Below are 46,338 nucleotides of genomic sequence, written 5' to 3'. Positions count from 1 at the left end.
CGGGGGGGGGGCTGGGGCGCGGGCCCGGGCCACGGGTCCCCCGGGCGGCACGGGGGGGGGGGGGGGGGCGGGGGGGGGGTGGGGGGGGGGGGCCCCGCGGGGGGGGGCCGCGCCGCCGGGGCCCCCTCGACGATCCGCTACTTCAGGAAGCGGTCGAGCGCCGCCTCCATGGTGCCGCTGTCCGGCGCGGCGTACGACTTCATCGTCACCTTGTTGTAGGAGATGAAGCTCGGGCAGCGGGCGGCCGGCGCGGTCACCGTGCCGCCGTCGCCGATCTTCTCGCCGGTCTTCGCGGCGTAGAACGTCAGCGTGTACCGCGAGGAGATGTAGTCGACCGTGACGGCCTTGCCGTCGCTGGCCTTGTACTGGCACTTCTTGGGCGTGCCCTCGCTGCCGTCGACCACCTTGAGGCAGCCGATCACCGACGCGCTGGCGAAGTCCGCCGACTTCACGTAGTACGACTTCTCCGAGCTGAACGACTTCTGCGACCAGAACGTCGGCCGGTCCGGGGCGTTCGAGAAGACGTACGCCTTCGCGCTCGACGGGCCGGTGTACGGGGCGGCGTTGAGGATCGCCCCGCCGTCGCAGACAGCTGACATCTCGCTGGAGTAGCGGGCGGTCAGCGCGTCGTTGTTGGAGGGCTCGTCCGGCCCGGTCGACTCCGGCCCGGACTCGCTCGGGGCGGGCGTCGGGGTGCCGGGGCCGGGGGTCGTGCTGCCCGAGGCGATCGGCGTCGGGTCGTCCTTGTCGTCGCCGCCGAACGCGACGTAGGCGAGCCCACCGCCGCAGCACAGCAGCGTGAGCGTCACCGCCCCGGCGGCGAGGCCGACGATCAGCCCCTTCTTCGACTTGGCCGGCGGCGGGACCGGCGCGAACGGCGCCGGCTGGCCGGGATAGCCGGGCGGCGGCGGGTACGGCGCACCCGGCTGCGCGCCGAACGGCGCACCGGAGGCCGGCTGCGTGCCGTAGGGCGCGCCGGACGCCGGCTGCTGGCCGTAGGGCGCGCCGGACGCGGGCGGCGTGCCGTACGGGGCACCCGACGCCGGCTGCTGGCCGTACGGCGCGCCGGAGGCCGGCTGCTGGCCGTAGGGGGCGTTGGGGTCGGGCTGGTTGCCCCACGCTCCGGCGTTCGGGTCCGGATAACCTCCGTAGGGAGGGTGATTGTCACTCATCTGAGGTTCTTCCACCTGTCGTCCGTGGTTCCGGCGATCAACCACCCCGCAGCGTAATGACGGCTGCAAATCCGCGATCACCGAAGTTCGATCGGTCTTCACCACCGGTGCCGGGGCCGTTCCGGTGCGTGCCCGGCGGGGTGCGCCGCCCGTCCGGCGACCGCACCCCACCAGGCCGAATCCGTTGCGGTGCAACAAGTTCCGGTTCCCGGACCCGACGCCGGGAGCGTCGAGAAGTGTGACGCACACGACACATCGGCGCGGTCAGCGCGGCGCCGGCACCGTGTCCCGCGCCAGCGCCAGCGCGCCGTACAACGCCGCGTCGTCGGCGAAGCGGGAGCGCACCACGTCGGGCGGGTGCGGCAGCGCCTCGGTCAGCCGGTCGACGAGCATCCGCCGGATCACCGCGCTGCGCGTCACGCCGCCGACCAGCACGATCCGCTGCGGGTCGAGCAGCAGGCAGCAGGTCACCAGCGTCCGGGCCGCCTCGTCGACGCGGGCGGCCAGCGCGTCGCGTGCCGCGCCCGGCGCCTCGGCGGCGGTAGTGAGGCCGGCCGCCCCGTCCGGCACGCCGAGGTCGGCGGCGAGCCGGTCCAGCGCCCGGCCGGAGAAGTCCAGCTCCAGCATCGTGCCCGGCCAGGGCGCGCCGGCCACCGCGTACCCGATCTCGCCGGCCGCGCCGCGATGACCGGGCAGCACCGCGCCGCCGACCGTCACGGCCGCCGCGATCCCGGTGCCGATGCCCACCACCAGCCCCGGGTCGACACCGCGCAGCGCGCCCAGCCGCAGCTCGGCCAGCGCGGCGGCGTTCAGGTCGTTGTCCACCGCGACCCGGGGCACGTCCAGCGCGTCGCGGACCGCGTCGGCCAGGCGCAGCCGCTCCCAGCCGGGCACGTTGGGCGCCAGGTCGATGCCGTCCGGGCGGACCACGCCGGGCGACGCCACGCCCGCGGCGGCGAGCGGGCCGCCGACCTCGCCGACCAGGTCACCGGCGAGCTTCAGCGCCCGGGACAGCGCCTGCGGCGCGCCCTGCTCGGCGTGTGTGGGCACCCGCCGGTGGGCCAGCAGCCGGCCGTCGGTGTCGGACACCCCGACCGCCATCTTCGTGCCGCCGAAGTCGATGCCGAGCAGCAGCCCCGGACCGCCCGTGCCGGTGGCGGACGGGTCGGTCAGCCGCACGGTCACCGGGCCCCCAGCTCGGCGGCCACGGCGTCCAGCATGTCGTCCGACTGGCGCAGCAATCCCCGCACGGCGGTCAGCCGGTCGGCGATCGGGTCGAGCGCGGCCGAGAGCACGCCCACCTGGGTGCGGACCGCGCGGGCGCCCGGCCCGTCGGCCTGCGCCCGCTGGAGCACCAGCTCCGGGCGGACCGCGGCGGCGATCAGGTCGGCCACCGCCGCGTCGTCCAGCTCGCCGGCGATCCCGTCGGCCGCGGCGCGGACGCCCTCGGGGGTCCAGGTGTCCGGCCCGCCGGCGCGCACCAGCCGGCCGACCACCGAGTGCGCGGCCCGGAACGGTACGCCGTGGCGGGTCAGCGCGTCCGCCGCCGCGGTGGTGGTCGCGCCGGAGGCGACGATCTCCTCCCGGCTCGGCGGGTTCAGCGGCGCGATCTCGGCGAGGAAGCCACCGGCCAGCGCGAAGAACCGCTCGGCCCGGTCGTTGCTCTCCCAGAGCCGCACCTGCACGTCGGTGGTGGCGTTGTTGGAGTCCTCCCACCAGGCGGCGCCCACGTTGTTGAGCACCGAGGCGGCGTCCGCCGCGGCCTGCCCGGCGTACGAGACGAGATGCTCCAGCACCACCGGGTTGCGCTTCTGCGGCATGATGCTGCTGCCCTGGGTGAAGTCCCCCGGCGTGGTGACCCACTGCCAGCTCAGCCAGTCCATCAGCGTGCGGGCCAGCCGGGCGCCGGTGGCCAGCGCCCGCGCGTTGAGCGTGCCGACCCGGACCAGGTGGTCGGCGCCGGCCACCGCCTCGTAGGAGTTGGTGACCAGGCCGGCGAAGCCGAGCAGCTCGGCCACCCGGGACGGGTCGATGTCCAGGTCGGTGCCGGCGAACGCGCAGGAGCCCAGCGGCGAGACGTTGAGCTGGTCGATCACGTCGGCGTACGCGGCGGCCTGGTTGGTGAGCGCCTCGGCGTAACCGGCCAGCGCGTGCCCGATGGTGGTGGGCTGGGCCGGCCGGCGGTGGGTGTAGCCGGTGATGACCACGTCGGCGTACCGGTCGGCCTGGGCCAGCGCGGTGCGGCCGGTGTCCAGCACCCGCTGGAGCACCTCGACGAGCTGGTCGCGCAGCAGCATCCGGAACACGCCGGCGTCCAGGTCGTTGCGGCTGCGGGCGAGCTGCACGTCCAGCTCCGAGGTGGGGATGCCGCACGCCGCCGCGAGCCGCTTCTCCAGCAGGTAGTAGGTGTCCTCGAAGCTGCCGTCGTACGCCGGGGTGGCGGTGGTGTCGGCGCGCAGCTCGGCCAGGCCGCGCAGCAGCCGGGCCCCGCGGTCGGCGGGGATCAGCCGCTGCTCGGTCAGCATCACCACGTGCGCCTGACTGGCGCGCACCATGGCCGGGTAGAGGCGCCCGACGTGGTGGTCGTAGGTCGGGGCCAGGTGGTGGCGCTGGTAGGTGGTCAGCGTGCTCATCGGGTTTCCTTCCGGTTCGCGGTCAGGCCGAGCAGCCGCTCGGCGTTCCCGGCGAAGATCGCGCGCAGGTGGTCCTCGGGCAGGCCCAGCTCGTGGCAGACGCGGAGCTGGTCGTCGAGGTAGCGGGTGACGTAGCCGCGCGGGAACCAGGACGAGTCGCTGCCGTAGACGATGCGCTGCGGCCCGATCGTCTCGTAGGCGCGGCGGAACAGGTCCTCCAGCGTGAGCCGGTACGGCATCCAGCGCACCCACTGGTTCGAGCCGGACGTGTCGATGGAGATGTTGGGGCAGCCCCAGGCGGCGAAGAACAGCTCCTGCACGTGCTGGACGCCGAAGTGCGGCACCACCACGTTCAGTTCGGGGAAGCGACGGGCCATCCGGACCAGCTCGTCCGGGCCGCCGTACCGGCCGACGGACAGGCCGCCTGCGCTGCCGTAGTGACCGATGTGGATCAGCACCGGCACGCCGAGGCGCTGGGCGGTGCCCCAGAGCGGGTCCAGGTCCTCGTGGTCGAGCGGGCCGCGCAGCAGCGGCGCGAACAGCTTCAACCCGCGCAGCCCCCGCTCGGTGACCGCACGCTCCAACTCGACGGCGGCGTCCGGGCCGTACGGGTCGTGGTGGGCGAGGCCGAGCAGCAGGTCGGGGTGCCGGTCGACCACGTCGGCGAGCGCGTCGTTGCCGCCGCCGGTGACGAAGACCGCCCGGCGCACCCGCACCGCGCGCAGCTCCTCGGCCCACCGGTCCGCCTCGTCCTGCCAACGCTCGGCCGGCGGCTCCGGGTCCGGGAAGCTCCAGGCCCGGCGCCACTGCCTGGCATACGGCGCGGAGCCGGCGGCCCGCACCTCGCGCTCGTGCGTGCCGCCCGGGTGCATCCCGGCGGCGTCCTCGCAGGCGTGGACCGTCTCGTCGGCGCCGATGCGGAAGTGCAGGTGGAAGTCGACGACGTCCAGTCCCCGGTCGACTGTCACACGTCCTCCTGAGGTAGCGGGTCGGCGGTGGGTGGGGCCGGCATCGGGGCGGCCACCCAGGCGGCGACGATCTCGCGCAGCCGCGCGCCGGCCGTGGCGCGGACCGTCCGGCCGGCCTCCTCGGTGGCCCGCGAGACGTGCCCGGACCAGCCCTGCCACGGGTCGGGCCGCGACTCGACCAGCACGTACGGGTGGGTCACCGGCAGCTTGGGGCGCGGCGGCAGGTCGGTGGCGGCGTCCAGGCGTACCGTGTCCGGCGCGAAGCCGAGCACGCCGGACGTCTCGTACGCGCCGCCGTGCCCGCGGGCGACCACGTCGCCGTAGAGCGCGCCGGTCTCCGCCGGGGTGACCAGTTGGAACCAGTTGACCAGCAGCAGGCTGGCGGTGCGCCGCCCGGAGACCCACTCCATCGCGGCCCGCACGGTGGACATGTTGGCGTCGTGGCCGTTGACCACCAGCAGCCGGGGGAAGCCGGCCGCGACGATGCCCTCGATCACGTCGGCGAGGTAGCCGACCGCGATCTCCGGCCGGATCGCCACCGTGCCGGGCCAGGGGCGGGTCTGCCCGGGGCAGGCCGCGTACGCGACCGGCGGGAACAGCACGCCGCGCGGGCCGGGCCCGGGCGCGGCGCTCTCGGCGGCGAAGCCCTCGGCCAGGATGAGGTCGGCGCCGAGCGGCAGGTGCGGCCCGTGCCACTCGACGGCGCCGACCGGCAGCACCGCGAAGTCCGCCGCCGCGACCACGTCGGCCAGCTCGCCGCCGGGGACGTCGGCGGCGGGCAGCAGCCCACCGCCGGCCGGCCAGTGGTTCGTCACGCCGTCCACTTCGCCGCCTCCCGGGCGGCCCGGCCGCCGTTCTGCAACCGGCCGGAGACCACCATCACCACGAAGATCAACACCACCTGGAGCATGCCGTACGCGGCGGCGGTGCCGACCTCGAACGAGTACATCCGGTTGTTGATCTCCACCGAGATCGGCGCGGTCTCCGACGTGTAGATGAGCACCGAGGCGACGAACTCGCCGACGCCGTTGACGAACGCGAGCAGCGCGCCGGCCAGCACGCCCGGCAGCATCAGCCGCAGCGTGACCGTGCCGAACGCCCGCGCCCAGGACGCGCCGAGGTTGCGGGCGGCCTCCTCCAGCGACGGGTCGAGCTGGGCCAGCGTGGCCGAGCTGGACCGGAACACCAGCGGCAGGAACCGCACGAAGTAGGCCAGCGGCATGATCCAGAACGTGCCGATCAGCACCTGACCGAAGCTGAACGCGTTGCCGGTGCTGAACGCCGAGATCAGGTTGATCGCCACCACCGTGCCGGGCAGCGCCCAGGCCAGCATGACCGCCACGTCGAGCAGGCCGCGCCCGCGGAAGTCGAGCCGGCGCACCGCGTACGCGATGAGCACGCCGACCACGACGCAGCCGACGGTCGCGAGCAGGCTCATCTGGAGCGAGTTGACGATCGGCCGGTAGGCGTCCGGGTCGGAGAAGATGGTGACGAAGTTCTGCGTGGTGTAGCCGGACGGGATCACCTCGGTGGTCCACGTCCCGTCCTCGGAGAAGGCCACCAGCGCGATGGTCGCCACCGGGGCGAGCAGCACCACCACGGCGAGCAGCGAGGCGGCCAGCGCCAGCCAGCGGGCGAACGGGTTGGTCAGCTCGCGGCGGTGGCTGGCCACGCCCTTGGACTGGGAGCGGTAGCTGCGCCGCCCCTCGTACCAGCGCATGCCGAGCAGGAACAGCACCGAGACCACCGCGAGCACCGACGCGTAGGTCGAGGCCATCGGCAGGTCGCCGTTGGTGCGGTTGATGTAGATCTGCATGGTCATGGTGCGGTCCACCCCGAACAGCAGCGGAGCGGTGTACGACGCCAGCGACGTCATGAAGACCAGCAGCGAGGCGGAGACCAGCGCCGGGGTGAGCATCGGCAGCAGCACGGTCCGCCAGACCCGCACCCGGCCGGCGCCCAGGTTGTAGGCGGCCTCCTCCACCGACGGGTCCATGCCCATCAGCGCGGCGGACGTGGCCAGGTAGAAGAACGGGTACATGGTGAACGTGTGCACCACCAGCACGCCGGCGATGCCGCTGAACGGCAGCACCGGGTTCTCGGTGCCGAAGAGCTGTTGCAGCGCCCGGGGCAGGATGCCGGTCTCGCTGTAGAGGAGCTGGAACGAGATCGCCCCGATCAACGGCGGCAGCGCCGCCGGCACCAGGATGATCGCCTCGATGAGCCGGCGACCGGGGAACGAGAACCGCTTCAGCAGGAACGCCATGGCCACGCCGACGACGCCGCACAGGAACACGCTCGCGGCGGAGATCATCAGCGAGGTGAGCAGCGCGGAGCGGGCCACGCCGTCGCCGGTGAGGAAGCTGGCCCAGTTCTCCGGGCCGTCCACCCCGACGCTCTCGCCGAACGTGGCGAGCATCGGCTGCACGACGTAGCCGAAGAGGATCAGCACCAGCGGGAACACCAGGACGTACGGGAACCAGCGCGAGTTGGCGTTGAGCGCCGGGCGGCGGGAGCGCCGGCCGCCCGGGGGCGTCGGGTCCTCGGTGATCGGCGGGACGGTGGCCGCGCTCGGGGTCGCGGGGATCGTGCTCAAGAGTTCACCACCCACATCCGCTCCGGCGGCAGGCGCAGCCCGACCTGGTCGCCCACGGCCAGCCCGGCCGGCACGTCGATCGCGGCCACCTGCACCGGCTCGCCGGCCACGTCGACCAGCAGGTTGGTGGCCATGCCGGTGAACTCCAGCTCGGTGACCCGGCCGGGCAGCGCGCCCTCGTCGGTGGGCGAGCCGAGCGTGATGTGCTCGGGTCGCACGCTGACCAGCGCGGTCGTGCCCTCGCGGAGCCCGTGCTCGGCGGGCGCGGCGACCGGGACCTCCCAGCCGCCGGGCAGCGCCACCGTCACCCGCTCCGGGCCGGCGGTCACCACCGGCAGGCTGAGCACGTTGCTGCGACCGATGAACCGGGCCACGAACGAGGTGGCCGGCCGGTGGTAGATCTCCTGCGGCGTGCCGACCTGCCGGACCCGGCCGGACTCCATCACCGCGATCCGGTCGGACATGGCCATCGCCTCGGCCTGGTCGTGGGTGACGTAGAGCGCGGTGGTGCCGGACTCCTTCTGGATCCGGCGGATCTCGACCCGGGTCTCCTCGCGCAGCTTGGCGTCCAGGTTGGACAGCGGCTCGTCGAGCAGCAGCGTGCGCGGCCGGATCACCAGCGCGCGGGCCAGCGCGACGCGCTGCTGCTGGCCGCCGGAGAGCTGGTCGATGCGCCGGTCGCCGTACCCGGCCAGGTGGACCTGCCCGAGCGCCTCGTCGATGCGGCGCTTCGACTCGGCCCGACCGACCTTGCGGATCTTCAGGCCGTACGCCACGTTCTGGGCGACGCTCAGGTGCGGGAAGAGCGCGTAGTTCTGGAACACCATGCCGGTGTCGCGCTTGTTCGGCGGCCGGTTGGTGACGTCCTCGGCGCCGAACCGGATCCGGCCCGAGCTGGGGAAGTAGAAGCCGGCGACCATGCGCAGGGTGGTGGTCTTGCCGCAGCCGCTCGGGCCGAGCAGGGTGAAGAACTCGCCCGCGCCGATGCGGAGGTCGACGTCGTCGACCGCCGCGGTGTCGCCGGCACGCGGGAAGCGCTTGCTCACCGACTCCAGCGTGACATCGATCATGATGTCTCTCCTTGCGTCCGGTAACCGGATCGGACCGGTGACGGGGTGGGTGGTGCGGGGAGGCGACGGCGGGACGCCGGGTGCGCGCGGCACCCGGCGTCCCGGCCGGTCAGCCCTTGTTCTTGATCTGGCTGTTCCAGTGGTTGATCCACTCGGTCTCGTTCTTGCCGATCACGTCCCAGTCGACGTCCAGCGGCTTGAGGTTGAGCTGGGCCAGCCACTCCGGCTTCTCCGCGATGTCCACGGCCGGGATCTGGTAGTAGTCCTTGGCCAGCTCGGCGCGGAGCGAGTCGTCGAAGAGGAACTCCAGGAACTTCTGCGCGCCCTCGCTGTTGCCGCCCTTGACCTGGGCCAGACCGTCGACCAGCACCGGGGCGCCGGAGGTCGGCATCACGTAGCCGAACGGCATGTTGGCCTGGTTGGCCTGGAGCAGGATGTCCTGGAGGTTCCAGGCGCTCAGCGTGCCCTGCTGGCGGGACAGCTTCAGGTAGAGGTCGGTCGGGTTGGCCGCGTACGCGCCGGTGTTGGCGTCGAGCTTCTTCAGCCAGTCGTAGCCGGGCTGCGGGTTGCTGCCGTCGGGCGACTGCCGCACGATCATCGAGGCGTAGATCGACCGCATGGTGCCGGACGCGGCCACGTCCCGGATGATGATCTTGTCCTTGAACTCCGGCTTCAGCAGGTCGTCCCAGTCCTTCGGGGCCTGCTCCGGGGTGAGCGCCTTGTTGTTGTACATGATGACCTCGGGCAGCAGGATCTCACCGAACCACCGGCCCTGCGGGTCCTTGTACTTCTCGTCCATCTTGTCGGCGAACGACGGCTTCCAGCCGGTGAGCAGGTCCTCGGACGCGCCCGACGCGAGACCCTGCTGGGTGCCGCCCCACCAGACGTCGGCCTGCGGGTTGGCCTTCTCCGCCCGGACCCGCTCCAGGATCTCCTGGGCGCCCAGGTTGAGCACCTCGACCTTGCCCTTGTACTCGGGGTACTTGGCGGTGAACTTGTCGACGACGAAGGTGGTGACCTTCTTGTCGCGGGCCGTGTAGATCGTCAGCTTCTCGACCTCGCCGGAGCCGGAGCCGGAGTCACCGGAGCCGCCGCCGCAGGCGGTGCCGGCGGCGAGGACGGTGGCGAGCGCACCGGCGAGCAGGAGTCGACGTCTCATGGGGTACCTCCGAGGGGTGTTGTGGGGGGTGGTGCGGTCAGGGGGCGGGTAGCAGGGTGGACAGGCCGGACGCGGCGGCCGAGAGCGCGTAGCTGACCGCGCCGTGGAGCACCGCCTGGTCACCGAGGACCGCGCGGCGGACCTCGGTCGGGCTGGGCGCGCCGGCGGACACCAGCGCCTGGAGCCGTGCCACGGCGGCGTCGTCGAGGTCGGCCGCGGCGCCGCTGAGCAGCACCCGGCCGGGGTCGATCACGCAGGCGCAGGAGACGATGAGCCGGGACCAGGCGGCGAGCACCTCGGCCAGGTACGCGGCGGCCCGCTCGTCGTCGGCGGCCAGCTCCACCAGCGCCCGTACCGGTGCGGACGGCCGCCGCCCCGGAGCGAGCGCCACCACCCGCTCGGCGATGGCGCCGGCCGACCAGCGGGCCTCGAACGGGCCGATGCCGTCGTGGCCCCGGTCGGCCGGGTCGAGCGGCAGGAAGCCGACCTCGCCGGCCGCGCCGCCGGAGCCGCGCCGGACCTGTCCGTCGAGCACCAGGCCGGCGCCGATGCCGTCGGCGACGTGCAGCAGGAGCAGGTCGGCGACGTCGGTCCCGGCGCCGGCCGCGTGCTCACCGGCGGCCATCAGGTTCACGTCGTTGTCGACCACCACCGGCACGCCGAGCCGTCGCTGCACCGACTCCCCCACCGGGCGCGCCTCGACCAGTCCGACCGAGGGGGCGAGCCGCACCGCGCCGCCGGTGGAGACACCCGGCGCGGCGATGGCCACGCCCCGCAGCGCGGGCAGCCCGGCGCCGGCCAGTTCCGGCACGGCGGTGCAGATGAGGTCGACGATGTCGCCGGTCCGCCGCACCGTGCGGTGGGCGATCACGGCGCCGTCGCTGTCGGCGATCTCGCAGCTGATCCTGGTCGGTTCCAGCGCGACGGCGGCGACCAGCTCGGCGCGCGGGTTGAACTCGAGGATGGCGCGGGGACGGCCGGCGCGGGAGGCGCCGGGGCCGCGCTCGATCAGGTAGCCCTCGGCGATCAGGTCCCGGACCAGCGGGGTGAGCGTGGCGGGGCTCAGCCCGGTCAGCTCGGTCAGCTCGGCACGGGACAGCACCCGGGCCGAGCGGGCGGCGGAGATCACGCTGCTGCGCTTGATCTCCTTCGACCGCTCACGGCTCACCGGGCTCGTCGGTGGGGTCACCACGTCTGTCACACTTCCTTCCTACGGCGAACGAACTATTGCGTCAAGTCACGATCTGGTCTCGCCGGACTCGCGTCCGAGCACTTCACCTGGACAGATGGGCGGTTCTGGAGCGCTCCGGAACGTTCGGATCCGCCGGCGAGACCACCTCGGCATCTCCGATCAACCCGCCTTTGTTTCGCTCCACGAAAAAAGTGCCCGGCGCGACAGCCCCGGGCACCCGGCACCCCGCCATTGTGGATGGTCGACGTCCGCGCCGCGGGGGCGGCGAGGCCGGGAGCCGGTCCCTACAGTCGGGCCATGAGCACCGACGACCGCGTACGGGCCTGGCTCCGCCGGCAGGGCGCCGAGCAGATCGCGCATCCCGGCGGCACCCTCTACGCCCACCTGTGTCGCGTCGGCGCCCGGCTCGCCGCGCTGGGCTGCGGCGCGGAGGCGCAGGCCGCCGGCCTGACCCACGCCGCCTACGGCACCGACGGATTCGACCACGCCCTGCTCGATCGCGCCGACCGCGCGGTGCTGCGGGATCTCATCGGCGTCGACGCCGAGGAACTCACCTACCTCTACGGCGCCTGCGACCGTGGCCGAACCTGGCGGGCGCTGGCGGAGACCGGCCAGGTGGTCGACCGTTTCACCGGTCGGGTGAGCACGCCGGACGCCGCCCGGCTCCGCTCACTCGTGGACCTGAGCATCGTCAACGAGCTGGACGTCATCGAGCAGGACCCGACCGTGGCCGACCGGTACGGCTCCTTCTTCCGGGACCTGTTCGCCGCCTGGGCCCCGCTCGCCTCCGCGCCGGTCGTCCGCGACGCGCAGCGGGTCCTCGGGCCGTGACCGTGGTACGGGCCGTCTACCCCGGCACCTTCGACCCGTTCACCCCCGGGCACCGGAACGTGGTGGACCGGGCACGCGGCCTCTTCGACGAGGTGGTCGTGCTCGTCGCGATCAACGGCGACAAGCGGCCGGGCGCCGACGAGCAGCAGCGGGCCGCAGCCGTGCAGGCCGCCCTGCCGGCCGGGCGGACCACTGTCACCGTGGCGGCGTGGCGCGGGTTGACCGCCGCCTACTGCCGTCGCCACGGCGCGGAGGTGATCGTGCGCGGCGTGCGAAACACCACCGACCTCCAGGCCGAACACCGGCTCGCCGCGATGAACCAGTCGCTGGGCGTCCCCACCGTCTTCCTACCCGCGCTCCCCGACCTGGCCGCAACATCGTCCACGGCAGTGCGCACGTCAACCCTTCCCCACTTCCCGAATGCTGAGCTCGACGTTCCACTGCATGAGAAACGCGGAGATCTTGGAAGATTTGCGCCCCCATAGGGGCCATTTCGTACCAAGATCTACGTTACGGTCGCCGGCCATGGGTCTGCTCACCTGAGCCTCAACGTCACCCTGGACGGTTGCGTCGACCACCAGGAGGGGATCGCCGACGACGAGACGCACGCCTTCTTCACCCGCCTCATGGACGAGGGCGGAGCGATGCTGTGGGGTCGCGTCACCTACGAGATGATGGAGAGCTCCTGGCCGGCCGTCGCCCGTGGCGACGTGGCAGCGCCACCGGCCATCCGCGAGTGGGCGGTCACGCTGGAGGCCAAACCCAAATACGTGGTGTCGTCGACGCGCACGGACTTCCCGTGGACCAACAGCCACCACATCGCCGACGATCTACGCGACGGGGTGCAGAAGCTCAAGGACGCGAACCCGGCCGGGGTCCCCTCGGCAGCGGCACACTCGCGGCCGAACTCGACCGGCTGGACCTGATCGACGAGTACCGGCTGCTCGTCCACCCCCGGATCGCCGGCCACGGCCCGACGCTGCACCAGGGCGGACTGCCCGCCACGCGCCAGCTCGAACTGCTCTCGGCGACGCCGCTCCGCAACGGCGCGGTGGCCATGCACTACCGCCGCGCGCGCTGACTCACCGCAGTCCGCCACCCGGCCGGTGTGCAGTGAGTGGAACGGCATGGGTGTCACAACGGCGCCGAGACACCCACGGCGTTCCACCGACCGGGTGCGGCGTCAGCGGGTGCGCCCGGCCCGGGTGGCGAAGGCGGTCCAGGCGTCGGGGGTGAAGGTGAGGACCGGACCCGCCGGGTCCTTGCTGTCGCGTACGGCGACCAGGCCGGGCAGGTTGTCGGCAACCTCGACACAGTTGCCGCCGTTGCTACCACTGCGAGTGCTCTTGCGCCAGCGAGCATCGCTCAGGTCAGCCATGGTGAACCTCCGTGAGGATCTTGTTGATCAGCTCTGCTGATTGTCCCCGGTCGAACGCAAGCTCGGTCAGGCTCGCCCAGACCTTTTCGTAGGCGGCGAACTCGTCCGGACGATCGAGGTAGAGCGCTCCGGTCCAGGACTCGCTGTAGACAACCGGAGGTTCCGGGGTGGCCCGGTTCCCGGGCGGGAACTCCAACATGACGAAGGCTCCCGCCTCCACCCCGCGGTGCAGGCCGGCGTCGAGCGGCAGGACCCGGATTGAGACGGCTGGCCGCTGGCCCACCGCCAACAGGTGCCGGAGCTGCCCCGCCATCGTGACTCGCCCACCAACTGTCCGCAGCAGCACCGCCTCGGACAGGACGACCTCGAAGCGGGGCGCGGGCGGCAGACGACGATTCAGCAGCGACTGTCGTTGCAGCCTCACCTCGACAAGGCGATCCCTCTCCGCGTCAGTCACCTCTGCCCGGTGTTGGTAGACGGCGTGCGCATACTCCCTGGTCTGCAGGAGGCCGGGCATCAGCGCGTCGCCGTACTCCCGGAGCCTCCGGGCTGACTGTTCCAGGCTCACGTACAGCTCGAACCAGTCCGGGACGGCGTCGCCGTAGGCGTGCCACCAACCCTTCGCCTTCGTCTCGCTCGCCAGCGCGGCCAGCGCGCCGGTCAACTCCGCGTTCGCGTCGTAGAGCTGGCACATCGCCCGCACGTCCACCCCGCGCGCCGACCCGAGGCCGCTCTCGATCCGCCACACCTTCTGCCGGCTGCACTCCAACGCCTCGGCCGCCGCGTCGAGCGTCACCCCCGCCTCGGTGCGCAACTGCCGCAACGCACGGCCGAGCTGCCGTCGCGGCACCGTCGAACCTATGTCCTCCGCCAACGACCACGCCTCCGTCCCCATTCGCGGCACCCGACATGCCCCTCCGAAATGGATATGCGCGACTCGGAACCAAGTCAAGAATCGGGGCCGAAACGCGCTATAGCGGTTTTCGGAAATGGGAACGACGCTCGTCGACGCCGGCCCGACCGCATGGTCGCGCGGTGGTGACCGAGCGTGTAGCGAGTTCCGGAACCAACCGAATTCATTGACTCCGGTCACTCGCACGCGGTTACGTGGCGGTAGCACCCCACCCCACCACCCCCACGGCACGCGCGCCGCCCCCGACCCGTGCCGGCGACGAAAGGTGCCCGACATGATGCGATTCGGAGCGGCGTACCGACGACGGCCCGGCCGGCTCACCGCGTGCGGCGCGGTCGCCGTCGTGCTCGGCGCGGTCGGCGCGGTCGCCGTCCTCGCCCCGACCGGGGCGTACGCGGCCAGCACCGGCTCGCTGGTGAGCGCCGCGAACGGCAAGTGCCTCGACGTGGCGAACAACTCCACCGCGGACGGCGCGACAGTGCACATGTGGACCTGTTACCCGACCGTCGCCAGTCAGAAGTGGACGCTGGCCGACGACGGCTCGGTGCGGTCCCAGGGCAAGTGCCTGGACGTCGCCAACAACTCGACCGCCAACGGCGCCGTCGTGCACATCTGGACCTGCTACGCCACGGTCACCACCCAGAAGTGGACGCTCACCGCCGCCGGGGACCTGGTCAACGCCGCGTCCGGCAAGTGCCTGGACATCCGCGACAACAACCAGGCCGACGGCGCTCCCCTCCAGATCTAGTCGTGCGCCGGCTCGGCCAACCAGAAGTGGACGTTCACCGGCGTGGGCACGCCAACCACGCCGCCGCCGACCGCCACCCCCACCGGGCCACCGCCCTCGGACACCCCCGTGACCAACCCGGACCTCGGCCCCAACGTCAGCGTCTTCGACCCGTCGATGCCGGCCTCGGCCATCCAGAACCGGCTGAACACGGTCTTCGCCCAGCAGGAGACCAACCAGTTCGGCAACGCCCGGTACGCGTTGCTGTTCAAGCCCGGCACCTACGCGGTGGACGCCAACGTCGGCTTCTTCACCCAGGTCGCCGGCCTGGGTCTCACCCCGGGCCAGACCACCGTCAACGGCCGGGTGCACGTCGAGGCGGACTGGTGGCCGGACGGCTCGCAGAACGCCACCCAGAACTTCTGGCGCTCGGCGGAGGGGCTGACCGTCAACCCGACCGGCGGGCTGGAGCGGTGGTCGGTGTCGCAGGCCGCGCCGTACCGCCGGATGCACGTGCGCGGCAACCTGGCGCTCTCCGACGGCGGCTGGTCGTCCGGGGGTTGGATCTCCGACACCAAGGTGGACGGGCAGATCCAGTCCGGGTCGCAGCAGCAGTGGATCACCCGCAGTTCGCAGATCGGCGGCTGGACCGGGTCCAACTGGAACCAGGTCTTCGTGGGCGTGTCGGGCGCGCCGGGCACCAGCTTCCCGAACCCGCCGTACACCACGATCGGCACCGCGCCGGTGGTGGCCGAGAAGCCCTACCTGTACGTGGACGCGGCCGGCGCGTACCGGGTGTTCGTGCCCGCGAAGCGCACCGACACCGCCGGCACCACCTGGGCCGCCGGCACCCCGGCCGGCCGGTCGATCTCGCTGAGCCAGTTCCAGATCGTGCGACCGGGCGACACCGCGGCGAGCATCAACGCGGCGCTGGCCGCCGGCCGGCACCTGCTGGTCACGCCCGGCGTCTACCAGCTCGACCAGACGCTGAACGTGACCCGGCCGGGCACCGTCGTGCTCGGTCTGGGCCTGGCCACGTTCGTGCCGCGCAACGGCGTCACCGCGATGACGATCGCGGACGTGGACGGGGTACGGCTGGCCGGCGTGCTCTTCGACGCCGGCACCACCAACTCGGCCGTGCTGCTCCAGGTCGGGCCACCTGGGTCGAACGCCGACCACGCGGCCGACCCGACAGTGCTGTCCGACGTCTTCGTCCGGGTCGGCGGCGCGATCGCCGGACGGGCGACCGTGAGCATGCAGATCAACAGCGACGACGTGATCGGTGACCACGCCTGGATCTGGCGGGCCGACCACGGCAACGGCGGCACGGTCGGCTGGACCGTCAACACCGGCCGCAACGGGCTGGTCGTCGATGGCGACGACGTCACGTTCTACGGCCTGTTCGTGGAGCACTACCAGCAGTACCAGACCATCTGGAACGGCGAGAACGGGCGGACCTACTTCTATCAGAACGAGATGCCCTACGACCCGCCGAACCAGGCCGCCTGGATGAACGGGTCGACCCGGGGCTGGGCGGCGTACAAGGTCGCCGACTCGGTCACCAACCACCAGGCGTGGGGGTTGGGCAGCTACTGCTTCTTCACCGTCAACCCGGCCGTGGTGAGCGCCCGCGCGTTCGAGGTGCCGGTGCGGCCGGGCGTGCGGTTCCGCAACATGGTGACGGTCTCGCTGGGCGGCGTCGGCACCATCAGCCACGTCATCAACGACACCGGGGCCACCGTCGACAGCGGCCACCAGGTGACCAGCATCGTCAGCGGTCCCTGACCGGGCGGGTGGTGGGCCGGCCCTCGGCAGGGGGCCGGCCCACACCCCCGACCACCCCTTAACGAGCCCTGCGCATATTGACGGACATCATCGGCATCGGCAGACTCCCGACCACCACCACCCCCTGATCCCGCTCCGGGAGGGCGCCATGAACCGTCCCCACCTGCCGCTGAGGCGTACGGCCGCACGACTGGCCGCGCTCGCCGCGGCCACCGCCGGCGTGCTGCTCGCCGTCACCGCGCCCGCCAACGCCGCCGTGCCCGCCGGGCGTTACGTGGCGCTCGGCGACTCGTACACCGCCGGCCCGCTCATCCCCACCCAGGTCGACCTGAACTGCCTGCGGTCCAACCGCAACTACCCGACGCTGGTCGCCGCCTCCGCCGGGTCGTCGTCGTTCGCGGACGTGAGCTGCTCCGGCGCCACCACCGACGACATCCTGTACGGCGGCGACGGCCAGCTCGGCATCAACCTGCCGCCGCAGCTCAACGCCGTCACCTCGACCACGGCGCTGGTGACGGTGCAGATCGGCGGCAACGACATCGGGTTCTCCGGGATCATCAGCGACTGCGCGGAGGCGAGCGTCAGCAGCCCGCTCGGCTCGCCGTGCAAGAACCGGTTCACCGCCGGCGGCACCGACCAGCTCCGGGCCCGGATCACCGCCACGGTGCCGAAGGTGACAGCGGTGCTGCGCGCGGTGCGGCAGGCCGCGCCGAACGCCCGGGTCGTGGTGCTCGGCTACCCGGCGATCCTGCCGGACAGCGGGTACGGCTGCTGGCCGGTGGTGCCGATCGCCTACCAGGACGTGCCGTACCTGCGCGGGGTGGAGAAGGCGCTGAACACCATGCTGGCCGACACCGCGGCGGCCAACGGCGCGAGCTACGCCGACGTCTACACCCCGTCGATCGGCAAGGACACGTGCAAGAGCAGCGGCACCCGCTGGGTCGAGGGCCTGGTGCCGCAGACTTCGGCCGCGCCGTTCCACCCGAACGCCCGGGGCGAGCAGGGCATGGCGACCGCCCTGCTGGCGCACCTGTCCTGACCGGCCCCCGGCCGGTAACGCGCGGAGATCTTGGAAGCAAAGGGCCCTCATCGGGGCCGTCCGCTTCCAAGATCTCCGCGCGGTGCGGTCAGGGGGTCTCGAACCGTTCGCGGGTGAGGAACGCCAACTGGGCGCGCTTGTCCGGCAGGTCGATCTCGTCGGCGAGTGCGAAGCCCTCGGTGCGCAGTCGACGCAGCGCGGCCTCGTTGCGGACGTCCGGCTCGGCCACCACCCGCCGGGCGGCCGGGTCGCGCAGCAGGAACCGGATCAGCGCCGGGACGACGGCCGAGGTGAGGCCGCGCGCGTACCGTCGGGGCGGGTTGAGCAGCAGGTGCATGCCGACGTCGCCGGGCCGGACCGGGTAGCGCTCCCCCACCGGGTCGGCCTCCGGCCGGTAGGTCTGGAACAGCCCGACCGGCTCCCCGTCCAGCATGATCAGGTACGCGTGGTGGGTGTCCAGCCCGTCCAGGAAGGCGTAGACCGCACGCACGTCGTCGAGGGTGTGTGCGCCCATGCCCCAGAACCGGTTGCGGGGCAGCGTGACCCAGCCGTGCAGCAGCTCGGCGTGTTGGTCCGGGCGCACCGGCGCCAACGCCAGCGCGCCGAGGTCGGGGTGCCGTTCCAGGGGGATAACCATGGTCTCGTCCTTAGGTAGCGAGCCGGCGGGCACCGGGATCAGCGTGCCGGCGACCCAGTGCGGGAACTGGTCGGTGAAGTGCGGGTCGCCGGGCCGCCCGGACGCGCCGAACGGGACGATCCAGCGGCTGGCGGCCCGGTCGGTCAGGTCCCACACGTAGCGGGCGACCGGGCCCCGCCAGCAGGCGACGGAGACGCCGGGAACGCTGGACGTGGCCAGCACACAGTCGGTGTCCCCGCCGAGCGCCGCCCGCTCGCGCATCGCCGCGACGGCGGCCGTGGTCTCGGCGGCCACGCCCAGGTGCAGCGGGTGCGGCAGGTGCCGGCGGCCCCACGGCTCGGGCGGCGGTCCGGCGGCCACCTCGACCAACGCGTCGACCCCGAGCGACACGACGTCGACGCCGGGCCCGTCGAGGAGATGGTCCAGGGCCAGGCCGATCCGGGTGGCCGGGTCGGTCCAGGGGGCGAACAGCTCGTCGTACCCGGACGGCTCGTGCAGCGCACGCAGCGACGGATGCGCGACCAGCCGGCGGGCGAGCGCGGCACGCCAGGCCGCGTACGCGCCGGCGTCGGGCGAGTCGGCCGCCATCACGCGGTCCCAGGCCAGCAGCCGGTCGCACAGCGCGCGGGCCGGCGCGCCGAGCCCGACGGCGTCGAGCCGGCGCAGCAGCCGGTACGTCGGGGTCGCCGGGAGGCGGGCGTCGGTGTGCACTGTGGACGCCTCGACGCCGTCGGTGAGCAGGGCGCGGATCCGCCGGGCGCGGTGCGGTGGCGCGAAGTCGACGCCGTGCGCGGCGACGTCCGGGCGACGGTCGTTGGCGCAGACCGCGACCCCGTCGCCCGCCCGGCCCGCACGACCGTCGCCGTCGGACCGGCGGGCCGCGCGACCGACGCCGTCGGTCGCCACCGTCTCGTCCACCATCGGCAGGTAGTCGCCGCGCCAGTGGTGGCGCGGCTCCCAGCCGGGCACCGGCTCGCGGCGGCAGCGGTCGTCGCGTACCGGGACCAGGCCGGCGACCAGGCGGCGGACCGTGCCGCCGGGGTCGGCGACGAGCACGCTGTTGACCGGCTCGACCCAGGCGCGCAGCGCGTCCGCGACGTCGCCGGCGTGCCGGGCGCGCAGCAGCGGCAGCAGCGCCTCGAACCCGAGCCGGCCCTCGACGCGGCTCGGCGTGCGCAGGCTGAGCGCCTCGCCGGTGACCCGGTCGTGGTCGATCACCGGGCCGCGCGGCGTCTCGACGATCTCGACGCGTTCCACCGCGCCGCCGCGCACCTCGATCTCCTCGACGTGCCTCGTGACGGGCGTCCAGCCGGACGGGTCGCGCGCCAGCAGCCGGTCGGCGTCGCGGCGGAACTGTTCGCGGTAGACGTCCTGGTAGTCGGCCATCGCGTTGGTGACGGCCCAGGCGACCCCGCCGGCGTGACCGAAGTGCGGCAACCCGGGTACGCCGGGAAAGGCCAGCCCGATCACGTCGAACTCCGGGCAGGCGAGCCGGATCTGCTGGTAGACGCCGGGGAGTTCGAGCAGCCGGTGCGGGTCGCCGGCGATCAGCGGGCCGCGTCCGGTGGCCGGGTCGGCGGGCAGCGCCCAGGCGTTGCTGCCGGCGGACGCCGGCCCCTCCACGGCGAACCGGCCGACCGCCTCGGGGCCGAGCGTGCGGGCGACGTGCGCGTGCCAGAGCTTGTTCGGGAAGGTGGAGAACAGCGCGTGCTGGACCAGGAACACGCCGAGCGGGGTCCAGGGTCGCCACGGCTCCGGCGCGCTGCCGGTGGCGGCGAACTCGGGTGCGCCCTCGGCGCCCTCGGCGAGCCCGTCGTTGACGCCGTCGACGTACGCCGCGATCCAGCGGCGGGTGGCCGGGTCGAGCCGCTCGTGGCAGCGGCGTGCGGTGTCGTCGAGCCGCGCGCGCCGGGCGAACCGGTCCCAGGGCAGCTCCGTCGCGCCGACGTGCGCGGCGAGCCGGCCCTCCGCGCGCCACCGTTCGACGCTGAGCTGCCAGGCCCGGTCCTGCGCGGTGACTCGGCCCTGGAGCCGCGCGAGCGCGTCCACGTCGTCGGCCCACAACTGCGGTACGCCCCACCGGTCGCGCTCGACACGCATCCGACCACCCCTCCTTGATAGTTAGGTGAGCCTAACCTAATCTGACTGCCGCGCGGTGGTTGCCGCGCCCCCTGTCCGCACGACCACCGGGACGTCGTATGAGTTCGACCGCCGGCGCCGCACGCGCCCACCTGTTCCACGCCGATTCCGTCGAGCGGTACCGGGACGTGCTGACCCGGGGCGTCGACCGGGTCGCCCGCCGGGTCGCGGAGGTGGACCGGCCGGGCACCGGCGTCCGACCCGAGGCGCTCGCGCCGCTGGTCGGCGGCATCGACCTGGACCGGCCGCTGGGCGACACCGACGCCGCCCTGGACGAGCTGCACGACGTCTGGCTGCGCGACGCGGTCTGGTTCCACCACCCGCGCTACCTGGCCCACCTGAACTGCCCGGTGGTCATCCCGGCGCTGCTCGGCGAGGCGGTGCTCAGCGCCGTCAACTCCTCGCTGGACACCTGGGACCAGAGCGCCGGCGCCACCCTGATGGAACGCCGGCTGATCGGCTGGACGGCCGGACGGATCGGCCTCGGCGGCACCGCCGACGGCGTCTTCACCAGCGGCGGCACCCAGTCCAACCTCCAGGCCATGCTGCTGGCGCGGGAGGAGGCGTACCGGCGGGAGGTGGGCTCGGCCGCCACCCGGCCGGCCCGGCCGGAGGTGCTGGCCCGGCTGCGCATCATCACGTCGGCGGCCGGCCACTTCAGCGTGCAGAAGGCCGCCAAGCTGCTCGGCCTCGCCGCCGACGCGGTGCTCACCGTGCCCACCGACGCCGGCCGGCGGATGCGCACCGACGAGCTGGCCCGCACCATCGACCGCTGCCGGCGCGACGGGCAGGTGGTGATGGCGGTCGTCGCCACCGCCGGCACCACCGACTTCGGCACCATCGACCCGCTGCCGGAGATCGCCGACATCTGCACCGCCGCCGGCATCTGGCTGCACGTCGACGCCGCGTACGGCTGCGGGTTGCTGGTCTCCCCCACCCGCCGGCACCTGCTCGACGGCATCGAGCGGGCCGCCTCGGTGACCGTCGACTACCACAAGTCGTTCTTCCAGCCGGTCAGCTCCAGCGCGCTGCTGGTGCGCGACGGCCGGACGCTGCGGCACGCCACCTGGCACGCCGACTACCTCAACCCGGCCCGCGCGGCGGAACAGGGCATCCCGAACCAGGTGGACAGGAGCCTCCAGACCACCCGGCGCTTCGACGCGTGCAAGCTGTGGCTGACGCTGCGGATCATGGGGCCGGACGCGATCGGCGCGCTCTTCGACCGGGTCGTCGACCTGGCCGCCGACGCCTGGCGGCACCTCGACGCCGATCCCCGCTTCGAGGTGGCGGCCTCCGGCCAGTTGAGCACCGTGGTCTTCCGGTACGTGCCGCCGGACGCCCCGCCGCACCTGGTCGACGAGGCGAACCTGCACGCCCGCGAGGCGCTCGCCGCCTCCGGCGCCGCGCTGGTCGCCGGCACGAAGGTGGACGGGGCGCACTGGCTGAAGCTGACGCTGCTCAACCCGGAGACCACCGTCGACGACGTCGTCGCGGTGCGCGACCTGATCGCCGACCACGCCGCCTGGTACGCCCGCACCGCGACCACGCTGTCCCCGGTCGGCTGAGGAGAACCATGTCCACCCACGACTTCATCGCCATCGGGCTGGGCCCGTACAACCTCGGTCTGGCCTGCCTGACCGCGCCGATCGACGACCTGGACGGGCTCTTCCTGGAAACCCGCGACGGCGTCGACTGGCATCCCGGGATGCTGCTCGAGTCGGCCCGGTTGCAGACGCCGTTCCTGGCCGACCTGGTCACGCTCGCGGACCCGACCTCGCCGTACTCGTTCCTGAGCCATCTCAAGGAGACCGGCCGGCTCTACCCGTTCTACATCCGGGAGAGCTTCTTCCCGCTGCGCGCCGAGTACAGCGCCTACTGCCGCTGGGCCGCCGGGAAGCTGCCGAACCTGCGCTTCCGGCACACCGTCACCGCCGTCGAGTACGACGACACCGACGACCGCTACCTGGTGCACGCCGACACGCCGGACGGGCCGGTCACCCACCGGGCCCGGCACCTGGTGCTGGGCACCGGCACCCCGCCGCACCTGCCGCCCGCGTGCCAGAACCTGGGCGGCGACCTGATCCACACCTCCCGCTACCGGGAGCACCGCGCGGCGCTGCGGGCCAAGCGCAGCATCACGATCGTCGGCAGCGGCCAGAGCGCCGCCGAGATCTACCACGACCTGCTCGGCGACATCGACACGTACGGCTACCAGCTCACCTGGGTCACCCGCTCACCGCGGTTCTTCCCGCTGGAATACACCAAGCTGACGCTGGAGATGACGTCACCGGACTACGTGGACCACTTCCACGCGCTGCCGGAGGACACCCGCTACCGGCTGGAAGCCGCGCAGAAGCCCCTGTTCAAGGGCATCAACGCCGACCTGATCAACGACATCTACGACACGCTCTACGCCAAGAGCCTGACCGGCCCGGCCCCGACCCGGCTGCTGACCAACACCGAACTGGTCGACGCCGCGTACACCGACGGGCGCTACCGCCTCGGGTTGCGCCACACCGAGCAGGGCCGCACGTTCACCCTGGACACCGACGGCCTGGTGCTGGCCACCGGCTACCGCCACCGGGTGCCGGAGTTCCTCGCGCCGGTGCGCGACCGGCTCCGCTTCGACGCGCACGGCCGCCTCGACGTGGCCCGCAACTACAGCGTCGACCGCACCGGGCGGGGCGTGTTCCTCCAGAACGGCGGCACGCACACGCACAGCATCACGTCGCCCGACCTGGGCATGGGCGCGTACCGCAACTCGTGGATCATCCGGGAGCTGACCGGCCGGGAGCACTACCCGATCGAGCAGAGCATCGCGTTCCAGGAGTTCGGGGTGTCGGCATGAGTGAACGCACCGAGCGCAGCGAGGGCCGTGAGCGCATGCCCGGCCAGCACAGCATGAGCGTGTTCACGCGGATCGACGCGCGGCTCGGCCTGTTCGCGCTGCGCCCGCTGGACGCCGACACCGACGCGCCGCTGCTGCACCGCTGGGTCACCCACCCGAAGGCGGCATTCTGGCTGATGGGCGACGCCGACCTGGCCGGCGTGGCGCGGGAGTACCGGCGGATCGCCGCCCACCCGCACCACGACGCGTACCTCGGGTCCTGGCGCGGCCGGCCGGCGTTCCTGGCCGAACGGTACGACCCGGCCCGGGTGGAGCTGGTCGGGTTGTACGACCCGGAGCCCGGCGACGTCGGCATGCACTTCCTCTGCGCGCCCACCGACACGCCCGCGCACGGCTTCACCCGCGCCGTCATCACCACGGTCCTGGCGTGGCTCTTCGCCGACCCGGCCACCCGCCGGGTGGTGGTGGAGCCGGACGTGCGCAACCACGCCGTGCACGCGCTCAACGCCGCCGTCGGCTTCACCGTCGTCGGCGAGATCCGCAAACCGGAGAAGGACGCGCTGCTCAGCGTCGTCACCCGGGACCAGTTCCGCGACGCCACCGAAGGAGACCCGCCGGCGTGAACCCCATCGCATCCGTCGACCACCTGACCCCCACGGCGTGGTCGACCGCCAACCGGCTGCTGGTGCGCAAGGCGCTCGCCGAGTTCGCCCACGAGCGCCTGATCACCCCCGAGCCGGCCGGCGACGGGTGGTGGACCGTGCACGGCGACGACGGCGCGGTGGAGTACCGGTTCGCCGCCGAGGTGCTCGCGCTCGACCACTGGCACGTCGACGCGGCCAGCATCACCCGACGCCGCGACGGCCGGGAGCTGCCGCCGGACGCGGTCGACCTCTGCCTGGAGCTGCGCGGCGCGCTCGGCCTCACCGACGCGGTCCTGCCGGTCTACCTGGAGGAGATCACCTCCACCCTCGCGGGCACCGCGTACAAGCTGAGCCGGCCGGCGGTCACCGCCGCCGAACTGGCCGCCGCCGACTTCCAGACCATCGAGACCGGCATGACCGAGGGCCATCCCTGCTTCGTGGCCAACAACGGGCGGCTCGGCTTCGGCGTCCACGACCACCATCGGTACGCCCCGGAGGCCGCCGCCCCCCTCCGGCTGCTCTGGCTCGCCGCGCACCGCGACCACACCACGTTCACCTGCGCCGACGACCTGGACTACGACACGCTGGTCCGGGCCGAGCTGGGCGCGGAGACGCGCGCCCGGTTCGCCGCCACGCTGACCGGGCTCGGCCTCGACCCGGCCGAGTATCTGCTCATCCCGGTGCACCCCTGGCAGTGGTGGCACCGGATCGCCGTCACGTTCGCCGGTGAGGTGGCCGAGCGCCGGCTGGTCTGCCTCGGCGAAGGACCGGACGAGCATCTGGCCCAGCAGTCCGTCCGGACCTTCTTCAACGTCACCGACCCGACGAAGCACTACGTGAAGACCGCGCTGTCGGTGCTGAACATGGGCTCCCTGCGCGGGCTGTCGGCGGCGTACATGGCGGCCACACCGGCGATCAACGACTGGCTGGCCGCGCTGATCGCCGACGACCCGGTGTTCACCCGTGCCGGGCTGACGATCCTGCGGGAGCGGGCCGCGATCGGCTACCGGCACCGACAGTACGAGGCGGCGACCGCGCCGGGGTCGCCGTACCGGAAGATGCTGGCCGCGCTCTGGCGGGAGAGCCCGGTCCCCGGCCTGGAACCCGGCCGCCGGCTGGCCACCATGGCCTCGCTGCTGCACTCCGACCGGGCCGGCCGTCCGCTGGCCGGCGCGCTGATCGCGGCGTCCGGGCTGCCGCCGGCGCGGTGGCTGCGCCGCTACCTGGACGCCTACCTGGTGCCGCTGCTGCACAGCCTCTACGCCTACGACCTGGCGTTCATGCCGCACGGCGAGAACGTCATCCTGGTGCTGGACGGCGGCGTGGTGGAGCGGGTGGTGTTCAAGGACATCGCCGAGGAGATCGTGATCATGAACCCGGACGCCGACCTGCCGGAGCGGGTCCGCCGGGTGCGGGCGGCGGTCCCGGACGACGAGAAGATCCTGGCCGTCTTCACCGACGTGTTCGACTGCTTCCTGCGGCACCTGAGCGCCGCGCTGCACACCGCCGGCGTGCTGGATCAGGACGACTTCTGGCGCACCGTCGCCGAGTGCGCCACCGGGTACGCCGAGACGGTGCCGCACCTGGCCGAGCGGATGCGGCGGCACGACCTGTTCGCGCCGGAGTTCCCGTTGTCCTGCCTCAACCGGCTCCAACTGAGGAACAACCAGCAGATGGTGGACCTGACCGACCCGTCCGCCGCGCTCCAGTTCGCCGGCACCCTGACCAACCCGATCGCCCGCTTCGCGTCGCCCCGCTAGGCGCCACGGCGGGCGAGATCTTGGAAAGGAATGGCCCTCATAGGGGCCTTTTCCTACCAAGATCTCGCCCGCCGTCCCGAAAACGGGGTGCGGCACGGGACCGGTCGACTGTCAGGCGGCGGACCCAGCCGAGAAACCGGCCGTACAGCGCCACCGGGTCCGGTGGGTTCGGGCACAGTCGCGTCAGGTCAGCAGTGGCCTCGTTCAGCAACTCGGCCATGTCGACGGCGAGCCAGGTCGTCTCACCGAAGTAGTCGGCGGCCAACTCGACCTGGGCCCTGGCGCACGGCCACGGGTGGGCGCACGCGGTGCAGATCCAGAGGGGCTTGAGCGGGGCGTGGCGCTGCACGTCTGGCCTCCTGGGATGGGCGGCTTGGTCGGACGGCACCCCGCCCCGCCGAGCATCGCCTCCAGCGGGAAGCGGGGGCCTGGAACCACTCCACCGCAATCCCAATGGGTTGTCAATCTGTAAGTGACAAATGCACAGTACAGGTCGTGCATACGTTCGGGCGGTGAGACGACCACGCCTGTACGGGCCCGGCGAGCTGGCCGCCCTGTTCGGCGTATCGCGTCAGCGGGTCCTTCAGATCACCCGCAGGCCCGGGTTCCCCGAGCCTCTCGCCCGGCTGATCGGCATGAACGTCTGGGACGCGGACGAGGTGGACGAGTGGGCCCGGCACCACCGCCCGCCCCGCCCCACAGACGGCGACGAGCAGGGCTGACCAACCGATAGGCGCTCCGCGCCCCGCACCGCGCGAGGCTGGGGCGGTTCAGTGGTGGACCGGCATGGCCAGGGTCCGGTCGCAGTGCGACAGGTCCTCCGGAAGATGCGAGGCGAGCACGAACGTCGACTCCGGACGGCGGTCCAGCGCGGCCCAGAACAGCGCCCGCGCCTGCGCGTCGAGGGACCGGCCGGGCTCGTCCAGCAGGACCACCGGCGGGTCGCCGAGCAGGGCACGGGCGACGCTGACCCGGGCCCGCATGCCGGCCGAGCAGCGGTTCGCCGCCGTCCGGGCGTACCCGGTGATGGCGAACTCCTCCTCGACCCCGGCGACCGCGGCGGCGGCCCGACGGGCGGGCAGGCGCATCCGGGCCACCAGCATCAGGTTGTCGTGCGCGGAGAGGCTGCCGCAGAGCGTCTGCTCCGGGGCGAGCGCCACGCCGACCAGGCGGCGGGCGGCGGCGGAGCCGGCCGGGTGACCGGCGACGGTGGCCCGGCCACGGCTCAGCGTGAGGGTGCCGGCCAGGCAGCGCAGCAGCGTGGTCTTGCCGGCGCCGTTGCCGCCGGTGAGCAGCAGCCGGGTGCCGGGCGCGACCGCCAGATCGAGGCCCGAGAAGACCGGGCGTCGTCCGAAGGCGCGCCCGGCGCCGTCCAGTCGCAGCATGTCTCCCCCTCAGAAACGGACGGAACGATACTAGCGCCGCAGATCAGGGCAGAACCGCAGGCGGCGCACCCATCGAGTCACCTCGGTCCGGAAAGTTGTGTTATACCGGAGATAACCGGCATTCGATATTAATGAGTTCTGCTCGAATTTGTCCCTTGTCGACGCCCCGGTCGTCGACCGGGCGCTGCGGCGTGCCCGCACCGTGGCTCGCCACCCCGAGAGGTAGGTTCGATGTCCTCGCTGTCCCGTCTCCGCGCGCCGGTGGGTTCGGCGTCCGCCGCGCTCACCCCGGCCGGGGTACGGTCGTGACCGCCGGCCTCGCGGTGCGCTGCCTCGCCCTGGACGCCCTCGCGGTGTCCACCAGCGATCTGCTGCGCCGGCACGGCATCGACTGCCTGCTGCTCAAGGGCGCCGGGCTGGCCCGCCGGCTCGGCGTCGACCGGGTCTACGGCGACGTGGACCTGCTCGTCGCGCCGGCGACCATCACCGCCACCGGGGACACCCTCTACGGCGCCGGCTACCGGCTGCGGCTGCCGCCCGACCTCTTCGACGTCACGGGCGACTGGCACGAGCAGTCCTGGGCCGCTCCCGGCCCGCTGCCGCTGACCATCGACCTGCACCGGGGCTTCGCCGGCGTCGGCGACTTCGACGCGCTGTGGCACTGGCTGCGCGCCGGGGCCGAACACCTCGACCTGGCCGGCGGGCGGGTCCTCGTACCCGACGAGGCCGGTGCCGCGCTGGTGGCCGCGCTGCACGCGGCCAGCCCGGCCAGCTTCAGCAAACCCGGCCGGGACCTGGCCGGCGCGCTGGCGGCCATGTCCCCGCACGCCTGGGAGGGGGCCGGCCGGCTGGCCGCGCGCTGCGACGCCGTGCCGGCATTCGTCGCCGGATTGCGGCTGCTGCCGGCCGGGGTGGCGGTCGCCGACCGGATCGGCCTGTCCGACACCCCCGACCCGTCGTCGGTGTGGCTGGCCGCCCGCTTGGCCAGTTCCACCGCGGTCGGCCTGGCCCGACTGGCGGAACCGTCCCGGCCGCAGCACCGCCTCCGGCTCCTCGCCCGGCTGGTGATGCCGTCGCCGGCATACCTGCGCAAGCTCGACCCGGCGGCGCGCGGCGGCCGGTGGCGCCTGCTCTGGGCGTACCTCCGGCGGGCCGGCCGGCACGTCCGGGGAACGCCCCGCGCGCTGCGGGAGCTGCGGACCGCGCGGCGACGTCGTGACTGACCCGGTACGCGCGCTGCGCGCCCTGGCCGGGGTGACCCGCCGGCACGGTCCGCTCGGCCTGGCGCTGGTGGCGTGGACGCTGCTGGCCTGCCGGCGGGTCCGTCGCCAGCTCGCCCGCGGCGGGCTGGACGCGGTCCGCCTCCCCGCGCCGCCGCCCGGCGGCACCGACGCGCTGGTCCGGCGCGCGCTGCGCCGCGGCGGCGGCAACTGCCTGGAGAGCGCGCTGGTCCGGCAGCGCTTCCTCGCCCGACGGCGGGTACTGCGGACCGTGGTGATCGGGGTCAGCGCGCCGGGCGCCGGCTTCCACGCCCACGCCTGGCTCGACGGCGACCCGGACCCGCACCGGCACGGGCTGGCCGAGATCCTGCGCCGGCCCGCGCCGCCCGCCTGGCTGCCCTGACCCGGCTTCTCAGACCCGTTCCAGCAGTCCGGCGGCCTCCAGGTCGGCCAGGAACGACCGCACGTCGGCCATCGCCCGCTCCCGCTCCACAGCGGCCTGCCCGACCAACACCTCGGCCAGTTGGACGGTGGTGGCGCCGGCCACCAGGTACGGCCACAGCGCGGTGGCGGCGCGGTCGAGCGCGAAGTAGACGGACTGCCCGACGTCGAGCAGCACCGTCTCGTCGCCGCTGGTCCGCCACGCCACCCGGTCCCCCCGGACCCGGTACAACACGGATGGTTCACTGGTCATCTCGGCGCCTCCAGATAAGGTCAGTCACGGGTGAGGATCCCTCTGCGCCGGGCCAGCCACAGCGCACGGTCGAAGACGCCGGCGGAGAGCGGCAGCAGCACCGCGGCGGCACCGGCGAGCACCACGGCGGCCCGGCCCCAGTCGCCGCCGGCGAGCGCGGCCCGCAGCCCGTCCAGCGCGGCCCGGGTGGGCAGCACCGCGCACACCGGTTGCAGCACGCCGGGCAGCGCCGAGACCGGGAAGTAGGTGCCGGACAGGAACGACAGCGCCACCACCAGCAGGCGGGCCGCCGGGTCGCCGTACCCGACCGCCACGGTGAGGCCCATCAGCGTGATCCCGAACGGCAACGTGCACAGCGCGGCGAGGACCAGCATGACCGCCACCCCGGGCCAGGACGCGTCGTCGACGCGCAGGCCGAGGACGCCGGCCAGCAGGCCCAGGTAGAGACCGGCGCGCAGCAGCGCGAACGCGAACGGGTAGGCGACCAGGCCCAACGCGAGCGACCAGCCCGGCACCGGCTGTGCCGCGCACAGCTCCAGCATCCCGTCCCGCTGCTCGGCCGTCACGCGCGTGACCACCTGCACGGTCGCGGACTGGAGCACCAGCAGGAACACGATGCCCACCGCCACGAAGTCGAAGTAGCCGCCCGAGCCGGTGATGCCGGCACCCGGATGCGGGACGAGCACCCGGGAGACGAACAGGAAGACCAGCAGGTTCAGCACGCCGAACACCAGGTCCAGCAGGAACGGCACGCGCAGCCCGCGACGCTCGGCCAGGTCCCGGCGCAGCAGCGCCACCACCGCGCGCCCGGCGACCCGCCACCGGGGCGGCACGCCGCCGGCAGCCCGAGTTCCGGGTACGGCGACCGCCGCCTCGATCCTCCTCATCCGCACCTCCCCCGTGGCAACTCGCCGAGCCGGCATCCGGTGACGGCGGGTGCGGGACCGGCCGACCGGGGTCGGCATCGTCGCCTGGCTCCGATCGGCCGGCCGTCTGCGCCGGGCCCGGGACGACGGCGGCCCGGCAGGGCAGACGTTAGGCGGGAAACGAACACCGGCCCGGACGGCCGGAAAGTCAGCTACCCGACAGTTCCGTCCACCGCGTGGTGTAACCACATCGTCGTTCTCGTCCCACCGGCCGCCCTCGGCGCGGCGACGCCGGGCGAACGTGTTACGACACGGCGAACCCCGTCGCCGACCACCGACGTAACGGCGTGCGCGAATCGACCAGTGCGTTGCGGAAAACGGATCGGCCGTCCGATTCGGTGTGTCGCGCTCCGCCCGGACGTCGGTGACAGACCGTTGCCGCCCGGCAAGTGACCCGTTCATCCAGGGGTACGCGCCCGGACCGGCGCAGCGGGAGGTGACGCGTGACAGTGCAGTGGACGGGCCGACCGGAGTCGGCCGACCACGACGTGGTGGAGACCGACGACCCCGAACACGCCCACCACCTCATCGCCCGCCGGTACGGCGACCACCGGGCCCGGATCCCCGGCGAGACGCTGCGCGCGTCGGGAGTGGCGGCGCCGGCGGAGCCGGCCCGGTGACTGACGACCGCGCGGCCCGGCGGTTCGAGCTGTCCACCCGGGACCCGGACGTCGCCCGCCGAGCCGTCGCCGAGGTGTGCGGGGACCACCGACCGCACTTCCGGGGCACCCGACGCGACTTCCGCTTCGCGTGGCGCGGCGTGCAGGCCGGTCCGCTCGGCCTGACCCGGGCCGCGCACTCCATGGACGCCTGGACGGAGGCCGGGCCGTACCCCGACTTCCTGGCCGTGCACGTGGTGCGGGGCCGGTTCCGGTTCGCCGACGGTGACGAGGAGCTGCTGGTGCCGGCCGGCGGCGTCGGCCGCTACCCGCTGCGCCGGTCGGTGCTGGCCTGGACCGACGTGGTGGCCACCACGGTCCGGCTGCCGATGGAGCAGGTGACGCGCGTCGCGGCCAACCGGGTGGAAGCCGCCCCGCACACGTTCCGCTTCCTCGGCCTCGCGCCGGTGTCGCCGGCCATGGCCCGGGCCTGGGCGCACCTGTCGGCGTTCCTCTACCGGCTGTCCGCCACCGGCGACCACGGCCTCGACCAGCCGCTCGTCCAGGCGTCGCTGGCCGACCTGACCGCGACCACCGCGCTCACCGTCTTCCCGAACACCACCATGACCGTCGGCTACGTGCCGCAGCCCCGCCGGGTCGCGCCGTCGATCGTCCGACGCGCGCAGGCGTACCTGGACGAGCACGCCGCCGAACCGGTCACCGTGGCCCAGGTCGCCGCCGCCTGCGGGGTCGGACCGCGCGGACTCCAGGCCGCGTTCCAGCGACACGTCGGCTACAGCCCGCTGACCTACCTCCGCCAGGTGCGTCTCGCCCGCGCCCACCGCGACCTGCTCACCGCCGACCCCGCCGGCGGCGAGACGGTGGCCGGCATCGCCCGGCGCTGGGGCTGGACCAGCCCCGGCCGCTTCGCCGCCGCCTACCGCGACTCGTACGGCCGACCGCCCCGGGAGACGCTGCGCGAGTGACCGGTCAGCACTCGGCCCGGCCGGCCCGCCAGTAGCCCATGAACGCCACCGCCCGGCGGTCGAGCCCCCGGTCGGTGACCAGGTGCCGGCGCAGGCCCCGGATCACCGCCGCCTCGCCGGCCAGCCAGGCGTAGAGCGGGGCGTCGTCGGGCCGGTCCGGCACCTCCCAGAGGATCTCCCGGTCGACGTCCACCTCGGCCGGCGGCGGGCCGGCCGGCGACCCGGCGGGCGCCGGCACCAGCCGGGCGGCGAGGCCCGTCACGGCCGGGGTGAGCCGGCTGCCGTGCGGGGCGCCGCCGCGGGGCAGCCAGGTCACTGTCACGCCGGCCGGTACGCGGCACGGCAGCTCGTCCCCCGCCTCCGGCACCTCCACCACGGCGTGGCCGTGCGCGTCGGCCGGCAGCCGGTCCAGGATCGCGCAGATCGCCGGTGCGGCTGTCTCGTCGCCGGCCAGCAGCAGCGTCGCGCCGGCCGGCGGCCGGAACTCGACGCCGCCGTGCCCGCCCGGCCAGCCGGCGTCCGGGCCGACCAGTGCGAGCCGGTCCCCGAGCCGGGCCCGTCGCGCCCACCGGGTGGCCGGGCCGCCGTCGCCGTGCAGCGCCACGTCCACGTCCACCTCGTACGCCTCCGGCCGGGCCGCCCGGACCGTGTAGGTGCGGATCGGGCTGCGCTCCTCCGCCGGCAGGTCGCGCCACCGCTGGTACCAGTCGGGCCCGTCGGGCAGCTCCGCCGCGCCGCCGTCGACCACCGGCAGCGCCAGCTTGATCCGCTGGTCGTAGCCGTTGTCGGCGAACCGGTCCAGGTCCGGGCCGGTGAACGTGACGCGCAGGAACGACGGGCCGAGCCGGCGCAGCGCGCGGACCTCGACGGTGAACACGCGCCACGGCGCGGCGGCCAGGGTGCTGGTCATGGTGACTTCCTCTCGGGGCTCAGCGGACGCCGGCGGCGGCGCGGGAGCGCCACAGCAGCCAGACGAAGTAGGGGGTGCCGATCAGCGCGGTGACCAGGCCGGCGGGGACCTGCGCCGGGGCGATGACGGTGCGGCCGAGCGTGTCGGCGAGGCTGACCAGCGCGGCGCCGAGCAGCACCGCCACCGGCAGCACGCGGGTGTGCCGGCCGCCGACCAGCGCCCGCGCGGCGTGCGGCGCGACCAGGCCGACGAAACCGATCACGCCGACCGCCGACACGGCGGTGGCGGTGAGCAGCGCCGCCAGGCCGAGCGCGACCAGCCGGGCGCGTTCCAGCCGGACGCCGAGCACCCGGGGCGTGTCGTCGTCGAGCGCCAGCAGGTCCAGTTCCCGGCGGACCGCGGCCACCACCGGAACGGCGACCAGCAGCGCCAGCGCCACCGGCAGCACCTGCGGCGCGGTGCGGCCGTAGGTGGAGCCGGACAGCCAGGTCAGCGCCTTGCCGGTGTTCCACGGGTCGGCGGAGACCACGATGAACGTGATGACCGCGGCACCGCCCTGCCAGACCGCGAAGCCGATCAGGACGAGCCGGTCGGAGTTCAGCCCGCGCCGCCGGGCCAGCCCGTAGACCAGCGCGAACGCGGCCACCGCGCCGAACCCGGCGGCGCCGGAGAGCGCGAGCACCCCGGCCGCCGGGGCGAACGTCAGCAGCGCCACCGCGCCGATCCCCGCGCCGCCGGTGATGCCGAGGATGCCCGGCTCCGCGAGGGGGTTGCGGCAGACCGCCTGCACGGTGGTGCCGGCCAGCGCGAGCGCCGCGCCGGCCAGCAGCGCCGCCGCGACGCGCGGCCAGCGCGCGTCCAGCACGAAGGTGTACGCCGGCCCGGTGCGGCCCCGCACCCAGTTGACGATGTCGCCGAGCAGCACCCACGTGTCCCCGGCCAGCATGCCGAGCACCAGCGCCGCGACGGCGGCCACCGCGCAGACGGTGACCACTGTGGTGTGGACGGCGCGGGAGCGGACGGCGGCGTGGCCGCCCGGCGGCTGCCGGGTCGGCCCGGCGTCGCGGTGCCGGCGGGCCAGCCAGACCAGCAGGATCGCGCCGAACAGCGTGGTGACCACGCCGGTGGGCACCTCCACCCCGGCCTGTGCGCCGAGCACGGCCCGCAGCAGCACGTCCGAGCCGAGCACGATGACCACGCCGACCAGGCCGGCCAGCGGCAGCAGCACCCGGTGCCGGTGCACCTCGGGTACCCACCGGCCGAGCAGCCGGACGATCACCGGCGCGCCGAGCCCGACGAAGCCGATCGGACCGGCGAGCGTGACCGCGGCGGCGGAGAGCAGCACCGCGAGCAGCACCACGACGAGCCGGGTCCGGCGCACGTCCAGCCCGAGCACGGTGGCGGTGTCGTCGCCGAGGGCGAGCAGGTCCAGCCGGTGCCCGAGCGCGACCAGCAGCAGCGCGGCGAGGCCGACCACCGGGGCGAGCTGGGTGACCGCCACCAGGTCGCCCTGCACGAGCGAGCCGTTGCCCCAGGCGAACAGCCCGATGGTGGCCTGCTCGAAGAGCAGCAGGAGCAGCATGGTCAGCGAGGCGAGCGCCATCGCGGTGGCCGAGCCGGCGAGGATCAGCCGGGTGGTCGCGGCCTGGCCGCCGGCCGACAGCAGCATCACCAGCGCGGCCGCGGCCAGCCCACCGCAGAACGCGAGCCCGCCGGCGGGTAGCGCCGGCAGCGCGATGCCGAACGCGGCGGTGGTCACGATCGCCAGGTGCGCGCCGGCGTTCACGGCGAGCGTGTCCGGCGAGGCGAGCGGGTTGCGGGTGGTCGACTGGAGCGCCGCGCCGGCGAAGCCGAGCGCCACGCCGACCGCCAGGCCGGTGAGCAGGCGCGGCAGCCGGGAGGCGACCAGCACCCGGGCGGTCTCGTCGTCCGCGCCGGTGAGCAGCCGGAGCAGGTCGAGCGCGCCCACCGACGACGTGCCCTGGGTGAGGTGCACCGCGGTGGTCGCGACGAGCAGCGCGGCGGCGAGAGCGAACGCGCCGGCGACCCGGCGACGGGCGGGGGGTGGCCCGACCGGGGCCGGCCGGGTGGCCGGCTCCGGTACGGCGGTGGCGATCATCGCCGGCTCAGGCCGTGTAGACGGCGACGAGCTGGTCGACGTACTGCTTCGCGGACAGCGGGCCGCCGAACGTCCAGATGCCGTCCGGCATCCTGTGCAGCTTCTTCTGCTGCACGAACGGCAGGGAGCGCCAGATCGCGTTGCCGGCGAGACCGTCGGCGAAGACGTCCTGACCGTCCGAGGCGTTGTAGAAGAAGTGCAGGTCCTGTCCCTTGAGGACGCTGAGCCCCTCGACGTCGGTCTGGCCCAGGCCCCACATCTCGTCGGTCTTGCCGGTCCAGGCGTTCTTCAGGCCGAGCTGGATGCCGAGCTGGGAGACGAGCGCGCCCTGGCCGAACATCCGGATGGAGACCGTGCTGCCCTCCTTCCAGCCGTCGGCGAAGGCGAACTGCCGGCCGGCGGCGCCGGCGTCGGCGATCTTCTTCCGGCCGTCGGCGAGCGCGGCGTCGAAGTCGGCGAGCAGCTTCTCGGCCTGCGCGGTGCGACCGGTGGCGGTGGCGATCATGGTGAGGTCGGACCGCATCCGGCCGAGGTTGTCGGTGGCGTCGCTGCCCTTGGTGACCAGCACCGGCACGTACTTCTCCAGTTGGGTGACGATCGCGGCGCCGCGCTCGGCCTCCATCACCACCAGGTCCGGCTGGAGCGCCACGACGGCGTCGACGCTCGGCTCGCCCCGGGTGCCGACGTCCTTGACGCCCGGGTCCAGCGGGGCGGCGGTGACCCAGGTGGCGTACCCCTTGGGGTCGGCCACGCCGACCGGCATCACGCCGAGGCCGACGAGCATCTCGACCTCGCCCCACTCCAGGCCGACGACCTTGGTGGCCGGGTTCTTCAGCGTGATCGCCTTGCCGCGGCTGTCGGTGACGGTGACCGGGCCGGTGGCGGCCGGGCCGGCGGTGGACGGCGCGGCGGCGGGCGTCTCGGTGGTGCCGCAGCCGGCGATCAGCAGCGCGGTCGCGGCGGCGACCAGCAGGGTGAATCGGGTACGCAACATCGGTTTCTCTTCTGTAGTCAGGACTGGTTTCGGCGGACGGTGTGCCGGCCGACGGGGCGGGTGGAGAGCAGGCCGGTGGCCGGGTCGGCGGTCACCTCGACGCGGATGCCGTACGCCTCGGTGAGCGCCGCCTCGGTGAACACCTCGCGCGGGCTTCCGGCGCCGCGCACCCGGCCGGAGTGCAGCAGCACGACGTGGTCGGCGACGGCGGCGGCCTGGTTGAGGTCGTGCAGCACCACGCCGACGGCGACGCCGGCGGTGTCGGCGAGGTCGCGCATCAGGTCGAGGATCTCCACCTGGTAGCGCAGGTCCAGGAAGGTGGTCGGCTCGTCCAGCAGCAGCACGGCGGTGTCCTGGGCCAGGCAGGTGGCCAGCCAGACCCGTTGCAGCTCACCGCCGGACAGCGCGTCGACCGGCCGGGCGGCCATGGTGTCCACGCCGGTCACCGCCATGGCCCGGTCGATCGCGGCCGGGCCGTCCGGGTCGCCGGCCCGCCACCGCTGCCGGTACGGGTGCCGGCCGTAGCCGACCACGTCCCGGACGGTGACGCCGCTCGGCGTGGGGCGGCTCTGCGCCAGCAGCGTGACCCGGCGGGCGAAGTCGCGCGCCGACAGCGCGCGGGCCGGGGTGCCGTCGGCGAGCACGATCTCGCCGTGCTGGAGCGGGTGCAGGCGGGCCAGCCCGCGCAGCAGCGTCGACTTGCCGCTGCCGTTGGGCCCGACCAACGCGGTCACCGCCGCCGGCCGCAGCGTGATGGCCGCGTCGTGCACCACGGTGGTGCCGTGGTAGCCCAGCCGCAGCGCGCTGCCCCGCAGGCCGTCGGCCCGCATCGTTCCGCTCGTCACAAAGGTTAGGCTAACCTAACCGACGATCACGCTGTCAAGCCGGTCCCGCGTTCTCCACCGTGCGACCGGGCCGCATTGACAACGGCCGTGCGGCCTGATCAAACTGTCGCCACAACTGCATCCACGCGCGTGTGTGCGGGGGAAGTCCGGTCGAAGTCCGGCGCTGGCCCGCAACGGTAGGCCGTCCGAGGTGGCAGACACCTCGGGGCGGTGAGCCCGAATACCCGCCGCACGCGTGATGTTCCCGCTCCCCACCCGTCGTGGCCCACGGGTCGGAGGCCGTCCGACCCTGCCGCAACGCGGGTCGGCCGGGTTTCTGACGACCGCCGGGCCGGAAAGGCGCGTCCGATGGTCGTCCGCCTGAGCCGGCACCGCCTGCTCGCCCTGTGCTGTGGCGTGCTCGCCGCCCTCACCCTCACCGCTCCCACCCTCACCGCCCCGGCAACCGCCGCCACAGCCGGCACTGTCACCCGACCGGAGGCCGCCGCCGGCTGGCTCGCCCGGCAGCTCGTCGACGGCGAACGCTTCGAGACCGTCTTCGACGGCGTCGCCTACCCCGACCAGGGGCTGACGCTCGACGCCGTGTTCGCGTTCGCCGCCGCCGGCATCGCCGACGACTCCGGCGCCCGGGCGCTGGCCTGGGTCACCCGGCCCGACATCCGCGACGGCTACCTGGGCGACGGCACCACCGAGGCGTACGCGGGCGCGACCGCCAAGCTCGCCCTCGCCGTGCGGGTACGCGGCGGCGACCCGACCGACGTCGGCGGCGTGGACCTGATCGCCCGGCTGCGCGCGCTCCAGTCACCGGACGGCCGGTTCCGCGACCGGTCCGCGTACGGCGACTACAGCAACGCGTTCAGCCAGTCCTTCGCGCTGCTCGCGCTGGCCCGTACCCCGGCCGGCGCACCGCCGGTCGCCGCCGCCTGGCTGGCCGCGACCCGGTGCCCGGACGGCGGCTACCCGCTGCTGCCGGCGCAGCCGGTGTGCACGTCCGACGTGGACGCCACCGCGCTCGCCACCCAGGCGCTGCGCGCCGCCGGACGCCCCGCCGACGCGGCGACCGGGCTGCGCTGGTTGGTCTCCGTGCAACGCGCCGACGGCGGCTTCGCCAACGTCGCCGGCATCCCGAACGCCAACAGCACCGGGCTGGCCGCGCAGGCACTGCGCGTCGGCGGCACGCCGCGGGCCTGGGTCCACGCCCGCGCGTTCCTGGCCGGCCTCCAGATCGGTTGCGCCGGGGCACCGGAGCTGCGGGGCGCTGTCGACTTCGACGGCGGCCCGGTCGACCCGGACACCGCCGCCCGCGCCACCGGCCAGGCCGTGCTCGGCCTCACCGGCACCGGGTACGCCGCCCTGTCCGCCACCGGCGCCGTCCCCGGCGCACCAGCCCCCGCCTGCCCGTGAGCCCCGTCGTCGAGGAGAAGCCGATGTCCCGTCCCCGCCCCACCCTCCGTACCCGGCTCGCCGGCCTGCTGGCCGCCGTGCTCGCCGCCGTCGCGCTGACCGCCGTCGAACCCGCGCCGCGCGCCGCCCACGCCGCCGCCTGCACCGGCACCTCGGGCGTCACCGTGGTGGTCGACTTCGCCGCGCTCGGCGGCGGCGTGCAGGTCGCCTGCGCCCCCGGCGACCCGACCACCGGGATCGCCGCCCTCCAGGGCGCCGGGTTCACCGTGACCGGCACCCAGCGCTGGGGCCTGGCGTTCGTCTGCCGGATCAACGGCAAGCCGACGGCCGCGACCGAGGCGTGCGTGAACACGCCGCCGGTCACCGCGTACTGGTCGTACTGGCACGCCACCCCCGGCGGCGCCTGGTCCTACAGCTCGTCCGGCGCGAACGCCTACAACCCGGCCCCCGGCACGGTGGAGGGCTGGTCGTTCGGCGCCGGCGCCCCGCCGAGCATCACCGCGCCCTGACCGCCCGGCCGCCGGCCCGCGCCCCCGTCCGCGTGCCGGCGGCCGGCCCCCGCTCCGACAGCTTCGCGAAAGGCACCCGTATGGCCCTGTCCCGGCGTTCCACCACCGCTCTCGGCACCGTCGCGGCGGCCGCGCTCGTCGCCGTGTCCGCCCTGCCCCCGGCCGGGGCCGCCGCGCCCGCCCCGGCCGACGCCGCACGCGACGCCGCGTCCTGGCTGGCCGGCGAGTTCACCGACGGGTCGCTGCCCGGGCCGTTCGGCGGCCCGGACTGGGGCCTGACCGTCGACGGCCTGGTCGCGCTCTCCGCGACCGGTGTGGACGCCGCCGCCCGGCAGGCCGCGACCGCGCAGGTCGCCGCGCACGTCCGGGCCTACAACAGCTACGACGACTGGGGCATCGAGGGCTTCACCGACGGCGGGGCCACCGCCAAGCTGCTCTACGCCGCCTCGGCCGCCGGCGCCGACCCCACCGACTTCGGCGGCTACGACCTGCGGGCCGAGACGCTGTCGCTGCTCGCCGGCCCGGACGCCGGAGCCCAGCGGGGCCGGATCACCAGCCGCACCACCGCCGACAGCGGCCCGGACGCCAGCAACACGTTCGACCAGTCCTTCGCCGTGCTCGGCCTGGCCCGCAGCGGCGACGTGCCGCCCGACGCGGTGGACTTCCTGGTCCGGCAGCAGTGCGCGACCGGCGGCTTCCGGCTCTATCCGGACACCGCCGCCGGGCCGTCGCCCTCCTGCGACGAGCAGCCGGGCGCCACGCTCGACGTCGACTCGACCGCGATGGCGGTGCAGGCGCTGCTCGCCGCCGCGGCGGAAGGTGCCGCCGACGCTGCCGACGCGGCAAGCCGGGGCGCCGACTGGCTGGCCGACCGGCAGCGGGACGACGGCGCGTTCGGCGGCTCCGGGCCGACCACCGGCCCGAACGCCAACAGCACCGGACTGGCCGGGCAGGCCCTCGCCGCCGCCGGCCGGGACGCCGGGGCGGACCGGGCCGCGCGGGCGCTGACCGGGTGGCAGCTCACCGCCGCCGCCGGCGGCGCGGCCGCCGGGGACGCGGGCGCCATCGCGTACGACCCGGACGGGCTCGCGGCGGCGGTGACCGCCGGGATCACCGACATCGCCCGGGACCAGTGGCGCCGGTCCACCGCCCAGGCCCTGCTCGGGCTCGCCCGGGTGCCGCTGGACCGGATCGGCCTCGACCTGCCGCCGACGTCACCGGCGCCGACCCCGACCGTCACCACCCCGCCCACCGCGTCGCCCTCGCCCACCGCGTCGCCCTCGGCCACCGCCGCCCCCACGCCGACCGGGACGGCCACCGCGTCACCGGCCCCGACCGGCTCCGGCACCGGCGCACCGACCCCGGGCGCCACCGGGACCGGCGCACCACCGGCGGAGACCACGCCGCCCGCCAGCACGGCCATCCCGGTCCCGCCGCCGGCCGCGCCGGGCCTCGGCGGGCTGCCGACCACCGGCGCGGCGATCACCGGGTACGTGCTGGTCGCGCTGCTGCTGATCGGCGGCGGGGTGCTGCTGCTGGTGCTGGGCCGACGCCGGCGCGCGGCATGAGCCGGCGCACCGTCCGGGCCGCCCCGGTCGTCGCGCTGGTCGCGGCCGGCACCCTGGCCGGGCCGGCCGCCCCGGCGACCGCCGCCGGCGCGGCCGGCTACTGCCCGGACGCCTCCGGCGTCACCGTCGTGGTCGACTTCCACGAGCTGGGCGGCGGCACCGTGGTGCGCTGCGCCCGGGGCGACCAGGCCACCGGCCTCGCCGCGCTCAGGAACGCCGGCTTCGAGGTCACCGGCACGCTGCGCTGGGGCGACGGGTTCGTCTGCCGGATCAACGGCCGGCCCGCCGCCGCCGCGGAGAAGTGCGTCGACACGCCGCCGGCCAGCGCGTACTGGTCGTACTGGCAGGCCACGAACGGCGGCGGGTGGACGTACAGCGACCGGGGGGTGCTCAACCGCAAGCCGCCGGCCGGCAGCTTCGAGGGGTGGTCGTTCGCCCAGGGGCGCGGCGCGAACGACGCGCCGCGCCCCGGCGTCGCGCCGACGCGGCCGGCGCCACCGCCGCCGCCCGCGTCGCCACCGCCCCCCGCGTCGCCGCCCCCGGCGGGCGGCGGGCCGGCAGCGCCGCCGCCGGCCGGTCCGGGCGCTCCCCCGCCGGCCGGTGGCCCGGGCGTTCCGCCGCCGGCCGGTGGCGGCGGTCCCGCCGCGCCGCCGGTCCTCGGCGGCCGACCGGTTACGACCGCGCCGGGCCGCCCGCCCACCGGCGCGCCGCCGAGCGGTCCCGCGTCCGGCACGCCGGCCCCGACGTGGTCCCCGGCCCCGCCGTCGGCCCCGGGCGACGGGCCGGTGGTGACCGAGGTGGCCGCCCGCGACGACGCTCGCGGCGGCGGCCCGCCGCTGGGCACGTTGGCCGGGGTGCTGCTGCTGGCCGTGCTGGTCGCCGGTGCGCTGGTGGCCGCCCGGCGGCGGCGGGCCGTGGATCCGGATGACTGACCGCGCCGCGACCGCGGTCGTGCCCGCGCCCGGCCCGGTCACCGCGCGGCAGCCGGGCGCGACGTCGGGCCGGCTGCCGCGCGGGCTGCACCCCGGCGCGTGGTGGCTGTGGGCGCTCGGCCTGGCCACCGCCGCCAGCCACACCACCAACCCGGTGCCGCTGGGGCTTCTGGTCGCGGTGGCCGCGCTGGTGGTCGCCCGGCGGCGCGGCGACGCACCGTGGGCGTTGGCGTTCCGGATGTACGTGTGGCTGGGCGCGGTGGTCGTGGCGATGCGGGTGCTGTTCCGGATCGTGTTCGGCGGCGGGCAGGGCGAGCACGTGCTGGTCCGGTTGCCGGAGATCCCGCTGCCGGCCTGGGCGGCCGGCATCCGGCTGCTCGGGCCGGTTGCCGCCGAGCAACTCCTCGGCGGGTTCTACGACGGGTTGCGACTGGCCACCATGCTGGTCTGTCTCGGCGCCGCCAACGCGCTGGCCAACCCGAAGCGGCTGCTCAAGGCCGTACCCGGAGCCTGGTACGCGGTGAGCACGGCGGTGGTGGTCGCGCTGTCGGTGGCACCGCAACTGGTCGAGAGCGTGCTGCGGGTACGCCGCGCGCGGCGGCTGCGCGGCGCGGGCGGGCGCGGCCCCCGGGCGCTGCGGGGCGTCGCGCTGCCGGTGCTGGCCGACGCGCTGGACCGGTCCCTGGCCCTGGCCGCCGCGATGGACTCCCGGGGCTACGGCCGGACCGCAGCGGTGCCGGCGGGGCACCGCGCGGTCACCGGCGCGCTGGTGCTCGGCGGGCTGGTCGGCGTCTGCGCCGGCACGTACGGCCTGCTGGACAGCACCGGCACCGGTCCCCTCGGGCTGCCGATGCTGCTCATCGGCCTGGTGACCGCCGTGGCCGGGATGCTGCTGGCCGGTCGCCGCGTCCGCCGCAGCCGCTACCGGCCGGACCGCTGGCGCCCGGCCGAGCTGCTGGTGGCCGGCGCCGGCATCGCCACGGCCGCCCTCGCGGTGTTCGCCGGCCACGTCGACCCGGCGGCGCTCTACCCGCCGGTCAGCCCGCTCACCTGGCCCGAACTGACCCCGCTGACGGTGCTCGCCGTCGCGGTCGCGGCGGCCCCGGCCTGGCTGGCGCCCCCGCCGCCGCTCCCCGTCCCCCACCCGGAAGGCCCCCCGTGATCACGTTCGACCGGGTCACCGTCCGCTACGCCGACGACGACCCGCCGCCGCTGCGGGACGTCACGCTGCGGATCGAGGAGGGCGAGCTGTGCCTGGTCGCCGGCCGTACCGGCGCGGGCAAGTCGACGCTGCTGCGGGCCGTCAACGGCCTGGTCCCGCACTTCACCGGCGGCACGCTGCACGGCACGGTCACCGTCGACGGCCGGGACACCCGGCGGAATCCGCCGCGCGACCTCGCCGACACCGTGGGCGTGGTCGGCCAGGACCCGCTGGCCGGCTTCGTGACCGACACCGTCGAGGAGGAACTGGCGTACGGCATGGAGCAGTTGGCGTTGCCGCCGGCGGTGATGCGCAAGCGGGTGGAGGAGACGCTGGACCTGCTCGGCATCGCCGAGCTGCGCGGTCGCGCGCTGCGGACGCTCTCCGGCGGGCAGCAGCAGCGGGTCGCCATCGGCGCGGTGCTCACCAGCCATCCCCGGGTGCTGGTGCTCGACGAACCCACGTCCGCGCTCGACCCGACCGCGGCCGAGGACGTGCTGGCCGCGGTGACCCGGCTGGTGCACGACCTCGGCGTCACCGTGGTGCTGGCCGAGCACCGGCTGGAACGGGTCGTGCAGTACGCCGACCGCCTGCTCTGGCTGCCCGGCGACGGCCGGGTGGTCGACGGGCCGCCGGCCGAGGTGCTCGCCGGCGTCGACCTCGCGCCGCCCCTGGTCCACCTGGGCCGCCTCGCCGGCTGGACGCCGCTGCCGCTGTCGGTGCGCGACGCCCGGCGGCGCGCCGGCGACCTGCGCCGACGGCTCGCCGACGTGGCGCCGCCCGGTCCGCCGCCCGCGCCGGACACCGCCGCGGCGCTGACCGCCCGGCGGATCGTCGTGCGGTACCCGGGCACGGTCGCGGTGGCCGGCGTCGACCTCGACCTGCACGCCGGCCGGGTGGTCGCGGTGATGGGCCGCAACGGCTCCGGCAAGTCCAGCCTGCTCTGGGCGGTGCAGGGCAGCGGCCCCCGGCAGAGCGGCACGGTGACCGTGGCCGGGCCGACCGGCCCGGTCGACCCCGCCGCGCTGCCGGCCGGACGGGCCCGCCGGCACGTCGGACTCGTTCCGCAGACCCCGGGCGACCTGCTCTACCTGGAGACGGTGGACGCCGAGTGCGCGCAGGCCGACCGGGAGAGCGACGCGCCGGCCGGCACCTGCCGGGGCCTGCTGGACCAGCTCACCCCCGGACTGCCCGGCGACCGGCATCCCCGCGACCTGTCCGAGGGGCAACGGCTGGCCCTCGTGCTCGCCGTCCAGCTCACCGCCGCGCCACCGGTCATCCTGCTCGACGAGCCGACCCGTGGCCTGGACTACCACGCGAAAGGGCAGTTCGGCGCCGTGGTCCGAGAGCTGGCCGCCGCCGGCCGCGCCGTGGTGCTGGCCACCCACGACGTCGAACTCGTCGCCACGCTGGCGGACCGGGTGGTGGTGCTGGCCGAGGGCGAGGTGGTCGCCGACGGTGGCACGGCGGAGATCATGCTGGCCTCGCCGGCGTACGCCCCGCAGGTGGCCAAGGTGCTCGCGCCGGCGCCGTGGCTGACCGTCGAGCAGCTCGTCGCCGCGCTGGAGCCAGCATGAGCGGGCGCAGCGAGCGAATCGGCAGGCTCAGGGCCGCCGTGGTGCTCGCGCTCGCCTCGGTCGCCGCGCTGGCCACGTTCACCTGGCCGTTCTTCGTCCCGGCACACCCGGAGTCCACCGCCCGCACCGGCGAGGCGCCGCTGGTCTTCCTCGTCGTGCTGCCGGTCCTGGTGGCGGTGGTGCTGGCGGAACTCAGCTCCGGCGGCATCGACAGCAAGGCCCTGGCGATGCTCGGCGTGCTGGCCGCCGTCAACGCCGCGTTGCGTCCGCTGGGCGCCGGCACCGCCGGCATCGAGACCGTGTTCTTCCTGCTCGTCCTCGCCGGGCGGGTGTTCGGTCCCGGCTTCGGATTCCTGCTCGGCTCGACGTCGCTGTTCGCGTCCGCGCTGCTCACCGCCGGGGTGGGGCCGTGGCTGCCGTTCCAGATGCTCGGCGCGTCCTGGATCGGGCTCGGCGCCGGGCTGCTCCCGGCCCGGCTGCGGGGCCGGGCGGAGACCGTCGTGCTGGCCGGGTACGGCGCGGTGGCCGCCTACGGCTACGGGCTGCTGATGAACCTGTGGTTCTGGCCGTTCAGCATCGGCGCGGACACGCAACTCTCCTATCTGGCCGGCGCGCCGGTGCTGGAGAACCTGCACCGCTTCGCGGTCTTCACGGCCGTCACGTCCACGTTCGGCTGGGACACCGGGCGGGCGGTCACCACCGCGGTGGCGATCGTGCTGGCCGGCCCGGCCGTGCTCGCCGCGCTGCGCCGGGCCGCCTGGCGAGCCGCCTTCGCCACCCCGGTCACGTTCGCCGACGCTCCCCGCCCCGAATGAACCACTACCCCGAACCCCGGCGTCGACCTTGCAGTTGCGGCCCTCGACTCGTACCTCTTGTCGGGTTTGTGAGGGCAGCAACCGCAAGATCGGCGGCGTGGGGGTTACAGGGAGACTGCGCGCCCGCCGAGGGTGACGATGAGGCGGCCGTCGGCGGCGAAGGACCAACCGAGGGCGCCGGAGTAGGTGGCGCAGCGGGAACCGTTGGCGCCGGACCAGAACTGGTTCGAGCCGTCCACGTTGCCGACCGTCTTGTCGTTGGACCCGCTGCCGCTGCGGCAGGACGTGTCGTTGCGGAAGACCGAGGTGCCGGCGTCGAACGAGAAGTTGCGCTCGGTGTTGTCGATGCTCAGGTTGTTGGAGATCGTCATCGAGCCCGGGTTCCGGTTGTAGGTGAACCCGTGCTTGCCGTTGCGGTACGCGATGGTGCGCCGGACGGTGTGGTTGACCGCGATGTCCTCGCCGCCGAGCTTGAAGCCGTTGCGGTCGCCGTTGCCGTTCTGCGTGCCGTTGCTCAGCGTGCCGTTGTTGTAGGAGAGGGAGTCCTCGATGGTCACCGGCCCGATCGCGCCGGTGTCGGTCTTCGTGTAGAGGTCCCAGCCGTCGTCGATGTTGTGGTGGGAGACCGCGTACCGGAAGACGTTGCCGTTGCCGACGGTGAGCTTGGCGGCGAACCCGTCCGCGTCCTCGCCGTCGGAGTCGGCGTTGTCGTGCGACTCGACGCTGACCATGAGGTTGTTCGCCGGCCACTGGTCGCGCGGGGTGCTGGAGGCGATCCGGGACAGTTGCAGGCCGCTGTCGCGGTTGAAGCGGGTCACCGTCCGCTCGATGATGTTGTTGCTGCCGCCGACGAAGATGCCGTTGTCGCCGGCGCGCTCGACCACGATCCCCCGCACGTGCCACCAGGACGCGTTCAGCGCCAGCCCCCGGTTGGCCGGGTCCTCGGTCATCGCGGAGAAGTTGAGGATCGGCGTCTCGCCCGGGTACGCGTACAGGTTCTTGCGGGCGCTCGCGGTGCCGTTGTTGCCGGCGGCGATGGTCACGGTCTGGGCCAGGCTGTAGGTGCCGCCCCGCAGGTAGACGGTGCCGCCGGCGCCGACCCGGGTGAGCGCGGCGGCGATCGTGGTGGGGCTGGCCTGGGTGCCGGCCGCGCCGGCGGTGCCGTTCGGTGCGGCGTACACCGCGCCGCTGGTCGGCGGCGGAGTCGTCGGCGACGGCGGTGGGGTGGTGGGCGACGGGGGTGCTGTCGTCGGCCCGGGCGGCGGGGTGAGGGTCCCCCCGGGGTCGGTGGGGACGGCCCCGCCGCAGAGGACGCCGTTGACCGCGAACGAGGCGGGGACCGGGTTGCTGGTGTTGTTCCAGCCGCCGTTGAAGCCGAACGACGTGGTCGCGTTCGTGCCGAGACCGCCGTTGTAGCTGACGTTGGCGGCCCGGACCGACGCGCCGGTCTGGGTGATGTCGGCGCCCCAGGCCTGGCTGACGGTCTGGCCGCCGCTGAAGTTCCAGGTGACGGTCCAGCCGTTCAGCGGGTCGCCGAGGTTGGTGAGGTTGACGTTCGCGGTGAAGCCGCCGGCCCACTGCGCGGTCACCGCGTAGTCGACCCGGCAGCCGGCGGCCGCCTGGGCGGGGTTCGCGCCCATCGCCAGGCCGGCGGTGACGAGCGTCGCCGCCGCGGCCGCGGACGTCCACAACGCCGTACGGCGCTGTCTGTTGATCATGAGAATTCTCCTGCGGGTGGTGGTTCGGCGCCGCGCCGGCGTCGACTCCGATGCCCGGTCGGTGTCGCCGGCTGGCCTTCCTGCTGCCCCGGACGCCCGTGCTCGACGGGCCCGTCACGCCTCCCGCGGTGAAAGCGCTTTCAGTGCATTTTACTGACGTACCTCGATGTGGTCAATCGACGCACGGAACGGTGAACGATCCGGCCGCCGCGCCCGTATCCATCCCCGACCGGGAGATCGTCCGGAACCGCGATGCCGGAGCGGGCACGAGAGGCGATCCCTGCGTCCCACTTCGCACCGCGGAGCGGCGGGGGGGGGGGCCCCCCCCCCCCCCCCCCCCCCCCCCAAACAACCCCGGGGGCGGCCCCGGGGGGGCCCCGCCCCCCCCCCCCCCGCACACAGAGCGGGGGGGGGGGGGGCCGCGCCCCCGCCGACCCCCCCGGCG

At 74.4% G+C, this 46,338-nt stretch carries 42 protein-coding genes, 2 pseudogenes and 1 riboswitch; of the genes and pseudogenes, 22 read left to right on the top strand and 22 right to left on the bottom strand.

Annotated elements, in window-relative coordinates:
- Positions 1-137: 137 nt before the first annotated feature.
- From ACH495_RS12150 to ACH495_RS12110, 9 genes are all read right to left on the bottom strand, one after another.
- Complete coding sequence (locus tag ACH495_RS12150) at positions 138-1,172, bottom strand: hypothetical protein (protein ID WP_396857754.1); 1,035 nt, start codon at positions 1,170-1,172, stop codon at positions 138-140.
- Between the two features lie 264 nt (positions 1,173-1,436).
- Complete coding sequence (locus ACH495_RS12145) at positions 1,437-2,357, bottom strand: ROK family protein (RefSeq protein ID WP_396857753.1); 921 nt, start codon at positions 2,355-2,357, stop codon at positions 1,437-1,439.
- On the bottom strand, positions 2,354-3,805 hold the full coding sequence (locus ACH495_RS12140; RefSeq protein WP_396857752.1) for an argininosuccinate lyase: 1,452 nt from the start codon (positions 3,803-3,805) through the stop codon (positions 2,354-2,356). The genes ACH495_RS12145 and ACH495_RS12140 overlap by 4 nt, the downstream gene beginning before the upstream one ends.
- Positions 3,802-4,773 (bottom strand): amidohydrolase family protein, encoded by a 972-nt coding sequence (locus tag ACH495_RS12135; protein WP_396857751.1) that lies wholly within the window; start codon positions 4,771-4,773, stop codon positions 3,802-3,804. Before ACH495_RS12135 ends, ACH495_RS12140 begins: the two co-directional genes overlap by 4 nt.
- Positions 4,770-5,588: a creatininase family protein gene (locus ACH495_RS12130; protein ID WP_396857750.1), complete on the bottom strand. Its 819-nt coding sequence runs from the start codon at positions 5,586-5,588 to the stop codon at positions 4,770-4,772. Before ACH495_RS12130 ends, ACH495_RS12135 begins: the two co-directional genes overlap by 4 nt.
- The gene (locus tag ACH495_RS12125) at positions 5,585-7,369 is read right to left on the bottom strand and encodes an ABC transporter permease (protein ID WP_396857749.1); all 1,785 of its coding nucleotides are present in this window, start codon (positions 7,367-7,369) and stop codon (positions 5,585-5,587) included. The genes ACH495_RS12130 and ACH495_RS12125 overlap by 4 nt, the downstream gene beginning before the upstream one ends.
- A complete protein-coding gene (locus ACH495_RS12120; RefSeq protein ID WP_396857748.1) occupies positions 7,366-8,439 on the bottom strand; it encodes an ABC transporter ATP-binding protein in 1,074 nt (357 codons plus the stop codon). Before ACH495_RS12120 ends, ACH495_RS12125 begins: the two co-directional genes overlap by 4 nt.
- Before the next feature lie 109 nt (positions 8,440-8,548).
- Positions 8,549-9,598: an extracellular solute-binding protein gene (locus ACH495_RS12115; RefSeq protein ID WP_396857747.1), complete on the bottom strand. Its 1,050-nt coding sequence runs from the start codon at positions 9,596-9,598 to the stop codon at positions 8,549-8,551.
- A gap of 37 nt (positions 9,599-9,635) precedes the next feature.
- The gene (locus tag ACH495_RS12110) at positions 9,636-10,799 is read right to left on the bottom strand and encodes an ROK family protein (RefSeq protein ID WP_396857746.1); all 1,164 of its coding nucleotides are present in this window, start codon (positions 10,797-10,799) and stop codon (positions 9,636-9,638) included.
- A 288-nt stretch (positions 10,800-11,087) separates the two neighbouring features.
- On the opposite strand from ACH495_RS12110, the gene ACH495_RS12105 reads away from it, so the two are divergent.
- The 3 genes and pseudogenes from ACH495_RS12105 (at position 11,088) to ACH495_RS12095 (ending at position 12,702) form a co-directional block, all read left to right on the top strand.
- A complete protein-coding gene (locus tag ACH495_RS12105) occupies positions 11,088-11,621 on the top strand; it encodes a DUF6817 domain-containing protein (RefSeq protein WP_396857745.1) in 534 nt (177 codons plus the stop codon).
- Entirely contained in the window at positions 11,618-12,106 is a 489-nt protein-coding gene (coaD, locus tag ACH495_RS12100; RefSeq protein WP_396857744.1) for a pantetheine-phosphate adenylyltransferase, read from the top strand. The genes ACH495_RS12105 and coaD overlap by 4 nt, the downstream gene beginning before the upstream one ends.
- Before the next feature lie 40 nt (positions 12,107-12,146).
- Positions 12,147-12,702 (top strand): annotated as a pseudogene (locus tag ACH495_RS12095) (dihydrofolate reductase family protein).
- Positions 12,703-12,804: 102 nt separating this feature from the next.
- On the opposite strand, the gene ACH495_RS12090 reads toward ACH495_RS12095, so the two are convergent.
- On the bottom strand, positions 12,805-12,999 hold the full coding sequence (locus tag ACH495_RS12090) for a DUF397 domain-containing protein (RefSeq protein ID WP_396857743.1): 195 nt from the start codon (positions 12,997-12,999) through the stop codon (positions 12,805-12,807).
- Positions 12,992-13,873: a helix-turn-helix domain-containing protein gene (locus ACH495_RS12085; protein WP_396858044.1), complete on the bottom strand. Its 882-nt coding sequence runs from the start codon at positions 13,871-13,873 to the stop codon at positions 12,992-12,994. Before ACH495_RS12085 ends, ACH495_RS12090 begins: the two co-directional genes overlap by 8 nt.
- 313 nt (positions 13,874-14,186) lie before the next feature.
- Between ACH495_RS12085 and ACH495_RS12080 the strand changes: the two genes are divergently transcribed.
- The 3 genes from ACH495_RS12080 to ACH495_RS12070 all read left to right on the top strand — a co-directional run bounded on the left by ACH495_RS12080 (position 14,187) and on the right by ACH495_RS12070 (position 17,463).
- Positions 14,187-14,660, top strand: coding sequence for a ricin-type beta-trefoil lectin domain protein (locus tag ACH495_RS12080; protein WP_396857742.1), 474 nt, complete (start codon positions 14,187-14,189; stop codon positions 14,658-14,660).
- Between the two features lie 42 nt (positions 14,661-14,702).
- Positions 14,703-16,424 carry a coagulation factor 5/8 type domain-containing protein gene (locus ACH495_RS12075; RefSeq protein ID WP_396857741.1) on the top strand — a complete coding sequence of 574 codons (1,722 nt, stop codon included), beginning with the start codon at positions 14,703-14,705 and terminating at the stop codon, positions 16,422-16,424.
- A 148-nt stretch (positions 16,425-16,572) separates the two neighbouring features.
- The gene (locus ACH495_RS12070; protein ID WP_396857740.1) at positions 16,573-17,463 is read left to right on the top strand and encodes an SGNH/GDSL hydrolase family protein; all 891 of its coding nucleotides are present in this window, start codon (positions 16,573-16,575) and stop codon (positions 17,461-17,463) included.
- Positions 17,464-17,551: 88 nt separating this feature from the next.
- On the opposite strand, the gene ACH495_RS12065 is transcribed toward ACH495_RS12070, so the two are convergent.
- Positions 17,552-18,100 (bottom strand): GNAT family N-acetyltransferase, encoded by a 549-nt coding sequence (locus ACH495_RS12065; RefSeq protein WP_396858043.1) that lies wholly within the window; start codon positions 18,098-18,100, stop codon positions 17,552-17,554.
- Positions 18,101-18,130: 30 nt separating this feature from the next.
- Positions 18,131-20,200 (bottom strand): annotated as a pseudogene (locus ACH495_RS12060) (penicillin acylase family protein); the annotation flags it as partial.
- A 98-nt stretch (positions 20,201-20,298) separates the two neighbouring features.
- Here ACH495_RS12060 and ACH495_RS12055 point away from each other — a divergent pair.
- The 4 genes from ACH495_RS12055 to ACH495_RS12040 are packed head-to-tail and all read left to right on the top strand — an operon-like array spanning position 20,299 to position 25,491.
- The gene (locus ACH495_RS12055) at positions 20,299-21,804 is read left to right on the top strand and encodes a pyridoxal phosphate-dependent decarboxylase family protein (protein ID WP_396857739.1); all 1,506 of its coding nucleotides are present in this window, start codon (positions 20,299-20,301) and stop codon (positions 21,802-21,804) included.
- A gap of 8 nt (positions 21,805-21,812) precedes the next feature.
- Positions 21,813-23,087, top strand: coding sequence for a lysine N(6)-hydroxylase/L-ornithine N(5)-oxygenase family protein (locus tag ACH495_RS12050; protein ID WP_396857738.1), 1,275 nt, complete (start codon positions 21,813-21,815; stop codon positions 23,085-23,087).
- A 53-nt stretch (positions 23,088-23,140) separates the two neighbouring features.
- Positions 23,141-23,710 carry a GNAT family N-acetyltransferase gene (locus tag ACH495_RS12045; RefSeq protein ID WP_396858042.1) on the top strand — a complete coding sequence of 190 codons (570 nt, stop codon included), beginning with the start codon at positions 23,141-23,143 and terminating at the stop codon, positions 23,708-23,710.
- Positions 23,707-25,491, top strand: a complete 1,785-nt coding sequence (locus ACH495_RS12040) for an IucA/IucC family protein (protein ID WP_396857737.1) — start codon at positions 23,707-23,709, stop codon at positions 25,489-25,491. The genes ACH495_RS12045 and ACH495_RS12040 overlap by 4 nt, the downstream gene beginning before the upstream one ends.
- A gap of 37 nt (positions 25,492-25,528) precedes the next feature.
- Here ACH495_RS12040 and ACH495_RS12035 read toward each other — a convergent pair whose 3' ends face one another.
- The gene (locus ACH495_RS12035) at positions 25,529-25,840 is read right to left on the bottom strand and encodes a flavin reductase (RefSeq protein ID WP_396857736.1); all 312 of its coding nucleotides are present in this window, start codon (positions 25,838-25,840) and stop codon (positions 25,529-25,531) included.
- Positions 25,841-26,003: 163 nt separating this feature from the next.
- Between ACH495_RS12035 and ACH495_RS12030 the strand changes: the two genes are divergently transcribed.
- A complete protein-coding gene (locus ACH495_RS12030; RefSeq protein WP_089155922.1) occupies positions 26,004-26,213 on the top strand; it encodes an AlpA family transcriptional regulator in 210 nt (69 codons plus the stop codon).
- Positions 26,214-26,261: 48 nt separating this feature from the next.
- Here ACH495_RS12030 and ACH495_RS12025 read toward each other — a convergent pair whose 3' ends face one another.
- Entirely contained in the window at positions 26,262-26,876 is a 615-nt protein-coding gene (locus ACH495_RS12025; protein ID WP_396857735.1) for an ATP-binding cassette domain-containing protein, read from the bottom strand.
- A gap of 305 nt (positions 26,877-27,181) precedes the next feature.
- On the opposite strand from ACH495_RS12025, the gene ACH495_RS12020 reads away from it, so the two are divergent.
- On the top strand, positions 27,182-28,099 hold the full coding sequence (locus tag ACH495_RS12020) for a nucleotidyltransferase family protein (protein WP_396857734.1): 918 nt from the start codon (positions 27,182-27,184) through the stop codon (positions 28,097-28,099).
- Positions 28,092-28,499 (top strand): lasso peptide biosynthesis B2 protein, encoded by a 408-nt coding sequence (locus ACH495_RS12015; protein ID WP_396857733.1) that lies wholly within the window; start codon positions 28,092-28,094, stop codon positions 28,497-28,499. The genes ACH495_RS12020 and ACH495_RS12015 overlap by 8 nt, the downstream gene beginning before the upstream one ends.
- 9 nt (positions 28,500-28,508) lie before the next feature.
- Here ACH495_RS12015 and ACH495_RS12010 read toward each other — a convergent pair whose 3' ends face one another.
- Positions 28,509-28,790, bottom strand: a complete 282-nt coding sequence (locus tag ACH495_RS12010; RefSeq protein WP_396857732.1) for a PqqD family protein — start codon at positions 28,788-28,790, stop codon at positions 28,509-28,511.
- Between the two features lie 20 nt (positions 28,791-28,810).
- A complete protein-coding gene (locus ACH495_RS12005) occupies positions 28,811-29,677 on the bottom strand; it encodes an ABC transporter permease (RefSeq protein ID WP_396857731.1) in 867 nt (288 codons plus the stop codon).
- 482 nt (positions 29,678-30,159) lie between these two features.
- Between ACH495_RS12005 and ACH495_RS12000 the strand changes: the two genes are divergently transcribed.
- Together ACH495_RS12000 and ACH495_RS11995 are read left to right on the top strand one after the other, a co-directional pair.
- Positions 30,160-30,336 (top strand): hypothetical protein, encoded by a 177-nt coding sequence (locus ACH495_RS12000; protein ID WP_396857730.1) that lies wholly within the window; start codon positions 30,160-30,162, stop codon positions 30,334-30,336.
- Complete coding sequence (locus ACH495_RS11995) at positions 30,333-31,301, top strand: AraC family transcriptional regulator (RefSeq protein WP_396857729.1); 969 nt, start codon at positions 30,333-30,335, stop codon at positions 31,299-31,301. Before ACH495_RS12000 ends, ACH495_RS11995 begins: the two co-directional genes overlap by 4 nt.
- 4 nt (positions 31,302-31,305) lie before the next feature.
- On the opposite strand, the gene ACH495_RS11990 is transcribed toward ACH495_RS11995, so the two are convergent.
- The 4 genes from ACH495_RS11990 to ACH495_RS11975 are packed head-to-tail and all read right to left on the bottom strand — an operon-like array spanning position 31,306 to position 36,154.
- Positions 31,306-32,211, bottom strand: coding sequence for a siderophore-interacting protein (locus tag ACH495_RS11990; RefSeq protein WP_396857728.1), 906 nt, complete (start codon positions 32,209-32,211; stop codon positions 31,306-31,308).
- Between the two features lie 19 nt (positions 32,212-32,230).
- A complete protein-coding gene (locus tag ACH495_RS11985; protein ID WP_396857727.1) occupies positions 32,231-34,330 on the bottom strand; it encodes an iron ABC transporter permease in 2,100 nt (699 codons plus the stop codon).
- Between the two features lie 7 nt (positions 34,331-34,337).
- Complete coding sequence (locus tag ACH495_RS11980; protein ID WP_396857726.1) at positions 34,338-35,324, bottom strand: ABC transporter substrate-binding protein; 987 nt, start codon at positions 35,322-35,324, stop codon at positions 34,338-34,340.
- Between the two features lie 17 nt (positions 35,325-35,341).
- Positions 35,342-36,154: an ABC transporter ATP-binding protein gene (locus ACH495_RS11975; protein ID WP_396858041.1), complete on the bottom strand. Its 813-nt coding sequence runs from the start codon at positions 36,152-36,154 to the stop codon at positions 35,342-35,344.
- A 116-nt stretch (positions 36,155-36,270) separates the two neighbouring features.
- Positions 36,271-36,416, top strand: a riboswitch (cobalamin riboswitch).
- 101 nt (positions 36,417-36,517) lie between these two features.
- Here ACH495_RS11975 and ACH495_RS11970 point away from each other — a divergent pair.
- The 7 genes from ACH495_RS11970 (at position 36,518) to ACH495_RS11940 (ending at position 44,175) form a co-directional block, all read left to right on the top strand.
- Complete coding sequence (locus ACH495_RS11970) at positions 36,518-37,573, top strand: prenyltransferase/squalene oxidase repeat-containing protein (protein ID WP_396857725.1); 1,056 nt, start codon at positions 36,518-36,520, stop codon at positions 37,571-37,573.
- A 23-nt stretch (positions 37,574-37,596) separates the two neighbouring features.
- Positions 37,597-38,082, top strand: coding sequence for a hypothetical protein (locus ACH495_RS11965; protein WP_396857724.1), 486 nt, complete (start codon positions 37,597-37,599; stop codon positions 38,080-38,082).
- A gap of 80 nt (positions 38,083-38,162) precedes the next feature.
- Entirely contained in the window at positions 38,163-39,650 is a 1,488-nt protein-coding gene (locus ACH495_RS11960) for a prenyltransferase/squalene oxidase repeat-containing protein (protein ID WP_396857723.1), read from the top strand.
- Positions 39,647-40,582 (top strand): hypothetical protein, encoded by a 936-nt coding sequence (locus ACH495_RS11955; protein WP_396857722.1) that lies wholly within the window; start codon positions 39,647-39,649, stop codon positions 40,580-40,582. Before ACH495_RS11960 ends, ACH495_RS11955 begins: the two co-directional genes overlap by 4 nt.
- The gene (locus tag ACH495_RS11950) at positions 40,575-41,744 is read left to right on the top strand and encodes a CbiQ family ECF transporter T component (RefSeq protein WP_396857721.1); all 1,170 of its coding nucleotides are present in this window, start codon (positions 40,575-40,577) and stop codon (positions 41,742-41,744) included. Before ACH495_RS11955 ends, ACH495_RS11950 begins: the two co-directional genes overlap by 8 nt.
- Complete coding sequence (locus ACH495_RS11945; protein ID WP_396857720.1) at positions 41,741-43,360, top strand: ABC transporter ATP-binding protein; 1,620 nt, start codon at positions 41,741-41,743, stop codon at positions 43,358-43,360. The genes ACH495_RS11950 and ACH495_RS11945 overlap by 4 nt, the downstream gene beginning before the upstream one ends.
- Positions 43,357-44,175, top strand: a complete 819-nt coding sequence (locus tag ACH495_RS11940; RefSeq protein WP_396857719.1) for an ECF transporter S component — start codon at positions 43,357-43,359, stop codon at positions 44,173-44,175. Before ACH495_RS11945 ends, ACH495_RS11940 begins: the two co-directional genes overlap by 4 nt.
- 104 nt (positions 44,176-44,279) lie before the next feature.
- On the opposite strand, the gene ACH495_RS11935 is transcribed toward ACH495_RS11940, so the two are convergent.
- On the bottom strand, positions 44,280-45,893 hold the full coding sequence (locus ACH495_RS11935) for a cellulose-binding domain-containing protein (RefSeq protein ID WP_396857718.1): 1,614 nt from the start codon (positions 45,891-45,893) through the stop codon (positions 44,280-44,282).
- Between the last annotated feature and the right edge of the window lie 445 nt (positions 45,894-46,338).

The organism is Micromonospora sp. NPDC018662, from assembly GCF_044391475.1.
In the GTDB taxonomy this organism is placed as follows: Bacteria; Actinomycetota; Actinomycetes; order Mycobacteriales; family Micromonosporaceae; genus Micromonospora.
Note: the sequence above shows the minus strand (reverse complement) of the source record. Positions and strands in the feature narration are given on the sequence as shown.

Bases quoted from the DNA above. Each gene is read 5' to 3' on its own strand.
- ACH495_RS12140 (WP_396857752.1), bottom strand. From the start codon at position 3,805: ATGAGCACGCTGACCACCTACCAGCGCCACCACCTGGCCCCGACCTAC.
- ACH495_RS12070 (WP_396857740.1), top strand. From the start codon at position 16,573: ATGAACCGTCCCCACCTGCCGCTGAGGCGTACGGCCGCACGACTGGCC.
- ACH495_RS12055 (WP_396857739.1), top strand. From the start codon at position 20,299: ATGAGTTCGACCGCCGGCGCCGCACGCGCCCACCTGTTCCACGCCGAT.
- ACH495_RS12010 (WP_396857732.1), bottom strand. From the start codon at position 28,790: ATGACCAGTGAACCATCCGTGTTGTACCGGGTCCGGGGGGACCGGGTG.
- ACH495_RS12050 (WP_396857738.1), top strand. From the start codon at position 21,813: ATGTCCACCCACGACTTCATCGCCATCGGGCTGGGCCCGTACAACCTC.
- ACH495_RS11980 (WP_396857726.1), bottom strand. From the start codon at position 35,324: ATGTTGCGTACCCGATTCACCCTGCTGGTCGCCGCCGCGACCGCGCTG.
- ACH495_RS12065 (WP_396858043.1), bottom strand. From the start codon at position 18,100: ATGGTTATCCCCCTGGAACGGCACCCCGACCTCGGCGCGCTGGCGTTG.
- ACH495_RS12090 (WP_396857743.1), bottom strand. From the start codon at position 12,999: ATGGCTGACCTGAGCGATGCTCGCTGGCGCAAGAGCACTCGCAGTGGT.
- ACH495_RS11985 (WP_396857727.1), bottom strand. From the start codon at position 34,330: ATGATCGCCACCGCCGTACCGGAGCCGGCCACCCGGCCGGCCCCGGTC.
- ACH495_RS11975 (WP_396858041.1), bottom strand. From the start codon at position 36,154: ATGCGGGCCGACGGCCTGCGGGGCAGCGCGCTGCGGCTGGGCTACCAC.
- ACH495_RS11940 (WP_396857719.1), top strand. From the start codon at position 43,357: ATGAGCGGGCGCAGCGAGCGAATCGGCAGGCTCAGGGCCGCCGTGGTG.
- ACH495_RS11990 (WP_396857728.1), bottom strand. From the start codon at position 32,211: ATGACCAGCACCCTGGCCGCCGCGCCGTGGCGCGTGTTCACCGTCGAG.
- ACH495_RS12105 (WP_396857745.1), top strand. From the start codon at position 11,088: ATGAGCACCGACGACCGCGTACGGGCCTGGCTCCGCCGGCAGGGCGCC.
- ACH495_RS11960 (WP_396857723.1), top strand. From the start codon at position 38,163: ATGGCCCTGTCCCGGCGTTCCACCACCGCTCTCGGCACCGTCGCGGCG.
- ACH495_RS12025 (WP_396857735.1), bottom strand. From the start codon at position 26,876: ATGCTGCGACTGGACGGCGCCGGGCGCGCCTTCGGACGACGCCCGGTC.
- ACH495_RS11955 (WP_396857722.1), top strand. From the start codon at position 39,647: ATGAGCCGGCGCACCGTCCGGGCCGCCCCGGTCGTCGCGCTGGTCGCG.
- ACH495_RS12115 (WP_396857747.1), bottom strand. From the start codon at position 9,598: ATGAGACGTCGACTCCTGCTCGCCGGTGCGCTCGCCACCGTCCTCGCC.
- ACH495_RS11950 (WP_396857721.1), top strand. From the start codon at position 40,575: ATGACTGACCGCGCCGCGACCGCGGTCGTGCCCGCGCCCGGCCCGGTC.
- ACH495_RS11935 (WP_396857718.1), bottom strand. From the start codon at position 45,893: ATGATCAACAGACAGCGCCGTACGGCGTTGTGGACGTCCGCGGCCGCG.
- ACH495_RS12150 (WP_396857754.1), bottom strand. From the start codon at position 1,172: ATGAGTGACAATCACCCTCCCTACGGAGGTTATCCGGACCCGAACGCC.
- ACH495_RS11970 (WP_396857725.1), top strand. From the start codon at position 36,518: ATGGTCGTCCGCCTGAGCCGGCACCGCCTGCTCGCCCTGTGCTGTGGC.
- ACH495_RS12045 (WP_396858042.1), top strand. From the start codon at position 23,141: ATGAGCGTGTTCACGCGGATCGACGCGCGGCTCGGCCTGTTCGCGCTG.
- ACH495_RS12005 (WP_396857731.1), bottom strand. From the start codon at position 29,677: ATGAGGAGGATCGAGGCGGCGGTCGCCGTACCCGGAACTCGGGCTGCC.
- ACH495_RS12080 (WP_396857742.1), top strand. From the start codon at position 14,187: ATGATGCGATTCGGAGCGGCGTACCGACGACGGCCCGGCCGGCTCACC.
- ACH495_RS11965 (WP_396857724.1), top strand. From the start codon at position 37,597: ATGTCCCGTCCCCGCCCCACCCTCCGTACCCGGCTCGCCGGCCTGCTG.
- ACH495_RS12120 (WP_396857748.1), bottom strand. From the start codon at position 8,439: ATGATCGATGTCACGCTGGAGTCGGTGAGCAAGCGCTTCCCGCGTGCC.